This is a genomic window from Acinetobacter sp. AKBS16, from assembly GCF_002899995.1.
Taxonomy (GTDB): Bacteria; Pseudomonadota; Gammaproteobacteria; order Pseudomonadales; family Moraxellaceae; genus Acinetobacter; species Acinetobacter baumannii.
Genome location: NZ_POYH01000047.1, coordinates 1 through 57,671, shown reverse-complemented (window position 1 = coordinate 57,671; position 57,671 = coordinate 1). Strand labels below are relative to the sequence as shown.

Annotated in this window: 39 protein-coding genes and 2 pseudogenes; 26 read left to right on the top strand and 15 right to left on the bottom strand. The window is 38.8% G+C overall.

Annotation, left to right across the window (positions count from 1 at the left end; genetic code table 11):
* The first annotated feature begins 118 nt into the window (after positions 1-118).
* Both C1642_RS07905 and C1642_RS07895 read left to right on the top strand, forming a co-directional pair.
* Positions 119-754 carry a hypothetical protein gene (locus C1642_RS07905; protein WP_103236168.1) on the top strand — a complete coding sequence of 212 codons (636 nt, stop codon included), beginning with the start codon at positions 119-121 and terminating at the stop codon, positions 752-754.
* Between the two features lie 948 nt (positions 755-1,702).
* Positions 1,703-2,266, top strand: a complete 564-nt coding sequence (locus tag C1642_RS07895) for a TetR/AcrR family transcriptional regulator (RefSeq protein WP_213064265.1) — start codon at positions 1,703-1,705, stop codon at positions 2,264-2,266.
* 435 nt (positions 2,267-2,701) lie between these two features.
* On the opposite strand, the gene C1642_RS07890 is transcribed toward C1642_RS07895, so the two are convergent.
* Positions 2,702-3,388 (bottom strand): pirin family protein, encoded by a 687-nt coding sequence (locus tag C1642_RS07890; RefSeq protein ID WP_000995331.1) that lies wholly within the window; start codon positions 3,386-3,388, stop codon positions 2,702-2,704.
* Between the two features lie 244 nt (positions 3,389-3,632).
* Positions 3,633-4,601, bottom strand: coding sequence for a threo-3-hydroxy-L-aspartate ammonia-lyase (locus tag C1642_RS07885; RefSeq protein WP_103236166.1), 969 nt, complete (start codon positions 4,599-4,601; stop codon positions 3,633-3,635).
* Between the two features lie 253 nt (positions 4,602-4,854).
* Between C1642_RS07885 and C1642_RS07880 the strand changes: the two genes are divergently transcribed.
* A complete protein-coding gene (locus C1642_RS07880) occupies positions 4,855-5,478 on the top strand; it encodes a helix-turn-helix transcriptional regulator (protein ID WP_000528170.1) in 624 nt (207 codons plus the stop codon).
* On the opposite strand, the gene bauF is transcribed toward C1642_RS07880, so the two are convergent.
* Positions 5,475-6,335, bottom strand: coding sequence for an acinetobactin utilization protein BauF (bauF, locus tag C1642_RS07875; protein WP_103236165.1), 861 nt, complete (start codon positions 6,333-6,335; stop codon positions 5,475-5,477). The two genes, C1642_RS07880 and bauF, sit on opposite strands and share 4 nt — an antisense overlap.
* Before the next feature lie 393 nt (positions 6,336-6,728).
* Here bauF and basA point away from each other — a divergent pair, with 393 nt between their 5' ends.
* On the top strand, positions 6,729-8,573 hold the full coding sequence (gene basA / locus C1642_RS07870; protein WP_103236164.1) for an acinetobactin non-ribosomal peptide synthetase subunit BasA: 1,845 nt from the start codon (positions 6,729-6,731) through the stop codon (positions 8,571-8,573).
* Positions 8,574-8,643: 70 nt separating this feature from the next.
* Here basA and basB read toward each other — a convergent pair whose 3' ends face one another.
* Positions 8,644-10,674 carry an acinetobactin non-ribosomal peptide synthetase subunit BasB gene (gene basB / locus C1642_RS07865; protein WP_103236192.1) on the bottom strand — a complete coding sequence of 677 codons (2,031 nt, stop codon included), beginning with the start codon at positions 10,672-10,674 and terminating at the stop codon, positions 8,644-8,646.
* Between the two features lie 630 nt (positions 10,675-11,304).
* On the opposite strand from basB, the pseudogene bauD reads away from it, so the two are divergent.
* From bauD to C1642_RS07840, 5 genes and pseudogenes are all read left to right on the top strand, one after another.
* Positions 11,305-12,241, top strand: a pseudogene (bauD, locus tag C1642_RS07860) (ferric acinetobactin ABC transporter permease subunit BauD).
* Positions 12,241-13,188 (top strand): ferric acinetobactin ABC transporter permease subunit BauC, encoded by a 948-nt coding sequence (bauC, locus tag C1642_RS07855; RefSeq protein WP_103236163.1) that lies wholly within the window; start codon positions 12,241-12,243, stop codon positions 13,186-13,188. Before bauD ends, bauC begins: the two are co-directional and overlap by 1 nt.
* Positions 13,185-13,955 carry a ferric acinetobactin ABC transporter ATP-binding protein BauE gene (bauE, locus tag C1642_RS07850; RefSeq protein WP_000582113.1) on the top strand — a complete coding sequence of 257 codons (771 nt, stop codon included), beginning with the start codon at positions 13,185-13,187 and terminating at the stop codon, positions 13,953-13,955. The genes bauC and bauE overlap by 4 nt, the downstream gene beginning before the upstream one ends.
* 6 nt (positions 13,956-13,961) lie before the next feature.
* Positions 13,962-14,930 carry a siderophore-binding periplasmic lipoprotein BauB gene (gene bauB / locus C1642_RS07845; RefSeq protein ID WP_103236162.1) on the top strand — a complete coding sequence of 323 codons (969 nt, stop codon included), beginning with the start codon at positions 13,962-13,964 and terminating at the stop codon, positions 14,928-14,930.
* Positions 14,931-15,015: 85 nt separating this feature from the next.
* Positions 15,016-17,353: pseudogene (locus tag C1642_RS07840) on the top strand (TonB-dependent receptor).
* A gap of 68 nt (positions 17,354-17,421) precedes the next feature.
* Here C1642_RS07840 and basC read toward each other — a convergent pair.
* Both basC and basD read right to left on the bottom strand, forming a co-directional pair.
* Positions 17,422-18,732 carry a putative histamine N-monooxygenase gene (gene basC, locus C1642_RS07835; RefSeq protein WP_021511016.1) on the bottom strand — a complete coding sequence of 437 codons (1,311 nt, stop codon included), beginning with the start codon at positions 18,730-18,732 and terminating at the stop codon, positions 17,422-17,424.
* 47 nt (positions 18,733-18,779) lie between these two features.
* On the bottom strand, positions 18,780-21,722 hold the full coding sequence (gene basD / locus C1642_RS07830; RefSeq protein ID WP_103236161.1) for an acinetobactin non-ribosomal peptide synthetase subunit BasD: 2,943 nt from the start codon (positions 21,720-21,722) through the stop codon (positions 18,780-18,782).
* A gap of 161 nt (positions 21,723-21,883) precedes the next feature.
* On the opposite strand from basD, the gene basE reads away from it, so the two are divergent.
* The 8 genes from basE to basJ all read left to right on the top strand — a co-directional run bounded on the left by basE (position 21,884) and on the right by basJ (position 31,983).
* On the top strand, positions 21,884-23,512 hold the full coding sequence (basE, locus tag C1642_RS07825) for a (2,3-dihydroxybenzoyl)adenylate synthase BasE (protein WP_103236160.1): 1,629 nt from the start codon (positions 21,884-21,886) through the stop codon (positions 23,510-23,512).
* A gap of 17 nt (positions 23,513-23,529) precedes the next feature.
* Positions 23,530-24,399, top strand: coding sequence for an acinetobactin biosynthesis bifunctional isochorismatase/aryl carrier protein BasF (gene basF, locus C1642_RS07820; protein WP_103236159.1), 870 nt, complete (start codon positions 23,530-23,532; stop codon positions 24,397-24,399).
* Between the two features lie 117 nt (positions 24,400-24,516).
* The gene (gene basG, locus C1642_RS07815) at positions 24,517-25,668 is read left to right on the top strand and encodes an acinetobactin biosynthesis histidine decarboxylase BasG (RefSeq protein ID WP_103236158.1); all 1,152 of its coding nucleotides are present in this window, start codon (positions 24,517-24,519) and stop codon (positions 25,666-25,668) included.
* Between the two features lie 245 nt (positions 25,669-25,913).
* A complete protein-coding gene (barA, locus tag C1642_RS07805) occupies positions 25,914-27,524 on the top strand; it encodes an acinetobactin export ABC transporter permease/ATP-binding subunit BarA (RefSeq protein WP_001281543.1) in 1,611 nt (536 codons plus the stop codon).
* Positions 27,521-29,116, top strand: coding sequence for an acinetobactin export ABC transporter permease/ATP-binding subunit BarB (gene barB, locus C1642_RS07800; RefSeq protein WP_103236156.1), 1,596 nt, complete (start codon positions 27,521-27,523; stop codon positions 29,114-29,116). Before barA ends, barB begins: the two co-directional genes overlap by 4 nt.
* A 72-nt stretch (positions 29,117-29,188) precedes the next feature.
* Complete coding sequence (basH, locus tag C1642_RS07795; protein WP_103236155.1) at positions 29,189-29,923, top strand: acinetobactin biosynthesis thioesterase BasH; 735 nt, start codon at positions 29,189-29,191, stop codon at positions 29,921-29,923.
* A gap of 10 nt (positions 29,924-29,933) precedes the next feature.
* The gene (basI, locus tag C1642_RS07790) at positions 29,934-30,689 is read left to right on the top strand and encodes an acinetobactin biosynthesis phosphopantetheinyl transferase BasI (protein WP_103236154.1); all 756 of its coding nucleotides are present in this window, start codon (positions 29,934-29,936) and stop codon (positions 30,687-30,689) included.
* A 124-nt stretch (positions 30,690-30,813) separates the two neighbouring features.
* Positions 30,814-31,983, top strand: coding sequence for an acinetobactin biosynthesis isochorismate synthase BasJ (gene basJ, locus C1642_RS07785; protein WP_031988122.1), 1,170 nt, complete (start codon positions 30,814-30,816; stop codon positions 31,981-31,983).
* A 120-nt stretch (positions 31,984-32,103) separates the two neighbouring features.
* Here basJ and C1642_RS07780 read toward each other — a convergent pair whose 3' ends face one another.
* Positions 32,104-33,351: a L,D-transpeptidase family protein gene (locus tag C1642_RS07780; protein WP_000498089.1), complete on the bottom strand. Its 1,248-nt coding sequence runs from the start codon at positions 33,349-33,351 to the stop codon at positions 32,104-32,106.
* Between the two features lie 299 nt (positions 33,352-33,650).
* Here C1642_RS07780 and hemE point away from each other — a divergent pair, with 299 nt between their 5' ends.
* The 4 genes from hemE to C1642_RS07760 all read left to right on the top strand — a co-directional run bounded on the left by hemE (position 33,651) and on the right by C1642_RS07760 (position 38,094).
* Positions 33,651-34,724: a uroporphyrinogen decarboxylase gene (gene hemE, locus C1642_RS07775; RefSeq protein WP_103236153.1), complete on the top strand. Its 1,074-nt coding sequence runs from the start codon at positions 33,651-33,653 to the stop codon at positions 34,722-34,724.
* A gap of 6 nt (positions 34,725-34,730) precedes the next feature.
* Positions 34,731-35,525, top strand: coding sequence for a DUF817 family protein (locus C1642_RS07770; RefSeq protein ID WP_103236152.1), 795 nt, complete (start codon positions 34,731-34,733; stop codon positions 35,523-35,525).
* A 144-nt stretch (positions 35,526-35,669) separates the two neighbouring features.
* Positions 35,670-36,140: a DUF3015 family protein gene (locus tag C1642_RS07765; RefSeq protein WP_000914200.1), complete on the top strand. Its 471-nt coding sequence runs from the start codon at positions 35,670-35,672 to the stop codon at positions 36,138-36,140.
* A gap of 61 nt (positions 36,141-36,201) precedes the next feature.
* Positions 36,202-38,094, top strand: coding sequence for a DUF4105 domain-containing protein (locus C1642_RS07760; RefSeq protein WP_103236151.1), 1,893 nt, complete (start codon positions 36,202-36,204; stop codon positions 38,092-38,094).
* A gap of 67 nt (positions 38,095-38,161) precedes the next feature.
* Here the strand turns inward: C1642_RS07760 and blaADC are convergent, their stop codons facing one another.
* Complete coding sequence (gene blaADC, locus C1642_RS07755; RefSeq protein ID WP_103236150.1) at positions 38,162-39,313, bottom strand: ADC family extended-spectrum class C beta-lactamase; 1,152 nt, start codon at positions 39,311-39,313, stop codon at positions 38,162-38,164.
* 161 nt (positions 39,314-39,474) lie between these two features.
* Entirely contained in the window at positions 39,475-40,023 is a 549-nt protein-coding gene (gene folE / locus C1642_RS07750; protein ID WP_001187844.1) for a GTP cyclohydrolase I FolE, read from the bottom strand.
* Between the two features lie 262 nt (positions 40,024-40,285).
* Here folE and xdhA point away from each other — a divergent pair, with 262 nt between their 5' ends.
* Genes xdhA through xdhC form a run of 3 tightly spaced genes read left to right on the top strand, consistent with a single transcriptional unit; the run spans position 40,286 to position 45,152 of the window.
* Positions 40,286-41,785 carry a xanthine dehydrogenase small subunit gene (gene xdhA / locus C1642_RS07745; protein ID WP_103236149.1) on the top strand — a complete coding sequence of 500 codons (1,500 nt, stop codon included), beginning with the start codon at positions 40,286-40,288 and terminating at the stop codon, positions 41,783-41,785.
* A gap of 1 nt (position 41,786) precedes the next feature.
* Positions 41,787-44,162 (top strand): xanthine dehydrogenase molybdopterin binding subunit, encoded by a 2,376-nt coding sequence (xdhB, locus tag C1642_RS07740; protein WP_103236148.1) that lies wholly within the window; start codon positions 41,787-41,789, stop codon positions 44,160-44,162.
* A 6-nt stretch (positions 44,163-44,168) separates the two neighbouring features.
* The gene (gene xdhC / locus C1642_RS07735) at positions 44,169-45,152 is read left to right on the top strand and encodes a xanthine dehydrogenase accessory protein XdhC (RefSeq protein ID WP_001164239.1); all 984 of its coding nucleotides are present in this window, start codon (positions 44,169-44,171) and stop codon (positions 45,150-45,152) included.
* A 10-nt stretch (positions 45,153-45,162) separates the two neighbouring features.
* Here the strand turns inward: xdhC and C1642_RS07730 are convergent, their stop codons facing one another.
* The 3 genes from C1642_RS07730 to trpD are packed head-to-tail and all read right to left on the bottom strand — an operon-like array spanning position 45,163 to position 47,733.
* Positions 45,163-45,858, bottom strand: coding sequence for a Smr/MutS family protein (locus tag C1642_RS07730; protein ID WP_000066135.1), 696 nt, complete (start codon positions 45,856-45,858; stop codon positions 45,163-45,165).
* A 9-nt stretch (positions 45,859-45,867) separates the two neighbouring features.
* Entirely contained in the window at positions 45,868-46,674 is an 807-nt protein-coding gene (gene trpC / locus C1642_RS07725; RefSeq protein WP_000608306.1) for an indole-3-glycerol phosphate synthase TrpC, read from the bottom strand.
* Between the two features lie 9 nt (positions 46,675-46,683).
* Entirely contained in the window at positions 46,684-47,733 is a 1,050-nt protein-coding gene (gene trpD, locus C1642_RS07720) for an anthranilate phosphoribosyltransferase (protein WP_079265069.1), read from the bottom strand.
* Positions 47,734-48,089: 356 nt separating this feature from the next.
* Here trpD and C1642_RS07715 point away from each other — a divergent pair, with 356 nt between their 5' ends.
* Both C1642_RS07715 and C1642_RS07710 read left to right on the top strand, forming a co-directional pair.
* Complete coding sequence (locus C1642_RS07715; protein WP_103236147.1) at positions 48,090-50,822, top strand: TonB-dependent receptor plug domain-containing protein; 2,733 nt, start codon at positions 48,090-48,092, stop codon at positions 50,820-50,822.
* Between the two features lie 13 nt (positions 50,823-50,835).
* On the top strand, positions 50,836-53,601 hold the full coding sequence (locus tag C1642_RS07710; RefSeq protein ID WP_103236146.1) for a M1 family metallopeptidase: 2,766 nt from the start codon (positions 50,836-50,838) through the stop codon (positions 53,599-53,601).
* A 95-nt stretch (positions 53,602-53,696) separates the two neighbouring features.
* Here the strand turns inward: C1642_RS07710 and C1642_RS07705 are convergent, their stop codons facing one another.
* The 3 genes from C1642_RS07705 to C1642_RS07695 all read right to left on the bottom strand — a co-directional run.
* Complete coding sequence (locus C1642_RS07705) at positions 53,697-54,272, bottom strand: anthranilate synthase component II (RefSeq protein WP_103236145.1); 576 nt, start codon at positions 54,270-54,272, stop codon at positions 53,697-53,699.
* 297 nt (positions 54,273-54,569) lie between these two features.
* A complete protein-coding gene (locus tag C1642_RS07700) occupies positions 54,570-56,372 on the bottom strand; it encodes an aminopeptidase P family protein (RefSeq protein ID WP_103236144.1) in 1,803 nt (600 codons plus the stop codon).
* Positions 56,369-57,671 (bottom strand): peptide MFS transporter (locus tag C1642_RS07695; RefSeq protein WP_103236143.1); only part of this gene is annotated, 1,303 nt, incomplete at its 5' end. The genes C1642_RS07700 and C1642_RS07695, both read right to left, overlap by 4 nt.

Here is a 57,671-nt window from a genome sequence, read left to right as displayed (position 1 = left end):
TAGAGGGCTTTAGGTACATTGATAGCATTCAGCTAAACATTAGATTTAGTAATAAAGAGCCTCTAGGGATAAGGCCGTGGTTGTTGAGCAGATAAAATTGATTGGATATTCGTAAAATATGAATAAGGTTAAAAGCTATTTAGAAGATCAATTGTCTATATTGAAGTTTGATCTTGATTTTACAATGCAAGAATTTTATGAGTCAAAAGAAATCGTAGCTTTTCACTTGCCGTCAAAAATAATAGAAGCAGTCAAGGAAAACATTATTGAAGATGGCGTAAAAGACGAAGTTGAAATTAATAGTATTGGTCATAAATATCTATATAAAGCTTTTAAAAAGAAACATGATGAATCTACTGAATATTTTTACTATAGGATGATGGTTTCACTTGCTTTTTGTGAGTTTTATTTTGAACGAAATAATTTAATAGGAGTTATAAGGCATCTTAATTCTTTTCATTTTTTTAATGGTATAAATACATCAAAAAATGATATCAAAATACAAAAGCTCCAGCGGATTGATGATGGCCGAAAAAAGGGACAAATAGATAGTATTAAGGCCCAAAAAATAATTAAAGAATTACTGATTACAAGGGTCTGGGATAGTCGGGGGCAATTTTATCTTTATGCTCAAGAGGAAGTTGAAAAATACAAAGTTACTCGGTCATTGAAATCTATTGAAAAGGATTTTCACTTAGTTAAAAATCAAATTGAAAATTATAACCAATACTTTAAACACAAAGGCAAAAAATAAATAATCCCCCAAAGCTGCTTTGGAGATATTAAGCTGTGTTTCTATGTGAATAATTAGATACATCCCTGTTAAATTTGAAAGGATGTATCTAGATGTTGAATAAAATTAAACAACCCAGAAAAATTACTTCCGGCTCAGTAAAGTCACATCTTAAAACTTTGTTGAATTCATTATATTTAATTTTGAAAATCATTCGCCTTTTGCTAGAACTGATTAGCATTCTATTTCTTGGGCTTTAGAAGGCTGAATTACACGATTAGATGTATTAGTTAACTTATCTTCATATGAACTATTTAAATTTTGATTCGGAGAGTTAAGTCTAGATTAGCTCTCCGCAGTTAGATAGCCTCTTTTATAAACCCCTCTTAAACAATAACTTAATCATTATTTAGCCTTACTTTTTTAATGATCTAAATTAAAGCAAATGTCATTTTGTGTGCTTGACTGCAATAAATGTGAAGCTTATCCTTTGCCTGCTGGCCACATTGCCAGCCGGCTTTGACAGGCTGAATAATAACTCCCGCATCAGAGTCATTTCTTCTGAGGAATAGTCTTGTGTGGTAGCTACTCGTCCCTTTCCCGTAGCGGTAGGACGGGAGAGGGACACCTACGGGTGTGCTAGTTTGAGTTATTACTAGTCTGTCAACCTTCTTCCGTTCTGCCACCATAATTTTAATGCTTTGGCAGAACTCCCAATAAAAAGGAGTTGGCTTTGCACATCCATTATTTCTTGGCTCTCAATGCCAAAAGCTATAACGACACCACATAAACTTTAAAGCAGCTTGAGGGCTATTAGGCCTTTCAGGCTTTAAATCGTCACAACCAAAAACTTAGCAACAATAAAACTTGAGATGTGCCAAGCACAGTCTTTATAGGCTTTGCTGTGCCTTTTTTTCTCCCAAAAAAGTATCTCATTTACAAACAACAAGAATTTATAACGGTAAAACTATGCCAAATTTAATTCTCCCAACACGTGCCTTATATGTTGTAAGTAAAGCAATTGATCTGTTTCATCACCGTGGATTTCACCTTATTGGGGTCGACAGAATAGTGAGAGAATCAGAGATTACAAAAGCGACTTTTTATAATTATTTTCACTCTAAAGAACGACTCATTGAAATTTGCCTGATGGTGCAAAAAGAAAAGCTCCAAGAACAAGTACTCGCAATGGTTGAGTATGATTTAAGTACTCCCACAATAGATAAACTCAAAAAGCTTTATGATTTACATACCGATTTAGAAGGGCCGTATTATTTATTATTTAAAGCCGTTTTTGAAATTAAAAATAGCTATCCCAACGCTTATCAATCCGCAGTGCGCTATAGAACATGGCTAAAAAATGAGATTTATAGCCAACTTAGATTGCTTAAACCCGATGTCTCTTTTACCGATGCCAAACTATTTTTATATATGGTGGAGGGCACAATTATTCAGCTTTTAAGCTCTGGTGGGGTAAGCGAGCGGGAGAATGTGTTTGAATGTTTTTTAAGAGGACTAACTACATGCAAATGAAAAGATTAGGGTTGCGTCAGTAGCGGCTAAATACGAGTCATAAGAAAGGGGGCTGCATGCTGTATTTATCAAAAAATAACTTGTTTATTCAGCATGGCTCCTTTAAATAATGAAAGAGAAAAACAACAATGATCTCTATAGCTGTATGAGGGAGGACGTTATTTGAAGTTATTTATTGTGATATTTATTGCCATTTTTTCGAGTATTGGAATCATTTGCTTAATCGCATTACTTAGAAATTCAAAAAATTATTCACCATCAGGTGAGCATGATTATTCAGCTTCAACACATTCACCACACCACCATATTTACGATAACAGTCACCATAGTTCTCATTCATCAAATGATTGCTCATCATTTTCCGACTCAGGCGGATGTGATGGAGGCGGTAGCAGTGACTAAAAAGCCCTTTCATATAAAGGGCTTTTAAGCAGTTTAAGGTAAATCAAACCAGATAAATTGGCTGTCTTCATTTGCATGAATCACGGCATTATCTTCAAAGACCAGAGCATCACCCGCTTTCACTTCGTACTCACCAATACGGACTTCACCTGAAATTACATGAACGTAATTTACTCGTTTTGAAGTCTCAACTGGAAGTTCACGATCTTTTTCAAGTACAGCAGATTTTACCTCTGCATCTTGGCGAATATGCATTGGTGCATTTGCGTCAGGGCCTGCAATTAAATGCCATTCGTTCGGTTGATTACGTGGGTCCAAACTAATTTGCTGATAATTTGGCTCGGCTTCTTTTACATCGGGAATAATCCAGATTTGTAATAAGTGCACTGGTGTATCGGTGTTATTAATCTCACTATGAGCAACACCTGTACCGGCACTCATAAGTTGCCATTCACCTGCTTTAATCTGGCCTTCATTTCCCATGGTGTCACGGTGTGAAATTGCACCATCAAGCACACAGGTTAAAATTTCCATATTGTCATGCGAGTGAGTACCGAAACCGTTGTGGGCATCGATTCGGTCATCATTAATGACTCGAAGTGCACTTACCCCCATATATTTAGGGTTATACCAGCTACCAAACGAAAAGCTATGATAAGACTCTAACCAGCCTGCTTTAACATGACCACGATCTTCACTACGATGCAAATAAGCATTCATGACTCGATCTCCTCAATTATTATTTATCTCTTGAGGAATATGTTAAACCTGTGGGGTAAAGCTAAAAATAGAGTAGATGCAACATATTGTTGCATTTTTAAGATGATTAAGATTTTTATAAATATTCGTTTTAAATTTTAGATATAAAAAAAGCCTGTATAAAGCAGGCTTTTTAAAAAGACATTACATATAAATGCCTAGCTATAAGGCTTTAAAGGAAATTATAGATAGACATTGAGTTTGATTAAGCAGATAAAAACTCTGCATATTTAGAAATATCGACATTGCCACCACTAATAATAATGCCGATACGTTTGCCTTTTAACTCATGTTTTAAATTACGGGCAGCCGCAAATCCAAGACATCCTGTCGGTTCAACCACCATCTTCATTCTTTCAGCAAAGAACTTCATAGCGTTAATGAGTTCTTCGTCTGTGACCGTCAAAATATCATCAACTTTCTGTTGAATAATAGGAAAGGTCAATTTGCCTAAATATTGAGTTTGCGCGCCATCGGCAATGGTTGGTGGGGTATCAATATGAACAATTTCGCCTTTTTTAAAAGACATTTGCCCATCATTTCCTAGCGCAGGTTCAACGCCATATATTTTACAGTTCGGAGAAAGCTGGCGAGCAGACAGGGCAGAACCTGCCAACAAACCGCCACCACCTAAACATACAAACAGGTAATCTAAATCACCGACTTCTTCAAATAATTCTTTAGCAGCCGTACCTTGACCTGCAATCACATGCGGATGGTCATAAGACGGAATTAATGTTAGACCATTTTTTTCGGCAATCTCTTTTCCAATTTTTTCCCGATCTTCCGTGTAACGATCAAATTCAACAATATTGCCGCCGTATTCTCGCGTTGCTGCCATTTTTGCAGCAGGTGCATCTTTAGGCATGATAATGGTTGCAGGAATACCAAGAATTTTTGATGAAAGCGCAATGGCTTGTGCATGATTTCCCGAAGAAAAAGCAACTACACCTGCTTTCTTTTGAGTCTCATTAAATTGCAAAAGTGCATTCATGGCACCACGAAATTTGAAAGCGCCTACACGCTGAAAATTCTCACATTTAAAGAACACTTCTGCTTCAAATTCATTGTTCACCGTACGTGAAGTTAAAACAGGGGTTTTATTTATAAAATCTTTTATACGTTCAGCAGCGGCTGCGACATCTTCATAATTTGGAAGGGTTAAATTGTTCATAATTAAACCTGATTCTATTCAATGTTTTCGGATGCAAGATTTCGTATTGCCAAGGAAAGCACAATCTATTGACCTTGTTTAGATAAAATATATATATTTAGATAAAATGTCTAATTTATTTTTTAATTTGATAACAATGAGATATAAGATTTTGATTTACATTAAGTTTAAAATTAGATAAAAAGTCTAAATTACTGTTTGCATACTTCACTCTAGGGTTTGAAACAGTAATTAAGTCATTAGGAGAAATACATTGGGCAATCGTGATAAACATTTACTCACTCAACTTGATACTATCGCGAAAGGGTTAAGTGAAACACTAGCGCCATTTTGTGAAGTGGTTGTCCATGACTTAACCAATCCTGAGCATGCCATACTTTCAATACACAATAATTTGTCTGGCCGAAAAGTTGGAGATCCGGCAACTGAGTTGGGGCTGGCAAGAATTATGTCTCCGGAGTTTCCAAACCTTATTACAAACTATGCTAACCAGTTTGCAGATGGCCGCCCTGCAAAAAGCACCTCGATCGGCATTAAAGATGAAGAGGGCCAGTACGTAGCCGCTTTATGTATGAATATTGATTTAACCTTATTTAGAGGGATGCAAAGCGCTTTAGAGCATTTCACTAAAATTGAAAATGACAGCATTATTGAAAATTTGGAACCGAATGGCACGGAAGCAATTCGAAGATATATCGATCAATTTGCTTCAAAACATGCCACTACACCGCGTATGCTAAAACTCAATGAGAGAAAGCAATTAATACAAGAACTCAAGAATAATGGCTTACTAGAAATTAAAAAGGCGGTGGAAACGGTTGCCCAACATTTAGGTATATCCAGAGCCAGTGCCTATTTGTATGTAAAAGAAACTTAATTTGCCAAATCGAGGTCATCATATTCGTTCAAGGTCTTACCTTGTTGAATATGCTCCTGATAATGTTGAGCACGCAGCTTGTCTAACTCTGAACTTGATACGCCATCTCTCCAATAGCCAGCAATACGCACGTCATTTTTATTTAACTGTTGGTCTTCTAGAAAAAATTGACGTAAGGCTCTTGCTTCGTTGCGTTCGCAAGCCGCCCAAATCGTAATATTTTCATAATTTTCTAGCGCAAATGCTGCCTTTAAAAGAAGGCCTTTCTGTGACGTGTGATGTTCTTGGTAGAAAGAATGAATTTTGACATGCTCAAGTTCGGGTAATTGGCTAGCAATGTCTTTTTCAAAACTTTCAATGAAAATATCCGCACTTATGCCGAGTTCCCATTGCTTGAGTATTGAATATAACGCTGGTACAGCCGTATCGTCGGCAAACATGACCACATGCTTTTTGGCTGTGAAGTTGGGAATGAAATGGGGGCGTGGGCCAATAAGCCCGATTTTTGTACCCACTTGAGCCGAATTAAGCCATTCCATTGCTGGGCTTAAATCTTCATGTTTAACAAAATCAATTTCGATTTGAGCATTTACAGGGTTAAATGAACGGACCGTATAGACGCGTGAAATGGGTTGTCCCTCTGGCGGATTGCTCACAATTAACCGAATTGCCAAATTGGGAGCTTGCCAAAGCTCTGGTTGTAATGTGTTGATTTTTCCTTGAATTCTTACAATAGAAGGATACGGCGTCTGGATCGAGACAATAGTCATCTCAAGTTGTTCCATATCTTGTAAATGGTCTTTTTCTTTTAATAAGTCGCCATATTCTTGTTTCGATTTTTCTGCAATTTTTGTCATATATATAACCCAAGCTTAATGATTACTATAGAGCGCGATAATTGATATAGATGTAATCTCTCTATGAGCTACGATAACCAAGTTAGCTCTTAATGTAAATAATAATCATTATTAATTGTGAGTTTTAGACGATAGAATTAGTTCTCTAAGCAATTAAATCGAATAGCAAAAATTATTTTATTATTTTGATATTTATCATTTTTTATTAATGTCTTTTAAAAGAGAGAAATTGATATTTCTCTTAATAGCAATTGTAAATGATTATCATTTATATTATTGTGCTGGGGTATCTATTATTCAAACAAACAGCGATGAAAACGACATTTTTATAACTTTGTTTTGAATATTAGGTTGGGTGGTATTGCATAAAGAATAGGGTGAGGACCAAGATAAATGCTAAAAGATTTGAGTCAAAATTTAGGGCAAATGAATGATAAAAATAACAATGTAGAAAATTTTTTAAAGCAAATTTATGAAAATATTTTTGATAAAAATTCCAATCGAACAGCACTCATTTTTGAAGACCGTAGCATTAGTTATGCTGAGGTAGGGACTCAGGTCGTCATTATGTATGCGCTAAAAATGCAAGACTTGGCAACAGGGTCGGTGGTGGCAATTTGCCTGAGAAAAAGTCCTGAGCATATTTATACCGCTTTGGCATGTGCGCTCACTGGCATCATTTGGCTACCTGTAGATATGGACTCACCGCCGTCGAGACTGAACTATTTATTGACGAATAGTCGGGCAGATGTTGTGGTGAGTGACTCATCCATTGTTGGTGTTCAAAACCTAAATATTAACGAAATTTTATCGGCTACAACTGAGTATGAACCGAGCTTTAATGCCGAAATTAACCGACGTCCGGCATATTATTTATATACTTCGGGAAGTACAGGAACTCCGAAATGTGTGGTCTTAAATAATCAAGCCACAGAAAACACGCTACAACAGACGATCTCGGAATGGAAAATTACTGCGGACGATGTAATTATGGCGGTAACACCGTTTCATCATGATATGTCGGTATTTGATGTATTTGCTGCAATGGCAGTGGGTGCAACTTTGGTGGTTCCATCTTTTGAGCAAAGTAAAAATGCTGTTGTCTGGGCCAATTTAGTAGATCGTTACAAGGTTACGCTTTGGAGCAGTGTGCCTGCCATTGTCGATATGCTGTTCAGTGTAGCTCAAAAAGAACAACTACAGTCTTTACGTTTAATTGCCCAAGGCGGCGATTATATCAAGCCTTCCCTTATAGCGAAGTTAAGACAACAATTGCCTAACGCTCGTTTATTTTCATTAGGTGGGCCTACCGAGACCACAATTTGGAGTATATGGCATGAAATAAATGAGCAGGATCAGGAAATTATTCCGTATGGAAAAGCTTTAGAAAATAACCGTTATTTTATTTTGGATGAAAATCTAAAGCCTTGCCAAATGGGCGAGGTCGGTACGATGTATATGGCCGGCCTGAATTTATCTAATGGTTATTTAATTGATGGGGAAATTAATTATAAAGATTTCGTTGATATTCAAGTGAGCGAAAATGAAACTCAAACTGCTTTTCGCATGAGTGACCAAGGATATTTTAGGGAAGATGGAAATATTATTTTTGCGGGACGTGAGGAAGGTTATTTAAAAATAAAAGGTGTGAGAATCTCTGCGGCCGAGGTTGAAAATGCTTTGACGAAGAACCCGTATATCCATAACTGTGTGGTGATCAGTTGTGTACATCCAACGACTGAAACTCAAGAGTTAGTCGCCGTTTACACCCTAGAAAATAAATATAAAACTACTCGCCTAAATAGCCCCGAATTAAAGAACTTCTTAAAAATACATTTGCCGAGTTCACATATTCCTTCGAAATATTTAGGCATCGAAACCATACCTTTGACCCGAAATGGAAAAATTGATCGTAAAGCTGTGCAAGAAATCGCTCAGAGTAAAATTTACGTATCTTCTACGTTCTCTGCAAACTCCTCTAAAACACTGTCATCGGTCGCTAAGGTGGGAGATTCGGTGTTATCGGTTTTCCGTGAATGCATAGCTGACAGCCAAGCTGAAAGAATGGATATTTTTTATAGAAGTGAAATATTAGCGATAGGAATTCGTCCGAAACAACTCATGAGTATTGCTCAGAAACTTTCTCAAAAGCTCAATACAGAAATTGATTTTTATACACTCATTAGCTGCAAAACAATTCAGGATGTGGTGAATAAAGTAGAGCAACAAATAAAATAGAAAAATTGAAATGTGCTTAAAAGCAGAGTTGAGTTGTTTGCTTTTAAGCACATGGTTGGTTTTAGGGCAACTAGATTTGAGCTAAGGTTGCCTTAATTTTTTCACAGATGCTTTCCACTGTTGCAGTCGGGAAGCGATGGGCTTGATACGTAATGATCATGCTTAACTGATGTTGTCCATCAATCACATTTTCCATAATTTCAAAATGTAAGCCAAACATCGATTCATCACGTTCCGGCAAAATCTGACGATAAGGAAGGTCTTGTCCCTGAGGTGTTTTGAGCGCGCCGTTTAAAGCATTATTTGAATGGATATGAATAAACACATCAAATAACAGTCCTTCATCGGCACTCATCCCTAACGCATTTTGTATATGGTTGATTGGAATATCTGCATAGGCCATCGAGGTATTAATCATTGTGCTGATATTGTGGAGCAACGATTGGAATGAATCTGAAGGGCTAAACTGTGTGCGATGCGCCACCATGGTCGTAAAGTAACCCACCGTATCAAAGAACTCAGGATCAGTTCGTCCAGATGCAGAAGTACCAATTACAATATCTTTTAAATTACCCTGTTGCTGTAATGCATGGGCGATAGCAGTATAGAGAACCGTGAAAATAGAAGAGCTGTGTTGTCTCGAAAATGCGAGAAGCTTGTCATGCATTTCTGGTGCAAATTTAAGTTCGATCCATTGGACTGGAGGTTTTTCCTTTTCAGCATTTAATTCATGTTCCGAAACAGGAAGGCTTAGACCTTTGGTTGCTCCTCTTAACAGGTTAGTCCAATAATTTAAATGGTCTTGGTTGATACCTTGTTTTTGCTGGAGTAAAGAAAAATCAAGAATAGATTGGGCAGGTGCCTTCCAGTTTGGAACTTGAGCATTTGAGCGAGCAAGATAAGCATGCGCAAGGTCAGCCATAATCGTATTTAAAGACCATTCATCAATCACCATGTGGTGAACTAAAAACGATAGAGTTTGGCGACCTTTGGCATTTCGAATTAAACGAATTCTTAAGGGAAGTTCACGGGTTAAATCAAATTTATATGAAGCTTCACTTGCAAGCGTTGCATCTTGACTTTCGGCACTGTTCCAAAACCATTTGAATTGTTGAAGTTCAGACGTAGGAACAACCTGCTGATAGGTTTGACCATTGGCGCTATTAAAAATTGTGCGTAAACCTGCATGGCGCTCAACAATATCTGTAAACGCTTGAAAGAAAACATCTTCATTAATTTCTTCAAGGAATTCTACGGCAAATGGTAAGTTATAAATTGGGCTAAAATCGAACGCAGAATAAGCTTGCCACAGGAAATCTTGAGCTAAAGTAAGCGGGGCTTGATCTACACTTTGTAAGGTGGTTTTTTCGGTTTTTGCAGATTTAACGAAAGCGTATTGAGCTAAGTCAGCCGCAGATGGAGATTTAAAGAAATCATTAAATTGAATCTCAATTCCATGTTTATTAAGTAGGTTTCCAATAATTCGTGTTGCTAATAGTGAATGGCCGCCAAAATCAAAAAAGTCATCATGTTGACTCATTTCTGGTTCAGCGAGTGTATTTCGAAACTCTTCTAAAATAATTTCTGATACATAGTTTTGGTTAGATTGTGCTGACGCTTTTGTAGAACTTACATCTAGTTGATTTGATATATCAATTTCTGTCAGCACCAATGGCATATTATGTGGTGAATATTGTTGATATCGATTTTGTATGGCCTGAATGAAATCTGACTTTTGATAGCTTTCATCGAGAATCAGGTGGAGCGCTAAAATAAGAAAATAGTCTTGTTCAGTTTCTACGAGACTTGTAAAAAAAGGGGGATGAAATTCTGCATTCCATGCTTGCGCTTTTAAGGTATTTACCTGCTCAAATACGTGTTCTGCATTGCTCTTTTTTACTTCTAGGCAAGCTGAATGATCATCAAATGGATATTTGTATAAATCACCTTCGTCACTAAATGTATAGCGGACATTTAAGTCAGGTGTAGTTTTAATGATATCTTGAATTGCTTTAATGAGCAGTTGAATGTCTAAATCTTGATTAAGTTTCCACAGATTAAAACGTCGGTTAACTTGTTCAGGCTGCTGTAATTGCAACATCCAGATATGTTCTTCGTAATCAGTAACTGAAAGGAGAGAGGGCGATTTGGAAAATTGTTCCAACATAAATGAATCCTGGTTTATCAAATGGCTATTTTCATCAATTTTTATTTCGCAAATTTTTTACATTAGATTAAATTTCATATAATTCATAATGTTATAGATTTGCTTGTTTGCAAAAATTGACCTTTTTCTAATGAGTTGATGTCCACATGAACTGTACTGATGTAACAGTAGGGTTACATTTTACCTTTAAACATACTATAATTGATTCTCATTTACATCAAGATTATTATTTGCAAGTAGATAGTGCCAATTGAGAATGACGAATTTTTAAAATAGAAAATAAATAATAAGTGATTGATTAATATTTATTTAATTCGAAATTGGTTGGGCAAAAATAATTTAAAGATGAAAAAACGCTCCTCGGAATAGGGCTGTGATTTTGCCTATTTAAAAGGAACTGATTCTGTTGTCTCGATAAAATTGAGGAATTTTCATGAGAATATTCAATCATGAAAGGTTAATAAGCCCATCAAATGTTGAACAAATTTTCCCTCACTTTGGTTTGATGGGACTAAATTTGCAATTTGCATCGGTTTTATTACGCTCAAGTGGGGCACGCCACTGATGCAATTCGGCTTATTCTGTATTTTTATCATTTTATGTATTTGCTCATTATTGCTCGGGGCTGAACAAATACAGTGGTCTACCTTATTTTCTTTTTCTCATGAGAGTTGGCTCACTCTTACAGCCAGCCGTATTCCTCGTTTGATTACTATTGTGCTTACCGGTATCGGGTTGGCGGTATGTGGCGTCATCTTGCAGCATATTGTGCGTAACAAGTTTGTTGAACCGGAAACTTCGGGTGGTTTAGATGCTGCCAAACTGGGAATTTTAGTGTCGTTAACTTTAGTTCCGGTAACCAGCACGCTGAGCAAGATGATATTTGCGATTATTTTTTGTTTTATTGCCAGCTTAATTTATATCGCAATTATTCGGCGGGTCCGTTTTAGAAATACGGTTTTAGTACCGGTTATTGGCTTGATGTACGGCAGTGTACTGAGTGCCTTAGCTGAGTTTTATGCCTATCGCTTTAATATTTTACAAAGTATGCAAGGGTGGCTTTTAGGGGACTTTTCAAAAATTGTCCAAGGCCACTATGAAGTTATTTACATTATTTTTCCGATTGTTGTCCTGACTTATCTTTTCGCACACCGCTTTACCGTGATTGGTATGGGGGAAGAGATGGCTTCTAGCTTGGGACTTAGTTATGCAGCTATAGCCGCCATTGGTTTGATACTGGTTTACAGTTTCGACCACAGTAATTACGGTTGGTGCTATTCCTTTTGTCGGGCTCGTGGTCCCCAATTTAGTCGCACTGAAATACGGAGAAAACTTAGCTAAAACCTTGCCCATTGTGGCTTTAGGTGGGGCGTCTCTATTACTGATTTGCGACATTCTTGGCCGCTCAATCATTTATCCATTTGAAGTGCCGATCGGACTTACCGCAGGTGGTGTGGGGGGAATTATTTTCCTCATCCTCATTTTGAGGGAGTTCAGATAATGCGTATTACAAAGTTATGGATGATTTATCTGACTGTCATTTGTCTAGCAGTATGTTTTTTATTTTTAAACTCAGGGTTAGATTTTGATTATGTCATTCCTAACCGACTTCTGCGTCTTGCCACGATTGTGATAGCCGGTATTTGCGTTGCTTTTTCCTCGATTGTTTTTCAAACATTGGTCGGTAATCGTATTTTGACCCCTTCCATTATGGGCTATGAAGCGATTTATCTCTTATGGCAAGTTTTGTTGTTGTTTTTTTGGGGGACACATGGATTAAGCCAGTTAGGGGTAAATGGTAATTTCTTTATCTCTATCGTTTTAATGCTGCTTTATTCATGGGTAATCCATAAGTGGTTATTGCCATATGGCAGAAATGATGTCTTTCTCCTGTTGCTTTTAGGCTTAGTCCTTACGATGGTCGTCGGGACGATTACTCAATTTATTCAACTCAAAATTAATCCTGGTGAATTTTCTGTTTTCCAAGGCCTTAGCTATGCTTCTTTTAATCGCTCTCAACCAGAAACTTTATTGTATGCCAGCTTAGCCGTAGTCATTGTTCTATTTCTCGGTAGGAAAGCGCTCCCTGTTCTGGATGTTCTGATTTTAGGGCGTGAGCAAGCGATTTCATTAGGCATTCATCATCACCGCTATGTCAGTTTCTATTTAGCCCTGATCGCTATTTTGGTAGCGGTATCTACCAGCCTGATTGGCCCGACAGTATTTATGGGCGTATTCATTGCCAACATTACTTATGCGCTAGCAAGAAGTTATAAGCATAAATTAACGCTGCCTATGGGCTGTGCCATCACGATTGCCATATTTATTGCTGCTCAAATTTTAGTTGAGCACGTTTTTAATTACAAAACGACCGTCAGCATTTTGGTCAATCTGGTATGTGGCATTTACTTCCTTGCGCTGACGGTTCGTACCCGAGGTGTTGCATGATTCATGTCAAGAATATCAATAAGTCATATGGAAATAAGCCAATACTGACTGACGTAAATGTTGAATTTCCTACAGGTCAGGTGACGTCACTCATTGGTCCAAATGGAGCCGGAAAATCGACTTTGCTCATGATGATGGCACGTTTAATTGAGCCGGATAAAGGCGAGATTTTTCTTAATCATCAAAATATTGCGGATATTAAAACCGCTGTTTATGCCAAGCATGTCGCGACTTTACGTCAAGCACCCGGCTTTAATTTGCGCTTAACCGTAGAAGAGCTGGTGTCATTTGGACGCTTTCCCTATAGCCGTGGTGTTTTAACCGACCAAGATCGTCAGGTGGTTGATGAAGCTATTGAGTTTCTTTCTTTAGAACCACTGCGCAAATCTTACATAGATGAAATTAGTGGTGGTCAAAGGCAAATGGCCTTTTTGGCGATGACGATCGCCCAGCAAACAGACGTACTTTTATTAGATGAACCCTTAAATAACCTTGATATGAAACATGCCGTTCAAATTATGCGTGCACTCAGACGCTTATGTGATGAACAAGGGCGCACTGTGATTTTAGTCATTCATGACATCAATTTTGCCACGAATTACTCGGACCATATTGTCGCGCTCAAGAACGGCAAGCTTCATTTCAGTGGGTTAACGGAACAAGTGATTACAGAGGCGCAATTAAATGATCTGTACGAGCTTGATTTTGAAATTACATACAGTGAGCGTGGCTGTATGTGTAATTACTTCAACTCATCTGGAGCTTGAATACATATGAACTGGAAGAAAAAGTATGGGGGAGTAGCCCTCATCATAGCGGCAGCTGTCACTCTACAAGCATGTGATCAAAAAGTTGCAGATACCACTCAAGCTTCTCAGAAGCTAGCAGAACCGATTATGGTGAAACATGCGCTTGGAACTACGGTGATAGATCATTTACCGCAACGCGTTGCCGTACTTGATATGAATGAAGCTGACTTTCTAGATCAACTCAATGTCCCGATTATGGGAATGCCAAAAGATTATGTTCCACACTTTTTGGAAAAATATAAAAAAGATGCACAAATTCAGGATTTGGGTGCAATTGTACAGCCCAATATGGAAAGGATATATGCATTAAAGCCAGACTTGATTTTGATGACGCCATTACACGTTAATCAGTATCAGGAACTGTCCAAAATTGCCCCGACCATTCATTACGATATCAACTTCAACAATAGCGAGAGTAATCATATTGGTCTGGTTAAAGACCATATGATGACCTTAGGAAAAATATTTAATAAAGAAGATTTAGCCCGCCAGAAAGTTTCTGAACTTGTTGAACAGGTGAAGCAAGTACAAGCCGTAACGGCCAATCGCCCAGAAAGAGCATTAGTCGTTCTTCATAACAATGGGGCATTTAGTAATTTTGGTATTCAGTCACGCTATGGCTTTATTTTTAGTGCTTTTGGGGTAAAGCCTGCAAGTGGTGTGGTGGATACAAGTCTACATGGGCAACCTATTTCGAGTGAATTCATCAAAAAAGCGGATCCCGATATTCTTTATATCGTGGACCGAACTGCTGTGATGGAACATCGCTCAAACATTAATGCTGCCAGTGTTGAAAATCCATTATTACGTCAAACCAAAGCATGGAAAAACGGTCGTGTCATTTTTGTCGATGCCGATGCGTGGTACACCACGGCTGCAAGCCCAACCTCACTCAAAATAGTGATGGAAGATGTGAAAAAAGGCTATCAATAAATTTTTGGGCACATCACTTAGTTAAATTTTACAGCATAAATTTTCACTATTTTGCTATGAATTTTAAGCAGATAGTTAATAAAAAATGAATCACAACATTAAAGGTCTTTCAATGAACAACGTTAGCGATAACCGTAATTTTAAAACTGGGAATGATCAAAGAATTAATCACCGTTCTTTTGTATTAAATGGTGTTGCATCTGCACAAATGGCCCTTCGATTAGGCTATGCATTAGGCACCGTATTTGTTCTATGTGCATCAAACACCTATGCTGCTGTTATTGATAATTCAACAAAAACTCTAGAACAACAACAGGCTGCTCAAACAAATGTAGCAGCTTTACCCGCAATTACCGTAAAAGCTGAACAAGATGATACTTATGCGGGAGGGCAGGTTTCGTCGAAAAGCTCAGTTGGCTTTTTAGGTAATAAAACCGCTATGGAAACCCCGTTTAATACCATTGCGTATACAGAAAAATATATTGCAGATCAGCAAGCGAAAGATATCACCGATGTGATTGCAAAAACGGATCCATCTATTTTTTCAACTGGCGCTTACGGCGTAATTGCAGAAAGTTATGCTATTCGTGGATTTAGATCAAGTTCTGTGGCTGCTGGCCGCGATACTTCTATGGGCGGATTATATGGTATTGCTCCTTTATATCGCGCCTCACCGGAAATGTTTGAACGTATTGACGTGTTAAAAGGCCCTTCAGCAATGTTAAACGGAATGCCTCGGAATGCCTCCAGGTTCAACTTTAGGGGGAACAGTTAATTTGGTTCCGAAACGTGCAGGAGATGATCCCTTAACTCGTTTTACAACGACGTATATGTCGGATTCACAATTCGGAGGCCATCTGGATATTGGGCGCCGTTTTGGTGAAAACAAAGAGTTTGGTGTGCGGTTCAATAGCGTATATCGAGATGGTGAAGGACCGATTAAAGAGCAGGAAAAAACCACTCATCTATTTTCACTTGGTTTAGATTGGAGAGGCGACAATGCACGACTTTCAGCCGATTTATATACTAGCCGTGACCATGCTGACGGTATAAATCGTGGTTTAACCATTTTACCGGGTGTTAATTTACCCAAAGCGCCAAATCCCGATACTTTATTGAACCCAACGTGGACGGTCTATAACACGCGTGATACGGGAGGTATGATCCGAGGCGAGTATGACTTAAATGATAAGTGGATGGCGTATGCAACGGCAGGTATGAGTAAAACAGAATATAACACTTTAGGTGCTGCTAAAACTGAAATACAAAACGAAGCGGGAGATATAAAGTTTAATATTGCACATTTAGGTTTCAAATATGAACGTAAATCTGCTGAAGTGGGTTTACGTGGTAAATTTGATACAGGTGCTGTCAAACATGCTCTGGCATTCAATGCAACACATTACCGCGAAACGGATGACGAAGCTGGTATTAGACAGGGATTTCCTGAGGGAGATCGTGTAACTAATATTTATAATCCGAACTGGGGCAGTAAACCGAATCGCGTTCCTATTGCACCTATTTTTAGTAATAAAGAAAATTTAACAAGTGTTGGCTTAGCCGATACGATGTCGGTTCTTCAAGATCAAGTCCAATTAACCTTAGGACTGCGTTTTCAAAATATTGTCACCGAAAGTTTAAATGGGCAGGGCGTCCGAAATATTAACGGTCGTTATGATAAGAACGCTATTACACCTGCAGCTGCAATTTTGGTAAAAGCAAATGATCATGTTTCATTATATGCAAACTATATTGAAGGATTAAGCTCAGGGGGAACCGTACCTACAGGACAAAACTACGAAAATGAGGGGCAAATATTTTCTCCTTTTAAAACTAAACAGATGGAAACCGGAATTAAAATTGACAGCGGTAACTTCACCAATACGTTTAGTGTATTTCAGATCAAATCTAGAAATTCGTATGTAATTAAAAGTACCGATGAAAAAATCAAATCTATTTATGGTGCTGATGGAGAACAACGTAATCGCGGAGTTGAATGGGGCTTTTATGGTTCACCTGTTGACAATATTCGTGTAATGGGAGGATTAACTTATATTGATCCTAAAATTACAAAAACCAGAATTGCAAGCGAGTTAGGAAATGTTGTTGCCGGTGTTCCAAAAGTGCAAGCTAAGCTTGGTATTGAAGGTGATGTGTCGTATATCCCGGGCTTAACTTTGACTGCCAATGCGACAGCTGCGTCTAAACAATATATTTATAATGATAATTCAACCTCAGTGCCTGGACGTGAAGTGTACGGAATTGGCGCACGTTATAATACGAAAATAGCTCAATTTCCTGTCACTATTCGCGGGAATATTGATAACCTCACCAATAAGTCATATTGGTCAATGCCTCAATTTACAAATTTAATGCTTGGTGCACCACGTACTTATTTATTATCTGCCACAATTGATTTTTAATTTGATCTAAAAAGAACATATAAAAAAACTGCCAAATTTGATTTGGCAGTTTTTTATTAAGCGTTTTTTTATTTTGGTAAACCATAGTGCTGGAAAGAAGACTGTTTAGGAATTCGATAAGCATTACGCCCCAGTAATTGATTAATAATGACTGAGTTTCGAGTTGCTCCGATCCCTAAGTCTGGAGAACCAACGCCTTGCTGAAAAATCTCGGCATTTTGAATGAAAATTCGACCTTGTCCCTGATCACAACGTAAAGCCGTAAAGTCTTCTTGAACAATACAATCATTTTTATCATCAACAGCTAAAATAGAACCCTTCATATTTTGGAACCATTCAGGCCAATCATGAACATAGCCTGTAGCTGCGACAAGGGCATCAGTTTCTAATTCGCAACGTTGATCGAGTTGGGTGTGCAAACAGGTTAAACGCAGAGAACCCGATTCAAGTTCTTCAACCGATTCAACCTCACAGCTTGTGTATAGGCTTAAACCAGATTTTTCACCAGCCACTGAACGCTCATAAAGCACATCATATATATCGCCAATGGTTGAGAAGCTAATCCCTTTATAGATCAGGCCCTGACTAGCAGCAATATCGCGGCGTTTATCTCTAGGCAGGCTTTGGAAATATTGCATATATGCAGGGGTAAAGCATTCTTGCCCAAGTTTAGAATATTCCATTGGGTGAAAGCCGGCAGAACGTGTGATCCAACGAATAGATGCGCCTGCTTTTACTTGTTCTGGGGTAAGTGAATTAAATAAAGCAAGCACACATTCTGCTGCACTCTGGCCTGAGCCAATAACCGTGACCTGTTTACATTGTTTAAGTTGTTCCTGAATTTTTGCAAACTCCGCAGAATGTTTTACTAAAGGGTGTTTGCATGTTTCAAGCCACGTAGGAATTCGAGGTTTAGTCCCAATACCAATCGCCAGATTTTGGCTTATATATTTTTGTTTTTCGCCCGAGGCTGATTCACTTTCTATAATAAATTTATCCAGCTTGGCATCATATTCCACATGGCTTACGTTTTCTCCAAATCGACAATCCGGTAATTGTTTTGAAGCCCAACGGCAATAATGGTCATATTCACGGCGTGGAATTAAAAAACTGTCGTAATAATAAAACTGATGCAAGCGATCATGTTGATGTAAATAATTAATATAGCCTAAGGGATGGCAAGGATTGGCCATAGTAACCAGGTCGGCAAAGAAAGGAACTTGTAATGTCGTGCCTTGCAATAGCAGTCCTTCATGCCATCGAAATTCTGGTTTGCGTTCTAAAAATACGCTTTTGATTTCGGGATGATGAGACAAAAGAGCAGCTAAACCTAAGTTGAATGGCCCAATACCAATTCCGGTAATATCTATTTTTTTCATGTTTATACTTTATCTGTTTCCAAAATGATGAAAGTTCAAAATACGAATTAATGTGGTGTTAGTAGTTTCTCTACATCAGCAATATTGCGACATTGAATAAGTTGAACAGGTGAGAGCTGAATCGCGTATGTTTCATTAATACGTTTTGAAACGACCTTTAAATGATGTGGACGCAGCCCGAGATGAGTAAAATGAGTTGAACTGTCCACTTCCTTATTTGGTGTGTGGCCTATCACTTCTAAATAAATGTCGAGTAGTTGATTTTGCTGTTTAGCATTATTTTCAAGTGGTATAGATGAATGATCGGACTCATTATTTTTAAAATATGGTCGTTTATTTTGAAGCTCACTGAAAAAATTGCTGAGATCAAAACTGAATATTTCTGAACCAATAATTTGCTTGATTGCTAATTGCAGTGCATCCAAGAAATCTTCAATCATTTGGGATGAAAATGCTTCTTGGGCATAATCAATATCGAAAATCAAAGCGCCGTCATTTCTTGTGCTAAAGCGAATATCAATTGCAACTTGAGGTGTTTGAGTAAGGCCATCTAGTTGCTGAATAGGATGAGATTCAGATAATACCGGCCATGACAAACCATTTGTAATTACAATCGGTAATACTGGAGCAGTGCCAACTTTTTCAAATAATAGTCGAGCGAGATCAACGCCTGAAAATGAAAGATGCTGTAAACCCTCTAAAACTTCAGTTTGCAAACGGTTTGCTTGTTCAGCAAATTGATCTGAAGTTTTCCACTCAACAGCAATAAACGTAGAGCTATTAGAAAATGGTCCGGCATAGAGAGGAAGTATAGGAACAGCAACGCATAGAGATTTGTCCGTGCTCCAATGAGATAGCACTTCCAAAATAATCGCCATGATGATTGAGTTTTTAAACAGTGAATGTTTTGTGCCAATTTTAGACAACTGTTTAAATTGAGCTTTTTCTATAACCAGACTATTACGATGGTAACGTGAAGTCGGTAAATGCTGTAAGGGTGTTTTCCACGGAAACGCAGGAATAGCCGATAATTTAGAAAATTTTCTTTCCCAGTAAGCCATATCTGTCTGATGAACAGACAAGCTATTTTCAACTTCATTTTTTTCTATTTGTGTTTGGATATCATGTTGTTGTCCATCAAATAGCTCTAACATAAGTGAAGCTATAGATCGGCCATCTAAAATCAATGCATCAAAGCGGACAAAAATTGTTAATAGATTATTTTTTAATAAAAATACGGTGATATTCCAAGGCGACTGATTTAAATCAAATAGCTCATGCGTATAACTATTTTTATAGGATTCGATGTGGTGAGAAGCACGTTCAGGTTCCCATGTAGTTAGGTCTATTTCTTTTAAATTGACACTCACTTGATCGCTTACATATTGTATTAACCTATTTTTATCAATATAGGTTCGTAAGCTGTCATGCCGCCGTACCATTTCTGCCAATCGTTGTCTTAATAAAACAATATCCATTTTGCCGTGATACTGCCTAAACTCTTGCATGGCAATACCACCTAAAGGAAGGGCTTGAGTTCGACCTAATAGATAAGCTTGCTGTAATGCATTTAATGGTTTTTGAGACGTACGATCTGACGAGGTATTTTGTGCTGAGTTTATAATTTGTGTATTAAGTTGCTCCGGATGTGCGGCAAGATTTTTAAGTAAATGAATGAAAGATTCAAATAAATTCGTGATCCATTCTTTGGGTAGAGCATCTAAACGGATGTCCCAGTTAACTAAAATACCGTCATCTACATGAGCAACTTGTGCATCAAGTGCAACTTGTGGTCCTTGTGAAATGACCCAATTCATTGAGCCAAAAACACGGCGGACACTTTCGGAAAGTAAATTATCGTTTTCTAAGTCGAGTGCCGCTGTAAATACCACGGGAGCAATCTGTGCACTACCATGATAACGAGACAGGTCACGTAGAACATTAACACCCGAATAATGTGAATGCTCTAATAACTCAAGCATTTGATTTGCTATTTGTTTGCAGAATGCGGCTAAGGTAGTTGTCCCTTTCATATCGACATCAAGGATGACTAGATTAGCAAAATCACCAATAGTGCCTTCGACATTTTTTAAAACTGGCTCGCGCCAAAAAGTAGGAATATTTAATCGGAAGCTGTGATCTTTGGTTGCATGACCAAGCGTATAGGAAAATAGACCTAATATCAGGTTGGTTACAGTAATATGTTGTTTTCTAGCAAGTTGTTGTAATGCTGTTCGTTCTTTTGGCGATAGCCAAGTACTTAAACGATCACTTTTTGCTGTTTTGAATTCTTGATGAATGAAAGGTAGAGACGGAGCAGGGCTAATCTGAGGCAGACGTTGTTTCCACCATAAGCGGTCTCGTTGGTTTAATTTTTTTAGGTCAGGGTCTGTCCGTATTTTTTGATACCAGTCAAAAAAATTAGGCGGACGGGAGAATGATATTTCTGGGTCTTCATAAAACAAAGAAAGATCTTCCATTAAATTCAAGAAGCTGGACGGATCTATAGCAATCATGTCCGTATCTACATGAAAACGGAAAATATTATTTTTAAGAACACTTACAGAAAATCTTGCAGTTTGGCCCTGACTTAAATCAAGTTTTTGATGGGTCCATTGCTCGCGTTTTTGCATGAGCATTTGCTCAATTTGATGATCGCTAAGCTTTGAAAAATCATCGACTTCTAATATCTGTTGAGCCTTCTCAGCCATGATGTTTGCGATGCCATCGGCACTCAAACTTAATCTCAAAATAGGGTGTTCTTTATAAAGTCGTTGAAGTGCTAAATGTAATTTTTGTAGATCAATAAATTGACCGTCAAATTCTGTATAGAGGTGGGCAGCAACGCCACCTAAAGTTGCGTTGCCAGAGCGACCAAACCAGCAGGCCGCTTGCATCGAAGTTAATTCACACATTGAACGATAACTCGGTTGACAAATTAATCTTGTTTCAGCATCATACAAACAAATGAAAATGATTACCAGTTGCATTTGTTAATCATTTCCAATTTTGCTGTGAATATATAGCTTGTCCGTCTTAAGAGTTTTCTTTAGTCGGTATTCAAATTAAATATTTATGCCGATATGTAAGAAAATTTACCAAGAATCAATAGTTTGATAACCATTAAATTAAATTGAATATTTAGAATGTCATGAAAAAACAGTTGATTGAGTTTGTTCGCTGGTCTCCAGAGAGAGCGCAAAACTATCGAAATAAAGGTTATTGGAGTGACCAACCTTTGACGCGCATTTTAACGGTAGGGGTTCAATCGCATCCGCATTCGCCGGCAATTATTTGTGGTGAGCGTCAGTTGAGTTATATCGAGCTGGACCGGCTATCAACAAATTTAGCTACTCGACTAGCTGAAAAAGGCTTGGGCAAGGGTGATACTGCTTTAGTACAACTTCCCAATGTTGCAGAGTTTTATATTGTCTTTTTTGCCTTGCTTAAAGCAGGCGTGGTTGTGCTTAATGCGCTATATAGCCATCGCCAATATGAACTAAATGCCTTTATTAAACAGATTAAACCTAAGCTTTTAATTGGTTCGCGTCAGCATGAAGTCTTTAGCAATAATCAATTTATTGACTCACTTCATGAAGTAAATTTAAGTCCTGAAATTATTTTGATGCTCAATCATCAAGCTACCGATTTCGGACTATTAGACTGGATTGAAACACCAGCAAAGACCTTAGTCGATTTTTCATCTACACCTGCTGATGAAGTTGCTTTCTTTCAGTTGTCAGGTGGAAGTACGGGAACACCAAAACTTATTCCACGCACGCATAATGACTATGACTATAGTGTGCGGGCCAGTGCCGAGATTTGCGGTTTAAACTCGAATACCCGGTTATTGTGCGCTCTACCAGCTCCTCATAACTTTATGTTGAGTTCACCCGGTGCATTAGGCGTTTTACATGCAGGTGGATGTGTTGTGATGGCACCAAATCCTGAACCGCTCAATTGTTTTTCTATTATTCAAAAACATCAAGTCAATATGGCATCTTTAGTGCCGAGTGCTGTCATTATGTGGCTAGAAAAAGCCGCGCAATATAAAGATCAAATTCAGTCTTTAAAGTTGCTTCAAGTAGGTGGAGCAAGTTTCCCTGAATCTTTAGCCCGTCAAGTTCCTGAAGTTCTCAATTGTAAATTACAACAAGTATTTGGAATGGCCGAAGGCTTGGTCAATTACACCAGACTCGATGACTCCGACGAGCAAATCTTTACGACACAAGGGCGTCCTATTAGTTCTGATGATGAAATAAAAATTGTGGATGAGCAGTATAAAGAAGTTCCGGAAGGTGAAATAGGGATGCTTGCGACTCGGGGACCTTATACCTTTTGTGGTTATTACCAAAGCCCTGAACATAATTCACAGGTCTTTGATGAGGACAACTATTACTATTCGGGCGATCTCGTGCAGCGTACTTCGGATGGTAATTTACGTGTAGTAGGAAGAATTAAAGACCAGATTAACCGTGGTGGTGAAAAGATTGCTTCGGAAGAAATAGAAAAACTTATTCTTTTACATCCGGAAGTTATGCACGCAGCTTTGGTCGCAATTGTTGATGAACAATTCGGTGAAAAAAGTTGTGCCTTTATTGTTTCTCGGAATCCTGAACTTAAAGCTGTTGTGCTCAGACGTCATCTCATGGAGTTGGGTATTGCACAATACAAACTTCCAGACCAGATCAAATTAATCGAAAGTTTGCCACTGACCGCAGTCGGTAAGGTGGACAAAAAACAACTTCGCAGCATTTTAAATACATCTACAACATCTTAATAAATATTGAGCAGCATATGGCTATTTCAAAAATTTCTACTTATCTCATGCCCGAAAGAGAGAGTTATCCAAATAATAAAACAGACTGGCAGTTAGATCCTTCTCGAGCAGTTTTGTTAATTCATGATATGCAACGCTACTTTTTAAATTTTTACGATGCTGAAAGTGAATTAATTAAAACGGTTGTTAATCATTTAGTTCAACTCAGAAGTTGGGCACATCAGAACAATGTTCCTGTTGTCTATACAGCACAGCCTTATGAGCAACCAGCGGCAGATCGCGCATTACTGAATGCCATGTGGGGACCGGGTTTGCCAGCCTCAACAATCGATCAGCAAAAAATTATTGATCAACTTTCTCCTGCTGAACATGACATTGTCTTAACGAAATGGCGTTATAGCGCGTTTAAACGTTCGGATTTACTTGAAAGAATGCAAAACTGGAATCGTGATCAGCTCATTATTGGCGGTGTCTATGCCCATATCGGTTGTATGGTTACGGCAATTGAAGCTTTTATGAGTGACATACAACCCTTTCTGGTTGGGAATGCAGTTGCCGATTTTTCAGAAGAAGAACACCGCTTAGCTTTGAAATATGTATCTTCACGTTGCGGTCAAGTTGTGGATACCGAATCTGTAGTGGGGCAGGTGGCAACAGGCATTACACGACCTTGGTTAGAGCAAAAAGTCCAGCAGCTTATTGAAGAAGATGAATTAGATCCAGAAGAAAACCTGATTCTTTATGGACTGGACTCATTACGAATTATGCAGTTTTCTTCGGAACTCAAAGCGCAGGGAATCAATATTAGTTTTGAAGAATTAGGACGCACACCCACCTTATCAAATTGGTGGTCATTGGTTGATGCACGGCAAAGGATTGCAGGGTAGAGGGTTGCCATCATAAGGCATACGACAAATCCTGGTCGCTAAATTTATACATAAAATTTATATCTTTGATAGCGACTCGTTAGACGACTTGTAATCGTCATATTAACGGAGCAAAAAATGATTTTATCGCCTGCTGATCAAGAGAGAATAGAGACATTCTGGAATTACTGTTTAAAACATCAATACTTCAATATTGGATATCCTGAATCTGCAGATTTTGATTATTCCGCTTTATTCCGTTTTTTCAAATTCTCTATTAATAATTGTGGTGATTGGAAAGACTATAGTAATTACGCATTAAATTCTTTTGATTTTGAGAAAGATGTGATGGCGTATTTTGCTGAAATTTTTCAAATTCCCTTTGAAGAAAGCTGGGGATACGTAACCAATGGTGGCACAGAAGGTAATATGTTTGGCTGCTATCTGGCGCGTGAGCTATTTTCTGATTCCACATTATATTACTCAAAAGATACGCATTATTCGGTGGGAAAAATCGCCAAATTATTGCAGATGAAATCTTGTGTGATCGAATCATTGGATAATGGCGAAATCGACTATGATGATTTAATCCATAAAATAAAAACCAATAAAGAAAGTCACCCCATTATTTTTGCAAATATTGGTACGACCATGACCGGTGCAATTGATGATATTGAAATGATTCAAGAGCGCTTAGCGCAAATCGGAATCATGCGCCGAGATTATTATATTCATGCCGACGCTGCCTTAAGTGGCATGATTTTACCTTTTGTTGATCATCCTCAAGCGTTTTCCTTTGCTCATGGTATCGACTCAATCTGTGTGTCTGGTCATAAAATGATTGGCTCACCGATTCCGTGTGGCATTGTTGTGGCCAAACGCCAAAATGTAGAGCGTATATCAGTAGATGTTGACTATATCTCTACACGTGATCAAACCATTAGCGGTTCTCGTAATGGTCATACCGTCTTGCTGATGTGGGCGGCAATACGTAGCCAAACTAATTTACAAAGACGACATAGAATTCAACATTGTCTAAAAATGGCCCAGTACGCGGTTGATCGCTTTCAGGCAGTGGGCATTCCTGCTTGGCGGAATCCGAATTCAATCACTGTAGTATTTCCGTGTCCTTCTGAGCACGTCTGGAAAAAGCATTATCTGGCAACTTCCGGAAATATGGCTCATTTAATTACTACGGCACATCACCGAGATACACGTCAGATTGATAGCTTAATTGATGACGTTATTTTTGATTTACAAGGTGCCTCTAAACGTACAGTTGGTTTTTAGTCATATCAACCAAAATGATTTAGACAAATCCATATTAATTTTTACAGTCTAGAAAATGATCTAAAAATATTTTGATAGGGTGGTTAGGAAGTTTTTGATGCAATTAAAGTTTTTAAAAAAATACTTTTTATATGATTTTCTTATTCATGCTTTTTTAAAGCCGAAAATGACAATTCTTGCTGGTCAATTGAAGCGAGATTTTATTTTAAGTACCACTTTTTCTATGAAAATAAAGAGAGATAAGCATGTCTGATTTAAAGTTATCTCATCTGATGACAGACTCTTCCTTGGCACCTGCACTCAAGCCAGCATTTCCTAAATTATTTGCAGGAACACTTGCTGCCGTATTTTCTGGTTTAGCCATTTTAACTGCCCTGTGGGGCATGATTCAGTTGATTGGTTATTTATCTTCTTATTGGGTGATCTTTTCAGCGGTTTTTTGGATAGTCGGGGCGGCATTGGCAGCACTAGCTTCATGGTTAGTGCATGATGCAGAGGCTGGATTTTCGGCACGATTACGTCGTCAAATTGCTCATCATTTAATTCGGTTACCTAACACAACCCTATCAAAACAGGGTGACCAAAACTTAAAACGACTAGTTTCAGACGATATCGCAACCTTACACCATATGGTGGCACATTTACCGTCGGAAATTGCAATTTTTGCTGTAATCCCTTTAGTTTCTATTGTTTTATTAATTGCTTTGGTTGGTCCGATGGCCCTTTGGGTATTATTACCTGGGGCAATTGCTTCACTCTATTATTTAATTATTGTTCCCCATGTATCAAAACGAGATGGCGCTGCACGTATGCAGGTCATGTTAGATATTATTGGTTCTGCTGATGATTATGCGCGCGGCATTCGTGATAATCGAATATATGGGCAACAATCAGGTGCTTTAACAGCCTATACTCAATCAGCACAAAATTTCACTCAAAATATGGTGTCTTGGGTGAGTAAAGTCGCAACACTCGCTGCTGTTGCCACTGCATTACTACAAGCTGTTGCAACCTTTGCCATAGCCTATTTTGTAGCTTATCAATACGACAGCATGACCTTGGCTGCAACACTTTTCTTTAGTTTGGCCATCGTGACACCTTCGCTACGTTTAGGGCATGGTCTTGATTATGTCGCTGCTGGGCGGGCTGCAGCTACTCGTTTATCTGCTTTCTTAAAAGAGCCAGTACTTTCATCGGGCAATCTACAACAGATTGAGCAAGATGTAACACTCGAAATAGTGAATGCAAGCTTTGCAATTGAAAATCAAAAAGTATTTGATCGATTAAGTTATTCATTTCCAAAAAATTCAATGACTGCAATTACAGGACCAAGTGGAGTTGGCAAAACAACCTTACTGCGGGCACTTGCTGGATTAGTCGTATTGCAAGAAGGTGTCGTTCAATTAGCAAAAACAGATATTTTGCAATTACATGAAAAACTAAGACATGAAAAGGTTTTGTTTATTCCACAAGGTGGAGATGTATTACCGACCACAGTAAGAGAAAACTTATCCTTATCTGCCGTTAATGCAAATGATGAACAACTTGAGCAGGCATTACTCAAGGCCCAATTAAAAGTAGATTTAAATGCAGATGCAACTTTACTTTCAGGCGGTGAAAAACAGCGCATAGGAATAGCGCGTGCGTTTTTATCCACAGCTCCTATTATTTTATTAGATGAGCCAACGAGCGCACTCGACCAGACCAATGCGACAAAAATAATATTGGAGTTAAGCGACTTAGCTAAAAACCAGAATAAAACCATCGTCATGGTCACTCATGATCTTGCCTTAGCTGCTCATGCCGACAGCAGGTTAGTGCTTAACGGCCCAACTGACTCAGGGAAATCTTTATGAATACTCCTGCTAAATTAAATAAAGATCAGATTTTTTCGATGCTTCCTCGTGCGGCCAAACAAAAATTAATTATTGTTGGTATCGGATGGATCATTGTTGCAGCAATTGAAGCAATCGCATATACCGTATTGGCATTTGCAATTGTCAATCAATGGTCTCCAAGTTGGGTTCTCATCAGTGCAATTGCAGCAATATTAGTGACAGTGGTGGTCACTCGTGCTGGCTTCCTTACTGGTGTGCGTTTAGCAGGAGACTTATTTGCTGAGTTAGGCAAATCTTTAGCTCGTGCCAAGCTCTCTTGGTTTACCAATGAACAGCGTGCTCAGATTAAGACAATTGCTGGACAGGGCATTCCTGGGTTTATGAGTATCCCTGCTCATCAATTGCAAACCTTTTTACATGCGCCTTTTATGCCTTTGTTTCTCACAATAGGAATAGGCATGCTTGCCGGAGCAGGCGTAGCATTTGTCGCTTTAGGCTTACTTTTACTCTCTTTATTTGCTCAAATCCTGGCACAACGTGCACTCATGCATATTGATAAAAAACGTAATACTGCCGATTTAGCGGCTTCACAAGCAACGTTGGAATTGGTTGATCATGTTGAGTTATTACGCACAGCAGCCGGTCCTGAACGTGCGGTTCAAAGGCTGGAACATCGTTGGGAAGAGCAAGAAGAGACATTAGTACGGATCAACCATGCTGCTGCATTTGCAAGTTTTATTGCAACCTTAGCAAGTGTTTTACCCATTGCTGGGATGGCAACATATCTGGTGATCGCTGGAGTCAATCATGCTGCTTTGGTATTGGCATTACTCGTCTTAATTGGACGTGCAGCAGCGCCGTTAGGTGAACTTGCTACTGCAGGGTTGCATATCAATGATTTATTTGCTGCACTACGCAACTTTAATCAGATCACCCATCCACCTGAGTTGCCTGAGCCATTACACCCTCAAATTCCTACTGGCCATCATATTTCGGTACAAGGCGTTAGCTATGCGCCAGCACTTGAAAATATATCTCTCGATATCGCATTGGGGAGCAGAGTATGGGTTACCGGACCAAGTGGTAGTGGTAAGAGTACTTTACTTGAATTGCTTACACGGTTTGATGATCCACAAATAGGAAAAATTACCCTGGGTGGTATAGCTCTTGATCAAATGAAATATGAAGATTTGGTCTCGAATATCGCTTATGTCACACAAGAACCTATTTTGTTCACAGGTACACTGGCTGAAAATATCCGTTTAGGAAAATCTGATGCAACTGATGATGAAATAGAAAAGGCTGCAAGAGATGCCGCATTAGGAGCAATGATTGACCGTAGTTCAGAAGGAATTAATCAATCGGTGGGTAAACAAGGCACCGCATTGTCTGGTGGTGAACGTCAGCGGGTCGCAATTGCCCGAGCATTACTCAAAAATGCGCCGATTTTAATACTTGATGAAGCAACCTCTGCCTTGGATGAAGAGACTGAGCAGGAAATTGTTACAACGATACGTGCTCTTTCTTCTACGGTTATTTTTGTCACACATCGTGATTCAGCTATTTGGCAACCGACTCAAACTATCAATTTAGCTTCAATTTCTGTTTAAAAAAATAGAGCAGAAACCTGATTTAAGCATTTTTTATGAAAGAAAAATGCTTAATATTTGGAGAATTCTTAAGTGAATAAACATCAATATAATATGTTCTGTTTACCGCCTGCGGGGAGTAGCGCGAGTATTTATCATCCATGGAAAAAGCAGATTTCTGACAATATTCGTATTATTTCTATTGAATATTCGGGTCATGGTATAAAAATAAATGAACCATTGATTGATGATCCTGATCTATTGGCTATGCAAATTGCCAATAAAATACAAGCTTACTCAGACACACCATTTATTTTATTTGGACATAGTGTAGGAGGTGGCTTGATTTGGAAAGTACTCAATTATTTGAATGAAAAACCCATAATTGATCAGTTAAGATTAATTGTTATAAGTAGCCGACCTGAGCACCACTATATTCAACATATGCGGTACAAGCATGAGCTAACTGATGAAAAAATTATTGATGAATTAAAGCGATACAATAATTTTCCTGACGAAATTTTAAATAATCAGGAAGCACTCACATTCTTTCTCAAAATCATTCGTAACGACTTCTATCTTAGTGATCAATTACTTAGCGAGAAGATTCATAAGACTGAGGTTCCGATCGTTGCATTTTATGGCAAACAGGACCCTGATATTCCTAACAAAAGAATGATGGATGCATGGCAACAACACACAGAAAATTGGTTAGGAAGCATTGAGTTTGAAGGGGACCATTTCTACTTTCTCAATCCCGAGACTCGAGTAAAGATGCTTGAAAATATTGCTGCCATCGTTGAAACATTGACCGTGAATATTGAATAAAGTCCATGCTATGAATACGAAGAAGCAGCTAAGTAGAGGGGCTAATTCATGTCTGGATGAAATAAATATTCAATATGAAAAGCTAACAGCTTTCGGGATAGATATACATAAGGTCCAGCTCAGCCAAATCAAAGAAATACCTCAGCTTGATCATATCTATCAGGAGCTGAATATATTTCTTCCACTGAATATAAAAAGCTCACGCTTCATTCGTCAATTAGAGTTCTTGACGGGGCGCTTAGCAGCAAAATATGCATTACAAAGCTTTAACTTACAAGATTCTATTGTCTATCAAGGTAGACATGGGGAACCCCTATGGCCCGAAGGGGTGATGGGGGGGATTAGCCATGTTGGATCAAAAAAATCATGTTATGCCATCGCATATGCTAGAAATAACACACCTAAAGAAAAAATATTTGGAATCGATATAGAGTCTCAAAAACATTATATTTTTTTTCAAAAGAAAGATGAATTTTATGATATTTTTCTCAATAAAAATGAGCAAGAAGAAATTGAAAAGCTACTAAAAGATCAAGCATATTTATATTTGATAATATTCTCCGCTAAAGAAAGTATCATTAAGGCATTTTATTTAAAATATAAGCAAATTATTGATTTTAAGAATATAAAATTTAAAGCGCTAGATGGCGCGTTTCTTTATTTTTACCTTAGACAAGAAAGTTTAATCGAGATAACTCTAGAGGTTAAAGTTTATTTTTTTCATACAAATAACGAGATAATTACAATTTCTTGCATTGAAAACTAAATTTGTTATTGATAATAATAATCATTTGCATTAATGTGTGTTTCAGTATTTTTATATCCTTATATTTAAAAAGAAGTACTACAGAATTTGCTTGAAAAAAATCAATGTGAGAGGTGATATACAGATGATGCAGACTCAAATATCAGTAGAGCAAAATTTAGATCATATCGGTCAAAAGAAATTTTCATGTTTCTCTACGAAAAATTATTATCTCGAAGTGAACGAATTCGTTAAAACGCTAAATACACCTGCAGCAAATACCGCACTATTTAATGATGAGATTGCAAAATGTTTTGAAGAAATTAAAAAGCAAGGCCATCAAAATCCAGTTTTAATTGGTGCTATACCTTTTGATATTACAAAGAAAAGTAGCTTAAATTTTTATGCTGATCATAAAAAAATAACACAAGCATCTTCTACGATTAACTCATTAAAAAATCGTAATAACATTGAGATAATTAATAAATCATTACTCATTCAACGCCAAAAATTTGAAGGTACAGTACAGTTAGCATTAGATGCTTTTGAGAAAAAGAAGGTAGAAAAAGTTGTTCTTTCTCAGGCTGTTGAATATGAGTTCAACCGTCATCAAGAGCCAGAAAACTTATTGGCTGCTTTATTAAAACAAAATCCAAATGCTTATAATTTTGTGATTCCAGTAGAACATAATAATTATATTCTAGGCGCAAGCCCAGAACTGCTTTTATCAAAACAAGGTCGTATTGTAACCAGTAATCCTTTGGCCGGTTCTAGACCCAAATCTCAGATTTCCGAAAAAAATTTCGTCAGCCAACAAGAATTAAATCATTCTGAGAAAGACCAACATGAACATCGAATTGTGGTTGAAAATATTATTAGAAATTTAGCCACTCATTGTGTAGAGCTTAAGGTTTCTGAATTTCCAGATATTTTAGAAACATCAACAATGTTGCATTTATCATCAGAATTCCAAGGTATGCTCAAACAACAGGCACCGAATGCATTAAACCTTGCATTAGAATTACATCCAACACCAGCGGTTTGTGGCTCACCAACTCATGTTGCTAAGCAGTTTATTTTAGATCATGAAGGTTATGACCGACATTATTACACGGGGTTAGTCGGCTGGATGGATGCGGAGGGTAATGGTGAGTGGGTAGTGACAATTCGATGTGGTCTACTCAGTGAAAATAAAATGCGCTTATATGCTGGTGCGGGGATTGTTGAAGGGTCAGATGCTGAAGCTGAATGGCTAGAAACAGAAGCTAAAATGCAAACCATGCTAAATATTCTAAATACAAAAGTTGCTGTGTAATTAGTAAACCTAGGCAGGTTTTATTTTTATAGCCAAAACAATAACTACATATTCCACGGGGCTATGCGAAAAAATTTAATAAAAAAGCCTGCATAAAGCAGGCTCTTTTAATTAAGAGGATTATTCTAAGAATTTAACAGTTACGCCTGAACGTACTTTATTACCTAAATCGTTAGCATCCCAGTTCGTTAAACGGATACAACCGTGTGATGCGGTTTTAGAAATTAAAGACGGGTTTGGTGTACCGTGAATACCAAATGATTTTTTGCTTAAACCAATCCAGATATTACCTACAGGAGCATTTGGACCTGGTGGTAATGAAAGCGGTTTTAAGTTATTGCCTTGTACAAAGTTAGAAGGAGAGTAGCTGTACCAAGGGTTACGTGCTACACCTACTACCTTGTAAGTACCGGTCGGAGATGGCGTATCAGTACTGCCAATTGTTGCAGGAAATGACGCAATCATTTGATTACGGCTGTTAAACAGATACAACTGTTTCGCACCTTTATGCGCAATAATCAAGTGAATATCTTCTGGTAAGTCATTGCGTACATTTGGAACAATGATTTTTTCACCAACTTTTTTGAATGTCGCAGTCGGGTTAATTTTCTTTAAGAAGGCTTCATCAATATGAAACTTCTCGCCCAACATTTCACTTACGCGTGTGTAGTACAAACCTTTCATTTTTGCTTGTAAAGCATAGTCAGAAGGAATTGATTGTGCGTAAGGACCTTTTAAATCGGCATCGGTAATGGTGTATTCAATAAATGCTGGTTTGTTTTGTTTAGCAACAAGCGCATCCCAAGTCTCTTTAGTTAACTCGCCAGTAGGAGATAAACCATTCATTTGCTGGAAAGATGCAATTGCTTTTAATGTATTTTTACCGCTCATGCCATCGATAGCACCCGGTGAAGCATGTGCATTATTAAGCATAACGTGAGCGCGTGCATAAACTGGAAGTTGGCCTTTGCCAATATTTTCATACCACTCAGCGTTGTTTAAGCTATCTAATGTCCATGTAACCGCTGGCGCAGAAGTTGCTGTAGACGCAGTAGCTGTTGTGGTTTTAGCCGTAGCTACTGGCGTTGAAGCGGCAATACCTGAATCAGCATTTTGGTCTTCAGCTTTTTGTAAATTTTGTAATGTTGTTGACGCTCTATTTAGGTCATTTTGTTCTTGTGCAGTAATCTGAGTCTGAGCTTGAGCTTTTACAGTTGAAGCAGCATCTACAGCAAGCGGATCAATCGGATCTTCTACAGGAGCAGATACTTTATTAGGGTTCAGTGGTTGCTCAGTTGTTGACGCAGCCAAAGCAACATTAGCAATAATACAACTTAAACTCATAGCGAGTAATGAGCGAACAAACATGTAATTCAACCTTAAGAATTTTCATATAAGCAATAGGGAAAATCAGATCCTTTAGGCCATAAACTCACCAATCATTCATTCTTATGAATTTAATATTGGCTTATTTGAGACTCGAAGGGATATAAATAAACCCGATGTAACATGCTGCAAGTATTGCAGAAAACGTTTCTTCTTGCAGTAGACTTTTGTGTAAATATGCATTTTTTAGTAGATTGGCAAGTTTTTTGTGTGAAATTGAAATTATAAAAACACTCACCTTTTGTTATGATGCTGCCACATGAAAAAGATAGAGATCGGCAATGACGACACTTAAAAATGATCGTTTCTTACGTGCTTTATTACGTGAGCCTGTAGATACCACTCCAATATGGATGATGCGCCAAGCAGGACGTTATTTGCCTGAATATCGGGAAACACGCTCAAAAGCTGGTGACTTTCTATCTTTATGCAAAAATACAGAGTTTGCTTGTGAAGTGACTTTACAGCCTTTGCGTCGCTATGATTTAGACGCAGCAATTTTATTTTCAGATATTTTAACTATTCCAGACGCATTAGGACTTGGACTGTATTTTGAAACTGGAGAAGGTCCGAAGTTTCATAAAACGGTACGTACTGAACAAGATGTGGCTAACTTACCTAAGCTTAATGCTAAAGCCGATCTTGATTATGTGATGAACGCAGTAAGTACGATTCGTTCTGCTTTAGGTGGTCAAGTTCCACTGATCGGTTTTTCGGGTAGTCCTTGGACACTGGCGACTTATATGGTTGAAGGCGGTTCAAGCAAAGAGTTCCGTTTTACCAAGCAAATGATGTATGCGCAGCCGGAAGTTTTGCATGCGTTGCTCGACCATTTAGCATATTCAGTCATTGACTACTTAAATGCGCAAATTGATGCAGGCGCTCAGGCAATTCAAATCTTTGATAGTTGGGGTGGGGCTTTAGCACACCGTGAATATGTAGAGTTCTCTCTTAACTATATGAAGAAGATTATCGCGGGCTTACAACGTGAAAAAGATGGACGCCGTATTCCAGTGATTGTGTTCACTAAAGGTGGCGGTCAATGGTTAGAACCAATGATCACGACAGGTGCCGATGCATTAGGTCTGGACTGGACGACACCATTAAATACGGCTCGAACCACGGTAGCAGGTCGTGTTGCCCTACAAGGGAACCTTGACCCAGCTGTTTTATATGGTTCGGCGGCTTCAATTGAAAAAGCTGTAAAGGCAATGTTAGACGATGCTTATGCAAACGGTGAGAAGACCGGTTACGTTGCTAACTTAGGTCATGGTATTACCCAATGGGTAGATCCGGCGCAGCCAAAAATCTTTGTAGATACGGTACATGAGTATAGTACTAAATATCTAGGATAGTTTTTTGTGCAATATCTGTTTTTACCTCTTCAATTTATTGGCAAGGCTGTTTCGGCAGCCTTGTTTGGTATTTTACTTCTCATTGCTTTTGCCCTAACTGCGCCGATGGGAAGCCATGAATATATGGGTTTTTATCGTTATGATTATTTACTCATATATGCACTGATTATTCAGATATGTCTCTTATATTTAAAACTTGAATCATGGGCAGAAGCCAAAGTTATTGCTTTATTTCATGTCATGGCGATGGTCATGGAAATATTCTTGACTCATCCTGCGATTGCTTCATGGCAATATCCGCAGCCTGCGGTATTTAAAATTTTGACTGTGCCTTTATTTGCAGGCTTTATGTACTCTGCCGTAGGTAGTTTTTTTGCACGCTCAATACGTCTACTACAAGTTTCATTTGAAAAACTTCCGAGTTTTGGAAGTATGCTTTTGCTCGCATTTTTCTCATATATAAACTTTATGAGTAAATTTTTTGTACCCGATATTCGCTATATTTTATTTGCTATCAGTGTTTTTATTTTTTGGAAAACAAAACTTTATTTCCAATTAAATGAGCATAAATTTAAAACACCGATGCTACCTGTATTGTTAACACTCGCTTTTCTCATCTGGATTGCTGAAAATATTAGTACTTTTTATAAAATCTGGCTCTATCCAAGTCAGGTAGAGGCTTGGCATATGGTGGGGTGGGGTAAGCTTGGATCATGGTATTTATTATTGCTTTTGAGTTTAGTGTTAGTACTTAAAATATTAGGTCATCGAGATAATCAAGGTAATTGGAATTTAAGATAAATTTTTCTTTTACACTTTTTATCATATTATTTATTTTTTAATTGCTAAATGATTGGCTTATCGCTATCTTTAATATCGTGTAATAAGAATTACACATAACAATACATAAGAAACAATCAATAATGATTTTGGAGATATACATCTATGTTAAAAAAATTAGCTTTAGCTGCTTTGTTAGCAGCTGGTTCAAGTGTTGCTATGGCTGATAACGATGTAGGTTGTGGTGTGGGTACGCAAGTATGGGCTGGCCAAAAAGGAGTGGTGCCTAAAATTCTTGCTGCAACAACAAACGGTATTTTTACTAACCAATTATTAGGTATTACTTTCGGTACTTTAGGTTGCCGTCAAGGTGGAACAGTTACAGCACAAGTTGTTACTTTCACAAATGAAAATGCAGAAGCTCTAGCGCGTGACATGGCTGTAGGCCAGGGTGAAAGCTTGAATGTACTTGCTGAGTTAATGCAAATCAAACCACAAGATAAAGACCGTTTCTTCAAAGTTTCAAAAGCAAACTTTGGTGAAATCTATTCAACAAACAACCAAAACACACTTCAAGTATTAGCATCATTACAAAACGTAATGGCTAAAGACGAAGTTTTAAAAGCTTACGTATAAATTTGAAATTGAAAACCCTGTCATTTGGCAGGGTTTTTCTTATATTTAATGATTAAAATTGATGAGCTTAATGAAATCGGTTGTTTTAATTTTTGCCTCTTTGGCAGTGAATATTGCGTATTCAGCAGAAACAAATCCATCTATTCAAAACTACTGGTCCATTGCAGAACAAAAAAAATTAGACCAAGACATTACATGGCAAAGGCTTATGTATGCCAATAAAAACCAGAAAAGTGAGGTCACTTATGCTGGCTATTTTCTATCAGAAAATGGAAAAAATAATTTAAAAGAAGAACTGAAAGCAGACATCTCGGCATTATTTATACCTACGCAAGATAACCAGTCAATTCGCTGTAAATTTCCGGCACGCAGTCAGTGGCTTATAAAGCAATTAGGCATTCAAGAAAATGAATTGCCGCAAGTAAAATGTTCAGAATTTGAAAACTGGATTGGGCAGATTAAGCCTTATAAAGCGACCCTAATTTACGCCACAGATTTTATGGGTAATCCAAGCTCAATGTTTGGCCATACCTTATTGCGTCTAGATCCTAAAGATCAACAGCAGTTAAACCTCGTTTCTTATGCCGTAAACTATGCAGCAACTGTGGCAGGCAATGACAACTGGTCATATGCATGGAAAGGCTTAACAGGGCAATATCCGGGTGAATACTCACTTATGCCTTACTATCGTAAGGTAAAAGAATATGGTGATTTTGAGAGCCGTGATTTGTGGGAATATGAGCTAAATCTATCTCCAGAAGAAACGCGGTTTTTGGTGAGTCATATTTGGGAAATGCAACATGTAAGCTTCCCTTATTACTTTGTGAGTGATAACTGTGCATATCGGTTATTGGGCTTAGTCGATTTAGTTAAACCTGAATCTCATCTACAAGAAAAGTTTAACTACGCTTCTATTCCAATGGAAACCATTAAAGCGATGCAACAACAAGGACTCACCAAAGCTCCTGTGTATCGACCTGCTTTAGAAACTCAATTATTGGCCCAAGCTCACCAGCATGGCGCATCTTTAGCTAAAGTTGCTCATCAATTAGCAATGAAGCCAATTAAAGAGTCTTCGGAAACACTTAAATCATTTAGCCCATCAGATCAGGCCAAAATTCTTGAGATGGCTTATGATGATTTATATCTACAGTTTATTGGTCGCAAAGTTGAAGAAAGCTTTGCTCAGCCACAGCTTAGACAGCTTTTAGCACTACGAAGTCAGATTGATTTAGGCAAACAGCGCCAAGAACCTAAAAGACCATCAACCGAGCCGACTCAAGGCCATAATGCACGTAATGTTTCGTTAAAACTGGGCGAAGTGCAAGGTGACAAGTTTATCGAGATAGGTCATAGACAGGCTTATCATGACTTAATAGATCCGCAGGGCGGATACCGTGCCGGTACTCAATTATTATTTTTAAATGGTAATGCACAGTGGCGAGATGACCATTTAAAACTAGAACGTCTTGATCTGTTAGAAGTGAACTCTTATAACCCGATTCAACCATTTAAAACTCCGCTGACTTGGGGATTTAACTTAGGCTGGCGTCAGGAAGCGGTTCATGACGGTGTTTATAGTGATGAAAAGCAGCATGGCGTCGCGAGTTTTAATGCTCAGGTTGGTTACAGTCTTGCAGATTATGAGCGTAAACATATTTGCTATGGGCAGGTACAAACTTATGTCCAAGCGGGTTCAAATTTAGATAAAGGCTGGCGTGTGGGAGTAGGGCCGACATTAGGATGTATGAATCAGTGGCTTGAAAAATTTAACACTGTGGTACAAGTTGAGCTGCCATATTGGGAAGACCAAAACCAATGGAACTTACGGCTAAATACACAGTGGCAATATGCCATTAATAGTAATAATGCCATTCGCTTTAATTGGGATTATGAAAAACAAAATCATCTAGATTGGATGAAATCAAGCTTAGGATATGTTTGGTTCTTTTAAACCATATACCTATAAAAAATAGAGAAATAGATGATGACTATTTCTCTCTTTTTATTTTAGGGAAAAATTATTTCTTTATTGCACTCAGCACAGCATAAGCTGCCTTAATGCGCTCTTCATTTGGAATACGTTTGTTGGTTAACATGACTAAGCCAATATTTTCTTTAGGAATAAAGACCACATACGTTCCGAAACCGTTAGTTGAGCCAGTTTTATGGTACATCTTAACTGAAGGTTCCTTTGAAATAGCAGTCACTTTATTAGGTTTCATCACAATCTGTTCTGAATTACTGTCTAATAAAGTTTGTAACGTTGCTGGATAAGAAAACTCTTCCCAACCAAGCGCTTGATACATGGTATTTACTTGATAGCGACCCTGATGTGTTTCATTAATTGCACGTTGAATATCTGCCGGATATTTCTGTGGGTTAAGGTTGGCATGAATAAAACTCAACATGTCGGGTAGTGTCGATTTGACGCCATATGCTGGGGCATCGAGTGGGCCAGGGTTAACTCGAATCGGCTGATTTTCTTGGTTATAACCAAATGCATAGTTTTGCATCTGGGTCTTAGGTACATTTACATAGCTATGTTTTAAGCCAAGGACCGGAAAAATTGTTTTTTCTAAGACTTGGTCGAAAGGTTTATTCATAGACAAAGCCACAACCTTTCCAAATAGGCCAATACTTGGATTTGAATATTGTCTGTATTCACCGATTGGGTTTTTAGGTTTCCAGTCTTTGAAAAAAGTTAAAACTTGTTGGTCTGTTTGTACTTCATCTGGAAACTGCAAGGCAAGGTTACCACTTGTATACGTCGCGAGTTGAAGTAAGTTAACTTGGTCAATCGGTGTATTTTTTAGTTCTTTCCAATATTTACCAGGCTTATCGTCAAAAGAGATTTTTCCTTTATTTTTTGCATATCCACCTGCTGTCGCGGTAAATAATTTACTGACAGAACCTAGCTCAAAAATAGTACTGCTATTTACGGCTTTTTTATCTTGAACAGATTGAAGACCATAATACATTTCATACTTTTTATTATTTTGAATAACACCCACAGCCATACCCGGCACATCATATTTTTCTAATAATGGTTTAAAATTTTGATCTACCAGTTTTTTAATTTCTTGGTCTTTTGGTGTATTGCCCGCATAAATTGAGGTACTAAAAATAAAAAGCGGGGATAAAAGTAGACAAGAAATTTTTTTAAATCGCATGATTAGCTCATAAATTATTTAAAAAGAAAGATGCCTACTTTTATAACAAAAATCACCTAATTTAATTGTTATGTTTTATAGAATTGGATCGAAGTTTATCGCGTTCAGCTATAAAAAAAGCCCAACATTGTCGGGCTCTTATTTAGACAGTAAAAACTATATTAGTAGCTTTCTGGTACTGCACTTAAGAATTCACGGCGTGCTTCTTTATCGGTTTTAAAATCTCCGACAAATGAAACTGTACGGGTTGTAGATTCCTGTTTACCTACACCACGCATCATCATACACATATGTGCTGAATCGATGACTACAGCAACGCCACGAGCGCCAGTGACTTCTGCAACAGCTTCAGCGATTTGCTGAGTAAGGTTTTCCTGAATTTGCAAACGACGAGCAAACATCTCGGTAATACGTGCAAATTTAGATAAGCCAAGAACTTTGCCTTCTGGTAAATAGGCAACATGAACACGGCCATAGAATGGGAGAAGATGATGTTCGCAGAGCGAATAAAATTCAATATTCTTCACCAATACCATTTCATGGTTATCTGATGGGAAAACAGCATTATTGGTGACTTCTTCTAAAGTTTTACTATAGCCAGAAGTTAAATATGAAAAAGCTTTAGCCGCACGCACAGGCGTATCTTTAAGGCCGGGACGATTAAGGTCTTCACCGACGGCAGTCAGAATATTTGCGTACGATTGCTGCATTGACATAAGACGTATAAATTTACTCTATTAGACAAGCTCGGCATTGTATCAGAAACATGACCTGATGTTCATAAATCCTCGCACTATATTTATTTTGGTTTTTCCGTACGCTTGATAAAAGATGAATAAATTTCATGTTTTTTATCGTTAATAGTCAAGTGTTTGAACATGAAATGTGCGCTTAATATTGATAAGTTCTAAATGATCGCGTAATGGCATCATATTTGCACAGAAGCATTATTATAAGGCATAAGGATAAAACATGTTAGAACGTCCAATCACCTTCTTTTTCCGTGGTGGTCAGCAGCAAGTAGAAAATGTAGTACCTACAATGACGGTTTTACAATTTCTGCGAGAATATACTCAAAATGGTAAGACTAGGCAGACTGGTACAAAAGAGGGATGTGCTGAGGGCGATTGTGGTGCATGTACAGTAGTGATTGGTGAATTGGTCAATGACAACCTGCAATTACGTAGTGTGAATGCGTGTATTCAGTTTTTACCGACTTTAGATGGTAAAGCCTTATTTACAGTAGAAGACCTTCATAGCTTATTGCCTGTACCAGATGGCACACTTCATCCGGTACAACAGGCGATGGTCGATATGCATGGTTCACAATGCGGTTTTTGTACACCCGGTTTTATCATGTCGTTATGGTCAATGTACGAAAATGAACAACATTCTCCAAGCAAAGATAAAATCAGTGATTATCTTTCTGGAAACTTATGTCGCTGTACAGGCTATCGCCCTATTTTAGATGCAGCACAAAAAGCTTATGACTATCCACGTGTGGTATTACAACGTCAAAAAGTAATTGATGTATTAAAAGAGATCAAAGCATTACCTGCATTGCATTTGAATGATCAAAAGCAGCAATTTTTTGCACCCAAGACTTTGCAGGATTTTGCTACTTTACGTTTACAGTTGCCGCAAGCACGTATTGTTGCAGGTAGCACAGATGTAGGTTTGTGGGTAACAAAGCAGGGCCGTGATTTGGGCGATATGCTTTATATAGGTCAAGTTGAAGAGCTGAAAAAGATTGTAGTCACAGACCATGCTTTAACGATTGGGGCAAATGTAAGTTTGAGCGATGCACTCATTAAAATTTCAGATTTTTATCCCGATTTTCAAGAATTACAGCGCCGTTTTGCTTCCATGCCGATTAAAAATGCAGGCACACTAGGTGGAAATATTGCTAATGGTTCGCCTATTGGTGATTCAATGCCGGCATTAATTACGCTCGGTACACGATTGATTTTGCGTGTAGGTGAGCAGACCCGTGAAATTGCCTTGGAAGACTTTTATTTAGATTATCAAAAAACAGCATTACAGCTTGGTGAGTTTGTTGAGGCGATTGTTATTCCGCTTCGTGAAGGGCAGACACGTTTTAAATTTGCCAGCTATAAAATTGCCAAACGATTTGAGCAAGATATTTCTGCGGTATGTGCAGCCATTTCTTGTGAGTTAGATCCTCATTATATTGCTCACAATGTAAGAATTGCTTTTGGTGGTATGGCGGCTATTCCCAAACGTGCAAAATATGCAGAAGCCATATTAGAAGGCCAGCAAATTACAGCAGAATTGATCGTTCAGGCGCAGCAGGCATTGTCGCAAGACTATCAGCCTTTAGATGATGGACGTGCTAGCTCGGCATATCGTTTACAAGTCGCAAAAAACTGTTTACAGCGGTTTTATATAGAAAAAATCTTGTCTCAAACGATCACTCGTGTGAATGACCTGATTGCTATGGTGGAGATCTGATATGAATCAAACCATTGACTTAAATATTTCTAAAAAATCAGCTAAAGCAGGCGACTCGATTCCACACGAGAGCGCGCATTTACATGTGACGGGGCAGGCAACTTATATTGATGATTTACCCGAGCTTGAAAATACATTGCATTTGGCAGTCGGATTCTCGAATTGTGCCAAAGGCAAAATCAGTAAGTTTGATTTGGATGCAGTACGTCAGGCCGATGGCGTCCATGCAGTTTTTTCGGCAAAGGATATTGAGGTTGAAAATAATTGGGGACCAATTGTTAAAGATGACCCAATTTTTGCCGAAGAGCAGGTTGAGTTTTATGGACAAGCGTTGTTTGTGGTTGTTGCCGAGAGTTATCAGCAAGCTCGTCAGGCAGTTCGCTTAGCAAAAATTGAGTATGTGCCCGAAACTCCAATTTTAACGATTCAAGATGCGATTGAAAAAGAATCATGGGTGTTGCCGCCTGTTGAATTTAGCCATGGTGAAGTTGAACAGGCATTTCAAAATGCAGCCCATCAACTTTCAGGGGCTATTGAGCTAGGCGGGCAAGAGCATTTTTATCTTGAAGGGCAAATTTCCTATGCGATTCCACAAGAAAATCAGAGTTTAAAAGTCTATTGCTCGACACAACATCCAACCGAAATGCAGTTACTGATTTGTCATGCATTAGGCATGAATATGCATCAGGTCAGCGTGGAAAGTCGCCGTATGGGTGGCGGTTTTGGTGGTAAAGAGTCACAGTCAGCGCAGTGGGCATGTATTGCCTCTTTGGCAGCACAAAAAACGGGCCGTCCGTGTAAATTACGCTTAGATCGTGATGATGACATGAGTGCTACAGGCAAACGTCACGGTTTTGCTTATGAGTGGTCTGTGGCTTTTGATGACAGTGGTGTTTTGCAAGGCTTGAAGATACAACTGGCTTCAAATTGTGGTTTTTCGGCTGATCTTTCTGGGCCAGTAAATGAACGTGCGATTTGCCATATTGGCAATGCCTATTATCTAAATGCAGTTGAGCTACGTAACTTACGTTGTAAAACCAACACGGTGTCTAATACGGCTTATCGTGGTTTTGGTGGACCGCAAGGCATGTTTGTGATTGAAAATATTATTGATGACATTGCTCGTTATTTAGGTTGTGATCCGGTTGAAATCCGTCAGCGTAATTTCTTTGCCGAGCAGCCTGGTGGTGGACGTGACCGTATGCACTATGGGGCAGAAGTCCGTGATAATGTTGCGCCAAAATTGGTAGCCGAACTATTGCAAAGTAGTGATTACGCGAAGCGTAGACAGACTATTCATGCCTTTAATCAGAACAATGACATCATTAAGCGTGGTATTGCATTAACACCATTAATGTTCGGTATTTCATTTAACGCCGTGCATTACAATCAGGCAGGTGCACTGGTCTACGTGTATATGGATGGCACTGTTGCGATTACACATGGTGGTACAGAAATGGGACAAGGGCTATATACCAAAGTACGGCAGGTTGCTGCACATGAGTTGGGTTTACCCATCGATAGCGTTCGTTTAATTGCAACCGATACTTCTCGTGTGCCCAATACTTCGGCAACTGCAGCATCGAGTGGAGCAGATTTAAATGGTAAAGCTGTTCAAAATGCTTGTATTAAAATTCGTGAGCGTCTGGCAAAACTTGCAGCAGACATAAGCGACAGTGCGGCTCACCAAGTTCAGTTTGAAGATAGTATGGTCACAACAGCGAATGGTCATTCTTGGACATTTCCGGACTTGGTTCAACGGGCATATATGGCACGTGTACAACTATGGGACAGTGGTTTTTATAAAACACCAGAAATTCACTATGATCAGGTCAACCATTTGGGGCGTCCATTTTTCTATTATGCCTATGGTGCAGCGGTTAGTGAGGTCGCAATAGATACCTTAACTGGGGAAATGAAAGTATTACGTGCCGACATTTTGCATGATGTCGGGCAGTCAATTAACCCTGCAATTGATATTGGACAAATTGAAGGCGGTTTTGTGCAAGGGATGGGATGGCTCACCACAGAAGAGTTGTATTGGCAGCCGCAGGAACCACACGCAGGCCGCTTGTTTACCCATGCACCCTCAACTTACAAAATCCCGACCAGTTTTGATATTCCGCATATTTTTAATGTCAAATTGTTTAATAATCAAAATCAGGCAGACACCATCTATCGCTCTAAAGCGGTAGGTGAACCGCCATTTATGTTGGCATTATCGGTTTTCTCTGCAATTCGTCAGGCAGTACAGGCAGCTATTCCAGAAAATGCACCGCTCGTACTCAATGCTCCAGCAACTGCCGAAGAAATTTTACGTGCAATTGCGATTGGACGGGGACAAGCTTTGGCTGCTCGCCCACAGGCTAAAATGTAGAAGATTATGCAACATTTACAATGGTGGACTGATTTTGTTGCGTGGCAAGTTGATGCTCTGCCTATGGTATTGGTCACAGTAGTCCGCGCTGATGGTTCTACACCGCGAGAGGTTGGTGCAACCATGTTGTTGCGGTTTAATTTGCAACAGCAATGGCAGCAGTCAGATACGATCGGCGGTGGGCATTTAGAGTTTCAGGCGATTGATATTGCTAAAGCAATTTTAAAAGAAACGGAAACTTGTGTGAGGCGTATTGAACGCTTTAACCTCAGTGCTCGGTTAGGGCAGTGTTGTGGCGGAGTAATGTGGTTATTGTTTGAAAAAATATCACCGGCTACGGTCACATCGGATTTATCCGTGAGTTTGCAAGCATGGCGAGTTGGAAAGCGTATATCGCGTACCGTCTCACATCAATATGCATCCACTTGGCAGACTATGGATATGAAGCAACAACCAAGTTTCGAGTTTGATTCTGACAGTAGTGAGCAATGGCAATTTAGCCAGCAGATTCAGCCTTATGCCATGCAAGTGCTGATTTGTGGCGCCGGGCATGTGGGAGAAGCAATTGTTCGCTGTTTATTGCCTATTGGAATTCGGGTGAAATGGATTGATCCACGTGATGATATTTTCCCATCCGATTTATTGGAACAGGTGCAATGCTTAACGACTGATACATTAGAAGCCGAGATCGAGCATTTTGACCGTTCAGGAGCAATTTTAATATTAACTCATGACCATCAATTAGATTTGCAACTGTGTTTTTCAGCCTTGAAACCTGCGGCAAAACCATTTGCTTATGTTGGGATGATTGGCTCAAAAAGTAAAAGGGCTATTTTTGAAAAGCGTATGCAAATACGTGGTTATACTCAGGAAACATTACAACGTTTGGTTTGCCCGATCGGTATAGAAGGGATTTCATCTAAACAACCTGCAATGATTGCCATTGCAGTAGTTGCTCAATTATTACAGGTATTTGATGTAAAAAAATGATCCCAAAGGATCATTTTTTTTGTTCGAACTTAGGATTTTTTTCTGCACGTTTAAGCAGTACGAGAACAGCACCTGTGCCACCTTGATTTTCTGGAGCACTGACAAAAGCTAAAACATCGCGGTGCTGACGTAACCATCCGTTGACATAGGTTTTTAAGACCGCTTCTGGGCCTTTACCATGCACAATTTTGATGACATTTTGATTTTCATCTTTTGCCATCTGGATAATTTGTAAAACTGCGTCACGTGCTTGTTCAATGGTACAGCCGTGTAAATCTACAGCTTCAAACCAACGCATCTTGCCTGCTTTTAAGTCTTCAAAAACCTTATGTTGCAGAGTCGCGATGCGATAGCTTAACGTTGCTTGGCTTGCGACCGGATTTAAAGCAGCTTGCGTATCTGATAACTCGGCATGTTCGGTGTCACGACCACCTTCGGCAGCTGCACGTTTCGCTAGCGTTTGTGCGTCGACTTTTCTGGCACGAGGTGTTTTTACATCGGCAACATTGCTATTGTTGATGCGTTTTACACCTGCAACAGCCTGTTGAAACAGATGGGTATCTTCCAATTCTTCAGACTCAGCCTGAGATTTTTTAGTCTCAGGCTGACTTGCGATTTTGCTTGAATGAGGATTGGAGATTTGCTTTTTAAATTGCTTCAATAACTTCTGTTGCTCTTTAGAAAGCGATGAATCTTTATTACTCATATATCTTCATTAAACCGTTTGAGGTTGTCCAAAAAGGGCAGTAAAAGCTTGATCTGGACGAGGTTGTTTCATAAAACTTTCGCCCACCAAGAAGCTGTGAATATCATGCTCTTGCATCATATGTACATCATCTGGTGTAGCAATACCGCTTTCAGTAATTAGTAAACGTGAGGTCGGAAGTAATTTTTTCAATCGAATGGATGTATTTAAATCTACATCAAACGTTTTTAAATTACGGTTATTCACGCCTAATAAACATTGCTCAGAAAGCTTTAAAGCGCGTTCCATTTCTTCTTCGTCATGGACTTCAACCAATACATCAAGTTGATGCTCAAACGCAGTTTTAGACATTTCTTCGAGTTGCTGGTCAGACAAACAAGCAACAATTAATAAAATACAGTCAGCATGCAAAGCACGTGCTTCAACTACATTGTACGGGTCGACCAAAAAGTCTTTACGTAAAGCAGGTAGGGCACAATGATGACGGGCAATCGCAATATTTTCATCTGCACCCTGAAAGAAATCAACATCGGTCAATACCGATAAACATGCTGCTCCAGCTTGTTCATATTGCTGAGCAATTTCGGCAGGATTAAAGTCTGCGCGAATGATTCCTTTTGATGGAGATGCTTTTTTAATTTCAGCAATCACCCCCGGACGTTTATGTTGTAAAGCATTTGCAAAGCCACGCACCGGAGTCGCTGCTTTTGCAAGCTCTTCTACATCTTGCAAATTACGTTGTTTTAAACGCGCAGCAAGTTCCTCATGTTTACGGTCAACAATTTTACCTAAAATGGTATTTTGAATATTAATCATGAGAAGTCCTTAATCTGCCTGAGATTGTTTTAATGTTTTAGTAAATTCAGCTAAAACACTCATTTTCTCTAATGCTTGCCCGCCGTAAATAATATCTTGAGCGAATGCAACAGCCTGAGCATAAGTCTTGGTAATGCCTGCTACATAAATGCCTGCGCCTGCATTAAGCGCAATCATGTTTGCTGCTTTTTCACCAATATCGGATTTATTTTTGCTTAAAGCATCTTTAATGAGCTTTAGACTCGCCGTTGCATCTGCGACAACCAAACCATTTAATGTTTGTGACTCAATCCCGACATCTTCAGGATTAAGGGTCCATTCCGTAATTTCACCGTTTTTAAGCTCAGCAATAGTTGTCGGAGCTGCAAGACTGATTTCATCAAGACCATCTTTTGAATGGACAACCATGACATGTTCGGCACCAAGTTGTTTCATCACTTCGGCAATCGGGCGACAAAGTTCATCTGAAAACACACCAATCACAAAGCGTTTTACACCAGCCGGGTTGGTCAGTGGGCCGAGTAAATTAAAAATACTACGAATACCAAGTTCACGACGTGGGCCAGCAGCGTATTTCATGGCTTTGTGGTGGTTTGGTGCAAACAAGAAACCTACACCCATTTCACGGATACAGCGTTCGGTTTGTTGCATATCTAAATCAAGGTGAATACCTGCTTGTTCAAGTAGGTCTGATGAACCTGATTTACTTGAAACGCCACGATTACCATGTTTTGCAATAGTCGCACCTGCTGCAGCAATCACAAAGCTAGATGCTGTAGAGACGTTAAATAAATTTTGTCCATCACCGCCAGTTCCAACGATATCCACTAAATGTTTGATATCACTCACATCGATCTTGATCGCAAATTCACGCATGACACGTGCGGCCGCTGTCATTTCGTCAATGCTTTCACCTTTCATGCGTAGGCCCATCATTAAAGCACCAATTTGTGCTTCGGTTGCCTCACCTTGCATGATGCTGCGCATAATTTCTTCCATTTGAGGCTGAGTCAAATGAATGTTCTTGGTAATGTGGTTGAGCGCCTGTTGGATATTCATAGTCATGATTTACAGCATTAATGATTAAAATTTTTAGGTGAAGTTGATCGAGTGTGGGAGGTTCGGCCTATTGCGTTCCATGATTCACTAGCTAGGGGAGCTATGTTAGCAGAAAATAACCAAAGATTTTTGTTGTTCGATAAGAGTTTTAAAAATTTTGCTCAGTTAGGGTATGGGTTTGAGTCATAAACAGAATTTATTTATTGAAAAAGGTTTTAGTTTGTTGTGAGTTTTTATGATAAATAATTAACCATTTGGTATATCTTAAACATCAATATATCTAGAAAAAATGTGTATAAATCAACCAAATAAAAGTGGATATAGTAGGGCGATCTTTATTTTGTCTATTAATAAATATGTATTTAAATAACTTGAAATATGTAGGGGCTTTAAAAAATAAGCGCTCATTTATTTTTGTATTTGTTGCACTGTTTCATCCATTAAAAAGCTATGCGCAAGAAACCGTAGAGCAAACACAAAACCAAGCTAAACCAGATAAAGTAGTCCGTGTTGCAGTAACAGGATCTCGAATTTCAAAAGCACAAAAAGATGGCCCGACTAGTGTGACCGTCATTACCGCAGCCGATATTGAAAAACAAGGTTTTAGTAACGCATTTGATGCACTCAATAACCTGACGCAAAACACTGGTTTTGTGCAAGGTGCCGATTATGGAAATACTTTTACACCTGCGGCTAATGCCATTAGCTTACGAGGCTTAGGACCTAATCATACTTTAACTTTAATTAATGGACATCGGGTTGCAGACTATCCTGTACCGTACGACGGTTCTGTCAATTTTGTAAATTTAGCCAATATTCCAACTGCTATTATTGACCGTATTGAAATATTAAACGGTGGCGCTTCTGCAATTTATGGTTCAGATGCAATTGCAGGCGTGGTAAATATTATTCTAAAAAAGAAAACAGATGGCACACAATTTAATATTAAGGCAGGTGGAACTAAAGAAGGTGGTGAAAACTTACGTTTACAACTGAGTGGCAGTAAAACTTTAGACAAGCTTAGTCTCGTTTATGGGATTGAACTCAGCGGCCGTGAACCGATATGGGCAGCCGATCGGGATTTTATGAAGAGCCGAACTCGTTTGGGAGAAAAACCAGACACGATTGTGGGCCGTAAAAATGCCGATACTGGTAAATACCTTTCTATTGGTGGGTGTCAGGCCTTTAATGGTTTATTTAACGGATCAGTCAATAATATTGGACAAGCAGGGGCGGACAATTGTGCCAGTGGTTTGGCACGGCCAACTTATTGGACGGTTCAGACCCAAAACCGCAGCCAAAATGGTTATCTCGGTTTAGATTATGAGTTAAATGATAAAACTCAATTATTTGCAGATTTTTTGATTGGGGCAAACCAAATTGAAAATAATACCCGTAGTCCGATATGGACTTCTTTAGCTGCAACGAGTGGTTATTTCCTAAATCAAGATTCGGGAAATTATGAAATTTGGAATCGCCGTTTTGCACCTGAAGAATTAGGTGGGGTAGAACGAATAAATAAAAAATGGAAAGAACTTTCTTCTAACTTAAATTTTGGAATTCGAGGCGATATTGGAGAGACGAGCTGGAGTTATGAAGCAGCCTATAATGGTTCCATTTATACTAGTCAGCTAAACCGCCAAGGCTTATTACGTTCGAATGTTGATGAATATTTCTTAGGTCAGCAACTTGGTACAGATGCAGATGGTATTCCTATTTATTCACCTCACTTAGATCGTTTAAGTCGACCATTAACAGCAAGTGAATTTGAAAGTATTTCGGGCACAACAAAAGAAAAAGATAAATCGTGGGCACAAAGTTTAACCTTAAGTGCGAATGGTGATGTGTTTAAGTTACCTGCGGGAACTGCCAAACTTGCAGCAGTGGCTGAAATTGGGCGTCAAGGCTTTTCGATTAAGCCAGATCAGGCAGTGGAAAATGGTGAGTTTTATAATACGAGTTCTAGTGGAGAATATAGTGGTACTCGTACACGCCAAGCACTTGGTGCAGAATTATTCTTACCTTTAGCAAAGCCCTTAAATTTAACCTTGTCCGGACGTTATGACCGTTATGCTTTGTCAGATAACAGTATTGATAAGCTAACTTTTGGTTCAGGCCTTGAGTTTAGGCCACATCCGACTTTATTGGTGCGCGGTAACTACGCAACTAGTTTTCGTGCACCAGATATGAACTATCTCTTCTTAAATAAGCAAAAAGGTTATTTCGCAAGTACGACTGACTATTTACGTTGTAGCCAAACGGGACAACCTTTAGATAAATGTACCTTTAAAGATTACGCACCTGGGGCGAACTACACTTTAACCGGAAACAAAGAGCTGAAACCTGAAGAGGGTAAATCTTATGGTGCAGGGTTTGTTTGGTCGCCAACCAATAAATTTGATATCAGCGTCGACTACTGGGATATCAAAATTGATAATCTTGTGACCAACTTAAGTGCGGACAAAATTCTACGTTTGGAAGCAGATTGTCGTTTAGGCAACCAAGATATTAACTCTGCAGCCTGTATTGATGCATTAGCACGTGTAGAGCGTAACCCTGCAAATGCAGTTGTCGACCCGAATGTGATTAAAAATATTAATATCGTTCCGATTAATGCAGCATCAGACCATACCCGCGGGATTGATTTCACTAGCAGATGGCGCTGGAAAACAGACAGCTTTGGTAACTTTCTCTGGACGGTAAATTATAGTCGTGTACTACAACATGAATATCAACAATCAAAAGATGGCGAGAAAGATGACTACTTAAAAGATTTAAGTATTCCGGATTGGCGTGACCGTTTTAATACTAGTCTCAGCTGGAGCTTTGGTGATTGGGCATCAACAGTATTAGTTAATCGTTATGGCAAAATTCCAAACGGCGACCAGACTGCCTATTTAAGCCCAACGTATTTGGTGAACTGGAGCGGTACTTATCAAATCTCTCCAAAAGCTTCTGCTTCAATCATTATCAATAACTTGTTTGACAAAGTGAAACGAGATGACACAGGCGGTTGGCCGTATTATCCGATAGGATCATATTCACCATTTGGCCGTCAAGGTTGGTTGGAGTTTAACTATAAATTCTAAGAATGATGTATGGATGCAGCGAAGTGGTACAGCATTTGCTGCATCTTTTTATTTAAAACTACAGAGGATAAAACCCCTTATGCTGGTCAAGCCTTCATTTAAAAAAAGATTGCTACTTACAACATTATTATCTTTATCGGCAACACAGATTTTTGCATCGAATAACAGTGAACAAATCCCGATTGGTAAATTACCCGAGTGGGTCGTACCCGAATCTTATGATTTAGATTTTAAGATTGATCCCGCACAAAAAGGCTATACCGGTAAAACTACGATTCATTTAAAGCTGGCTCAAGCCACAGATCACATCTGGATTCATGGTAAATCTTTAACGGTTAAAGATGTGAATATTACATCGGCAGAGGGTATTAAAACCAAGGCAAAATATGAGCAAGCCTCTGAAATAGATGGGGTGAGTAAAATTAAATTTGCCAAAACCTTGCCGGCAGGACAGTATCAACTCGTTCTAGATTTTAATGCAGTGTATGACCAGCAACTTGACGGTATTTATAAAATCGAGTTTGAGGGAAAACCTTATGTGATGACGCAAATGGAAGCAATTAGTGCACGCCAGTCATTCCCATCATTTGATGAACCACGTTTTAAAACGCCGTTTAATATTCGTTTGACGATTCCAAGCAAATATTCAGGTTTTGCCAATACCCAACAAACGTCGGAGCAAGCAGAGAAGTCGGGTTGGAAAACACTCAGTTTTGCACAAACCAAACCACTACCAACATATTTACTCGCATTGGCTGTCGGACCGTGGCAATTACAAAAAGGGCCTGATATTGGAGCAACTTCATGGCGTAAGCAGCCGATCCAGTTACGTGGTATTGCGCCCGATGCTAAAGCTGAAAAAATGCAGCAAGCCTTATCTGAAACGCCAGCCATTTTAAAAACTTTAGAAGATTATTTTGCCTTTGGTTATCCATTTGACAAGCTCGATTTACTTGCAGCACCAGACTTTGCTGCCGGAGCAATGGAGAACCCGGGGTTAATTACTTTTAGAGACTACTTGATGTTGCTAGATAATGACTCGCCAGTTTTTTTTGTACAGAATTCATTTAATGTCAATGCACATGAGTTGGCACATCAATGGTTTGGTGATGTCGTCACGATGCCGTGGTGGGATGATCTGTGGCTCAATGAATCCTTTGCCACATGGATGCAAAGTAAAATTACTCAAAAATTGCATCCGGAATTTAATGCTGACCTAGAGCGTATTTCAGACACCGCAGATGCGATGAAAAGTGACAGCTTAGTGAGTGTGCGCCGTATTCGCCAGCCTATTTTAAGTAATGCTGATATTCAAACTGCTTTTGATGGTATTACTTACCAAAAAGGTGCAGCTGTTTTAAATATGTTTGAAAACTATTTAGGTGAAGAAAAATTCAAACAAGGGGTGCGCAATTATATTAATAAGCACCAATATGGTAATGCGACAGCCAATGATTTAATTAGTGCTTTAGCAGAGCAGTCTGGACAAGGTGAGCGCTTTACTAGAGCGATGAAAAGTTTCCTTGATCAACCGGGTGTACCTTTACTCAATACTTCACTACAGCAAGAAGGCAATAAAGTCTTTTTAAATGTGAAGCAAAGCCGTTATTTACCTGTGGGCTCAAAAGGTGATGCAAGAAGCCTCTGGGGTGTACCATTATGTGTACGTTATGAAGTTCCAAATGCAGGTAGTAAAGTGCAATGTGAATTGGTAGACCAAGCAGAAGCCAAAATTGAACTCAAAGGTGCCAGCCTTGGCAGTTGGTATATACCAAATGCAGATGCGGCGGGATACTACCAATTTAGTTTGCCACAGAAAGAATTTACTCGTCTGACTGCTGCTACAGAAAAGCTTTCTAACACTGAACAGTTGGCTTATGCCTATGCAATTTCAGCTGCATTTAACCACGGTGATATTAATTTGTTGGCTGTCGTAGATGCTGCGAAGAAATTTGCCAATTCAAATAGTCGACAAATTAGTACAGCGCTGTTTTCCCAGTTAAGTACCATTCATCGTCATGTATTGAAAACAGAAGCTGAACGTGAACATTTTAGAAAAGTTTTGGCAAATTTATATTTACCTAAATTAAATCAGTTGGGTTATGTCAGCAAAACAGGTGAATCAGCTGAAGACAGTTTATGGCGTAGTGAGTTGGTTAGATTTCTTGCTCTAGATATTCAAGTTCCTGAAGTTCGTACCCAACTGTTAAAACAGTCAGATGTTCTATTTGCCCAAAAGCAGCTTAATTTTGCGCAAGTAACACCTGAATTATTGCCAACCATTTTAGCTGTACGTGTACAAGAAAAAGGTCAACCAGCTTTTGACCGATTGTCTGGAGAGTTACAACGCGTGACTCAACCAACACAACGTCTTGCGATTCTTACAGCCCTAGGTTCAGCAAATCAAGAAGCAACACGCCAACAAGCACGTCAGTTGATTTTAAATCCGCGGGTTAAAGTAGGTGAAGTTCGTACCGTGGTTAACTCCATCAATAATTATGGAGATGAACAAGGTGGCTTATGGTCCTGGTTTAAGGTAAATCATGACGCCGTGTTTGATCGTTTAGGTAAATCTTCGGCTGGGCGTTTCCCTGCAATGTTCAGTGGGGCAGCTTGTACCCAACAACAAGCGGCACAGTTAAATGACTTTTTTGCACCACGAACTAAAGAGTTGGTCGGGGTAGAAAGAGGATTGAAACAGACTAAAGAGCGTATTCAACTCTGCGAATCGCTGGTAGCAAAACAAGATGGGTCAATTGTGCAACAGTTAAAGTTGTAATTGATTCAGCCATAAAAAAGCCAACTGATCGTAGTTGGCTTTTTTATTAAGGGTTCTTATCAAATTACTTTAAAAACAATCTATTGACGGCTGACTTATGCGTAGATGTCTAAAAAGTTTTTAAAGATTTGATGGCCATGTTGGCTCAAAATAGATTCCGGATGGAATTGCACGCCTTCAACAGGAAGTGTCTTATGTTTAACGCCCATGATTTCTTCCATTGAGCCATCTGCTTCATTGGTCCAGCACGTTACTTCAAGACAGTCAGGTAGGGTTTCCTGATCAATCACTAATGAATGATAACGAGTTGCCGAGAATGGGCTAGGAAGATTACTGAAAATACCTTTATTGCTATGGTACATGTCAGATAAACGTCCGTGCATCACCGTTTTGGTTTTCCCGCCAAAAGCTTGCCCAATACTTTGATGGCCTAAACACACCCCAAGCAAAGGAATTTTTCCGGCAAAATGATTAATTGCAGGAATTGAAATACCTGCTTCACTTGGAGAGCAAGGGCCAGGACCAATCACAAGATATTTTGGTTGCCATCGTTCAATATCCTCTAATGTGACTTGATCATTGCGAACTACTTTTACTTCCTGATTCAACTCGCCAAAATACTGGACGATGTTGTAGGTAAAAGAGTCGTAATTGTCGATCATTAGAAGCATGATGAACTTAACCTCATGATAATTAAAATATATTTAATGAGTAGTTAGAATATTACTCACATTCATACTCACTGTTTAGAAAAGACTTTTTAGGTTTGAAAAATAAGAAGCCGCTTTCTAATGGGCTAATATAGCAAAAAAAGAAGTAACCAGTTTAACTATTTCATTCGTTAGAAATTTGCAGAAAAAACGGCTTTAAAAAGTGAGGTTTTTTGAAATTATAGATAAGTACAAATAAGGCAGAATAAGCTTCTATTATAAATAAAAAAACTATTCTGCCTTGGTCATACAAGAAGATCAAATCTTACGTGTGTTATAAATCAACCAATCTAAAACATCGCCAGATAAATGTTCAGCCAGTCTTTCTTGAACAGTTTGATGATAACCATTTAACCAGTCTTTCTCTTCATCCGTTAGCATGTCAACGACAATACAATCTAAATGAATGGGGCAAAGGGTCAGCGTTTCAAACTCTAAGAAATCGCCGTAGGTTTTCTCAAACCCTGAGTGAAGTCTGTTTGCAACCAGATTCTCAATACGAATACCGTATTGTCCCTCATGGTATAAGCCCGGCTCGTTGGAAAGAATCATACCTTCACGCAACTTACTATAGGCATGAATAGGTGCGTAATAAGAAAGCACTTGCGGCCCTTCATGTACGTTAAGCGCAAAGCCTACGCCGTGACCTGTGCCGTGGCGATAATCTAAACCATGTTGCCATAAAGTATGGCGACAAATTGAATCGAGTAGTGGGGCAGCTAAACCTTCTGGATAAATCGTTTTTGCCAAAGCAATATGACATTTTAAAACCAGAGTATAGTCACGTTTTTGTTGCTCTGTTGGTGTTCCTACAGGAACAACACGGGTAATATCCGTTGTTCCATCAACATACTGGCCGCCAGAGTCAATGAGTAATAGGCCATCGCCTTCAATGAATGAGTAATGTTCTTCAGTTGCACGGTAGTGAGGTAGAGCACCATTGGCATTAAAGCCGGCAATCGTTGAAAAGCTTGGGCCTATAAAACCCTCTTGTTGAGCACGGAAAGCCGTAATCTTTTCATCAATGGTGAGTTCTGAAATGCGTTGACCTTGATGAAGTGCTTTTTCTAACCAGTTGAAGAAATGGCAAAGGGCAACACCATCTTTCACCATGGTATGACGGATATGAGCAATTTCGCTTTCATGTTTACGCGATTTAAAAAGTGTACTTGGGTTGATGTCGTAGACAACCTGAATATCTTTTGCGATGGCTTGCTCATGAAAAATCGATACTTTGGCTGGATCTAACAGCACAGATGCATTAGAAATATTTGCTAAAAACAGAGCTGAATCTTGATAGTCACGTATCTCAATGCCATCAGCTTTGAAAGCCTGTTGGGTAGTTAAATCAACTTTGTTGCTATCAATGAATAAAATAGCCTGTTGAGCACTGATATATAAATGCGAAAGGAATACAGGGTTGTATTCTACATCTTGTCCACGTGCATTTAAGACCCAAGCAATATCATCTAAAGATGAAATGAAATGTCCTTCAATCGCTTTAGTTTTTAACGTTTCGCGTATTGCCTGAATTTTTTCTTTACGAGATAGGGCATTTAATCCTTCAGGCATTAAATGAATCTGCTCTAAAGGAAGTTCAGGGCGGTTTAACCAGATCAAACCAATTAAATCTTGCTGTGTTTCAAGATTAAAGCCACGTTGCTTTGCTGTATTTTCCAACGCTTTAAATTGTTGGATTGAAAGTGTTTGCCCATTTACTGAAATAACCGAACCCGCCGGTAGATTTTTCTCAATCCATGCGAGATGGGTAGAAGATTCATCACTGGTCAGTTTTTGTAACTGAAAGCCAGTTCCAGCGAGTTGTTGTTCGGCTTGTACCCAATAGCGCCCATCGGCCCAGAGTCCTGCAAAGTTTTGGGTCACAACTAAAGTGCCAACAGAGCCACTAAAACTGCTTAACCACTGCCTTGCTTTCCAATAGTCTGGTAAATATTCAGACATATGGGGGTCTGCACTCATGACAACCAAAGCATCAATACTTTGATTGGTCATGAGTTCAAGAAGTTTCGCTAGTTTTTCTGGAACAGTTAAGTCGTTCATATCGTTTCCAAATCAGGTTGAACTTTGTTGGTACTTTTGTCCATTAATTTATTCATTGGTTTCTTTAATAAAAATAACACGATTGCGCCAATAACCAAGGCTAATACACAGCGCATAAATAGGCTAGGTAAATGATTAATACCATCTGCCGAGACTTGCCCGCCAATTAAACCTGCCATGAGGTTGCCAAGAGCTGTACCTGTAAACCATAAACCCATAATTTGACTACGTATGACATCAGGTGCAAGTTTGGTCATGGTTGATAAGCCAATTGGGCTTAAGCAAAGTTCACCTATGGTAAGAAGAAATAAAGTACCGACTAACCAAAATGGTGAAACTACTCCGCCATGAATAGCAAAATGACTGGCTAGAGACATAAGTAAAAAGCCACCTGCTGCGAATAACAACGCAATAATAAATTTGCTGATATAGCTTGGATCTTTATTCGCTTTACCTAGTTTCGCCCATAGCCAAGCTGCAACTGGAGCAAAGATAATAATAAAAAGAGCATTGATTGATTCAAACCATACAGTGGGAATCTCAAATCCGAAAACAATACGGTCCGTATAATCTTGCGCAAATAAAGTAAAAGTTGTGGGTTTTTGTTCGAAAGCTGACCAGAATAGGGCAGAGGCTGCTAATAAAACGAAGCAAATAATTATTTTAAATTTTTCATGTTGCTCTAAATTCAGGAAAAGAAGTAAATATGCAAAATAAGCAATAATCCCAATGCTAATACCTACGGTTAAATAGGTCGCGACAGCCACGGGATTGATGTGAATGATACCAAGGAAGGTTAGCGCAATAACGACTGCAACTGCGAATAAAAAGCTAAATACAATTTTAGGTGCATTTTTATTTTCTACGACAGGTTTGCTACAGCTATTGGCTTCTTGGCGTAGCTCATTAAAAGTTTGGAGCTGAGGCATTGCCATAAAACGGAAAATTAATAAAGCAATTAACATCCCAATGCCACCAATACCAAAGCCTAAATGCCAGCCATGGTCTTTCGCCAAAAGCCCTGTAATAAGTGGGGCAATAAATGAGCCCATGTTAATTCCCATATAGAAAATGGAAAAACCTGCATCACGTCTTGCATCATTGGCTTTATATAGTGTTCCCACGATCACGGAAATACATGTTTTAAATAATCCAGTACCTAAAACAATCAGTACTAAACCTAAGTAAAAGAAAGATTGATCAAATACAGATGTAAGGGCAATTGATAAGTGACCTAAGGCAATAATAATTGAACCGTACCAGACAGCACGTGCTTGGCCTAACCAGTTATCAGCACCC

Excerpts from the sequence above, each read along its gene's own strand:
- C1642_RS07905 (WP_103236168.1), top strand. The coding sequence starts at position 119 with ATGAATAAGGTTAAAAGCTATTTAGAAGATCAATTGTCTATATTGAAG.
- C1642_RS07895 (WP_213064265.1), top strand. The coding sequence starts at position 1,703 with ATGCCAAATTTAATTCTCCCAACACGTGCCTTATATGTTGTAAGTAAA.
- C1642_RS07890 (WP_000995331.1), bottom strand. The coding sequence starts at position 3,388 with ATGAATGCTTATTTGCATCGTAGTGAAGATCGTGGTCATGTTAAAGCA.
- C1642_RS07885 (WP_103236166.1), bottom strand. The coding sequence starts at position 4,601 with ATGAACAATTTAACCCTTCCAAATTATGAAGATGTCGCAGCCGCTGCT.
- bauF (WP_103236165.1), bottom strand. The coding sequence starts at position 6,335 with ATGACAAAAATTGCAGAAAAATCGAAACAAGAATATGGCGACTTATTA.
- basA (WP_103236164.1), top strand. The coding sequence starts at position 6,729 with ATGCTAAAAGATTTGAGTCAAAATTTAGGGCAAATGAATGATAAAAAT.
- basB (WP_103236192.1), bottom strand. The coding sequence starts at position 10,674 with ATGTTGCAATTACAGCAGCCTGAACAAGTTAACCGACGTTTTAATCTG.
- bauC (WP_103236163.1), top strand. The coding sequence starts at position 12,241 with ATGCGTATTACAAAGTTATGGATGATTTATCTGACTGTCATTTGTCTA.
- bauE (WP_000582113.1), top strand. The coding sequence starts at position 13,185 with ATGATTCATGTCAAGAATATCAATAAGTCATATGGAAATAAGCCAATA.
- bauB (WP_103236162.1), top strand. The coding sequence starts at position 13,962 with ATGAACTGGAAGAAAAAGTATGGGGGAGTAGCCCTCATCATAGCGGCA.
- basC (WP_021511016.1), bottom strand. The coding sequence starts at position 18,732 with ATGAAAAAAATAGATATTACCGGAATTGGTATTGGGCCATTCAACTTA.
- basD (WP_103236161.1), bottom strand. The coding sequence starts at position 21,722 with ATGCAACTGGTAATCATTTTCATTTGTTTGTATGATGCTGAAACAAGA.
- basE (WP_103236160.1), top strand. The coding sequence starts at position 21,884 with ATGAAAAAACAGTTGATTGAGTTTGTTCGCTGGTCTCCAGAGAGAGCG.
- basF (WP_103236159.1), top strand. The coding sequence starts at position 23,530 with ATGGCTATTTCAAAAATTTCTACTTATCTCATGCCCGAAAGAGAGAGT.
- basG (WP_103236158.1), top strand. The coding sequence starts at position 24,517 with ATGATTTTATCGCCTGCTGATCAAGAGAGAATAGAGACATTCTGGAAT.
- barA (WP_001281543.1), top strand. The coding sequence starts at position 25,914 with ATGTCTGATTTAAAGTTATCTCATCTGATGACAGACTCTTCCTTGGCA.
- barB (WP_103236156.1), top strand. The coding sequence starts at position 27,521 with ATGAATACTCCTGCTAAATTAAATAAAGATCAGATTTTTTCGATGCTT.
- basI (WP_103236154.1), top strand. The coding sequence starts at position 29,934 with ATGAATACGAAGAAGCAGCTAAGTAGAGGGGCTAATTCATGTCTGGAT.
- basJ (WP_031988122.1), top strand. The coding sequence starts at position 30,814 with ATGATGCAGACTCAAATATCAGTAGAGCAAAATTTAGATCATATCGGT.
- C1642_RS07780 (WP_000498089.1), bottom strand. The coding sequence starts at position 33,351 with ATGTTTGTTCGCTCATTACTCGCTATGAGTTTAAGTTGTATTATTGCT.
- hemE (WP_103236153.1), top strand. The coding sequence starts at position 33,651 with ATGACGACACTTAAAAATGATCGTTTCTTACGTGCTTTATTACGTGAG.
- C1642_RS07765 (WP_000914200.1), top strand. The coding sequence starts at position 35,670 with ATGTTAAAAAAATTAGCTTTAGCTGCTTTGTTAGCAGCTGGTTCAAGT.
- C1642_RS07760 (WP_103236151.1), top strand. The coding sequence starts at position 36,202 with ATGAGCTTAATGAAATCGGTTGTTTTAATTTTTGCCTCTTTGGCAGTG.
- blaADC (WP_103236150.1), bottom strand. The coding sequence starts at position 39,313 with ATGCGATTTAAAAAAATTTCTTGTCTACTTTTATCCCCGCTTTTTATT.
- folE (WP_001187844.1), bottom strand. The coding sequence starts at position 40,023 with ATGCAGCAATCGTACGCAAATATTCTGACTGCCGTCGGTGAAGACCTT.
- xdhA (WP_103236149.1), top strand. The coding sequence starts at position 40,286 with ATGTTAGAACGTCCAATCACCTTCTTTTTCCGTGGTGGTCAGCAGCAA.
- xdhB (WP_103236148.1), top strand. The coding sequence starts at position 41,787 with ATGAATCAAACCATTGACTTAAATATTTCTAAAAAATCAGCTAAAGCA.
- xdhC (WP_001164239.1), top strand. The coding sequence starts at position 44,169 with ATGCAACATTTACAATGGTGGACTGATTTTGTTGCGTGGCAAGTTGAT.
- C1642_RS07730 (WP_000066135.1), bottom strand. The coding sequence starts at position 45,858 with ATGAGTAATAAAGATTCATCGCTTTCTAAAGAGCAACAGAAGTTATTG.
- trpC (WP_000608306.1), bottom strand. The coding sequence starts at position 46,674 with ATGATTAATATTCAAAATACCATTTTAGGTAAAATTGTTGACCGTAAA.
- trpD (WP_079265069.1), bottom strand. The coding sequence starts at position 47,733 with ATGAATATCCAACAGGCGCTCAACCACATTACCAAGAACATTCATTTG.
- C1642_RS07715 (WP_103236147.1), top strand. The coding sequence starts at position 48,090 with ATGTATTTAAATAACTTGAAATATGTAGGGGCTTTAAAAAATAAGCGC.
- C1642_RS07710 (WP_103236146.1), top strand. The coding sequence starts at position 50,836 with ATGCAGCGAAGTGGTACAGCATTTGCTGCATCTTTTTATTTAAAACTA.
- C1642_RS07705 (WP_103236145.1), bottom strand. The coding sequence starts at position 54,272 with ATGCTTCTAATGATCGACAATTACGACTCTTTTACCTACAACATCGTC.
- C1642_RS07700 (WP_103236144.1), bottom strand. The coding sequence starts at position 56,372 with ATGAACGACTTAACTGTTCCAGAAAAACTAGCGAAACTTCTTGAACTC.